The organism is Cedecea neteri (assembly GCF_000758305.1).
Classification (GTDB): Bacteria; Pseudomonadota; Gammaproteobacteria; order Enterobacterales; family Enterobacteriaceae; genus Cedecea; species Cedecea neteri_C.
On the sequence record NZ_CP009458.1, the window covers coordinates 2811053 to 2866732 of the forward strand.

61 protein-coding genes and 2 tRNA genes (2 of these 63 only partly in view) are annotated in these 55680 nt (G+C 53.9%); 37 read left to right on the top strand and 26 right to left on the bottom strand.

Features of this window, described 5'->3' with window-relative positions:
* The 6 genes from chbA to LH23_RS23975 form a co-directional block, all read left to right on the top strand.
* Window positions 1–292, top strand: partial view of a PTS N,N'-diacetylchitobiose transporter subunit IIA gene (chbA, locus tag LH23_RS13110; RefSeq protein WP_039291725.1) — the 3' portion only. The gene continues 59 nt to the left of window position 1, outside the view; the window shows 292 of its 351 coding nt (coding positions 60–351); its start codon lies beyond the left edge, outside the window; the stop codon is at window positions 290–292.
* An 11-nt stretch (window positions 293–303) separates the two neighbouring features.
* A complete protein-coding gene (gene chbR / locus LH23_RS13115; protein WP_034808027.1) occupies window positions 304–1140 on the top strand; it encodes a transcriptional regulator ChbR in 837 nt (278 codons plus the stop codon).
* Window positions 1141–1230: 90 nt separating this feature from the next.
* Window positions 1231–2574 carry a 6-phospho-beta-glucosidase gene (locus LH23_RS13120; protein ID WP_039291727.1) on the top strand — a complete coding sequence of 448 codons (1344 nt, stop codon included), beginning with the start codon at window positions 1231–1233 and terminating at the stop codon, window positions 2572–2574.
* 45 nt (window positions 2575–2619) lie between these two features.
* On the top strand, window positions 2620–3381 hold the full coding sequence (gene chbG, locus LH23_RS13125) for a chitin disaccharide deacetylase (RefSeq protein WP_039291730.1): 762 nt from the start codon (window positions 2620–2622) through the stop codon (window positions 3379–3381).
* 100 nt (window positions 3382–3481) lie between these two features.
* Window positions 3482–3826: a nitrous oxide-stimulated promoter family protein gene (locus tag LH23_RS13130; RefSeq protein WP_039291733.1), complete on the top strand. Its 345-nt coding sequence runs from the start codon at window positions 3482–3484 to the stop codon at window positions 3824–3826.
* A 2-nt stretch (window positions 3827–3828) separates the two neighbouring features.
* Window positions 3829–4026, top strand: a complete 198-nt coding sequence (locus tag LH23_RS23975; RefSeq protein WP_156108034.1) for a hypothetical protein — start codon at window positions 3829–3831, stop codon at window positions 4024–4026.
* Window positions 4027–4146: 120 nt separating this feature from the next.
* Here the strand turns inward: LH23_RS23975 and LH23_RS13135 are convergent.
* From LH23_RS13135 to LH23_RS13160, 6 genes are all read right to left on the bottom strand, one after another.
* A tRNA-Ser gene (locus LH23_RS13135) sits at window positions 4147–4234 on the bottom strand.
* A gap of 196 nt (window positions 4235–4430) precedes the next feature.
* Window positions 4431–5795 (bottom strand): efflux transporter outer membrane subunit, encoded by a 1365-nt coding sequence (locus LH23_RS13140; protein ID WP_039291735.1) that lies wholly within the window; start codon window positions 5793–5795, stop codon window positions 4431–4433.
* Between the two features lie 3 nt (window positions 5796–5798).
* Window positions 5799–8906, bottom strand: coding sequence for an efflux RND transporter permease subunit (locus LH23_RS13145; RefSeq protein ID WP_039291736.1), 3108 nt, complete (start codon window positions 8904–8906; stop codon window positions 5799–5801).
* Window positions 8906–10027: an efflux RND transporter periplasmic adaptor subunit gene (locus tag LH23_RS13150; RefSeq protein ID WP_071842722.1), complete on the bottom strand. Its 1122-nt coding sequence runs from the start codon at window positions 10025–10027 to the stop codon at window positions 8906–8908. The genes LH23_RS13145 and LH23_RS13150 overlap by 1 nt, the downstream gene beginning before the upstream one ends.
* 136 nt (window positions 10028–10163) lie before the next feature.
* Window positions 10164–10733 (bottom strand): TetR/AcrR family transcriptional regulator, encoded by a 570-nt coding sequence (locus LH23_RS13155; protein ID WP_039291737.1) that lies wholly within the window; start codon window positions 10731–10733, stop codon window positions 10164–10166.
* Window positions 10734–11365: 632 nt separating this feature from the next.
* Window positions 11366–11453: transfer RNA gene (locus LH23_RS13160), tRNA-Ser, on the bottom strand.
* 203 nt (window positions 11454–11656) lie between these two features.
* Between LH23_RS13160 and ghrA the strand changes: the two genes are divergently transcribed.
* The 4 genes from ghrA (at window position 11657) to LH23_RS13180 (ending at window position 14614) form a co-directional block, all read left to right on the top strand.
* Window positions 11657–12598, top strand: coding sequence for a glyoxylate/hydroxypyruvate reductase GhrA (gene ghrA / locus LH23_RS13165; protein WP_039291738.1), 942 nt, complete (start codon window positions 11657–11659; stop codon window positions 12596–12598).
* A 103-nt stretch (window positions 12599–12701) separates the two neighbouring features.
* A complete protein-coding gene (locus LH23_RS13170; protein ID WP_039291741.1) occupies window positions 12702–13439 on the top strand; it encodes a phosphatase in 738 nt (245 codons plus the stop codon).
* Window positions 13440–13467: 28 nt separating this feature from the next.
* A complete protein-coding gene (locus tag LH23_RS13175; RefSeq protein ID WP_039291744.1) occupies window positions 13468–14022 on the top strand; it encodes a TorD/DmsD family molecular chaperone in 555 nt (184 codons plus the stop codon).
* Window positions 14023–14125: 103 nt separating this feature from the next.
* On the top strand, window positions 14126–14614 hold the full coding sequence (locus LH23_RS13180; RefSeq protein WP_039291747.1) for a DUF1097 domain-containing protein: 489 nt from the start codon (window positions 14126–14128) through the stop codon (window positions 14612–14614).
* Window positions 14615–14656: 42 nt separating this feature from the next.
* On the opposite strand, the gene csgG is transcribed toward LH23_RS13180, so the two are convergent.
* Genes csgG through csgD form a run of 4 tightly spaced genes read right to left on the bottom strand, consistent with a single transcriptional unit; the run spans window position 14657 to window position 16996 of the window.
* Window positions 14657–15490 (bottom strand): curli production assembly/transport protein CsgG, encoded by an 834-nt coding sequence (csgG, locus tag LH23_RS13185; protein WP_039291750.1) that lies wholly within the window; start codon window positions 15488–15490, stop codon window positions 14657–14659.
* A gap of 38 nt (window positions 15491–15528) precedes the next feature.
* Window positions 15529–15945 carry a curli production assembly/transport protein CsgF gene (gene csgF / locus LH23_RS13190; protein ID WP_039291752.1) on the bottom strand — a complete coding sequence of 139 codons (417 nt, stop codon included), beginning with the start codon at window positions 15943–15945 and terminating at the stop codon, window positions 15529–15531.
* Window positions 15946–15954: 9 nt separating this feature from the next.
* Window positions 15955–16341, bottom strand: a complete 387-nt coding sequence (gene csgE / locus LH23_RS13195; protein ID WP_039291755.1) for a curli production assembly/transport protein CsgE — start codon at window positions 16339–16341, stop codon at window positions 15955–15957.
* 4 nt (window positions 16342–16345) lie between these two features.
* Window positions 16346–16996, bottom strand: a complete 651-nt coding sequence (csgD, locus tag LH23_RS13200; protein WP_039291758.1) for a biofilm master transcriptional regulator CsgD — start codon at window positions 16994–16996, stop codon at window positions 16346–16348.
* Between the two features lie 774 nt (window positions 16997–17770).
* Here csgD and csgB point away from each other — a divergent pair.
* The 10 genes from csgB (at window position 17771) to ymdB (ending at window position 26781) form a co-directional block, all read left to right on the top strand.
* Window positions 17771–18223, top strand: coding sequence for a curli minor subunit CsgB (gene csgB, locus LH23_RS13205; protein ID WP_039291761.1), 453 nt, complete (start codon window positions 17771–17773; stop codon window positions 18221–18223).
* A 45-nt stretch (window positions 18224–18268) separates the two neighbouring features.
* Window positions 18269–18682 carry a curli major subunit CsgA gene (csgA, locus tag LH23_RS13210; protein WP_039291764.1) on the top strand — a complete coding sequence of 138 codons (414 nt, stop codon included), beginning with the start codon at window positions 18269–18271 and terminating at the stop codon, window positions 18680–18682.
* Window positions 18683–18739: 57 nt separating this feature from the next.
* The gene (gene csgC / locus LH23_RS13215; RefSeq protein ID WP_039291766.1) at window positions 18740–19069 is read left to right on the top strand and encodes a curli assembly chaperone CsgC; all 330 of its coding nucleotides are present in this window, start codon (window positions 18740–18742) and stop codon (window positions 19067–19069) included.
* 120 nt (window positions 19070–19189) lie between these two features.
* Window positions 19190–19498, top strand: coding sequence for a hypothetical protein (locus tag LH23_RS13220; RefSeq protein WP_039291768.1), 309 nt, complete (start codon window positions 19190–19192; stop codon window positions 19496–19498).
* Window positions 19499–19601: 103 nt separating this feature from the next.
* Window positions 19602–20207 (top strand): outer membrane lipoprotein carrier protein LolA, encoded by a 606-nt coding sequence (locus LH23_RS13225; RefSeq protein ID WP_052050221.1) that lies wholly within the window; start codon window positions 19602–19604, stop codon window positions 20205–20207.
* A gap of 55 nt (window positions 20208–20262) precedes the next feature.
* Window positions 20263–20820, top strand: coding sequence for a 4'-phosphopantetheinyl transferase superfamily protein (locus LH23_RS13230; protein WP_156108035.1), 558 nt, complete (start codon window positions 20263–20265; stop codon window positions 20818–20820).
* 75 nt (window positions 20821–20895) lie between these two features.
* On the top strand, window positions 20896–21777 hold the full coding sequence (gene fhuD, locus LH23_RS13235) for a Fe(3+)-hydroxamate ABC transporter substrate-binding protein FhuD (RefSeq protein ID WP_039291771.1): 882 nt from the start codon (window positions 20896–20898) through the stop codon (window positions 21775–21777).
* Entirely contained in the window at window positions 21768–23705 is a 1938-nt protein-coding gene (fhuB, locus tag LH23_RS13240; RefSeq protein ID WP_052050226.1) for a Fe(3+)-hydroxamate ABC transporter permease FhuB, read from the top strand. The genes fhuD and fhuB overlap by 10 nt, the downstream gene beginning before the upstream one ends.
* 178 nt (window positions 23706–23883) lie before the next feature.
* A complete protein-coding gene (locus tag LH23_RS13245; RefSeq protein ID WP_039291778.1) occupies window positions 23884–26100 on the top strand; it encodes a TonB-dependent receptor in 2217 nt (738 codons plus the stop codon).
* A 150-nt stretch (window positions 26101–26250) separates the two neighbouring features.
* A complete protein-coding gene (gene ymdB / locus LH23_RS13250) occupies window positions 26251–26781 on the top strand; it encodes an O-acetyl-ADP-ribose deacetylase (protein ID WP_039291781.1) in 531 nt (176 codons plus the stop codon).
* A 94-nt stretch (window positions 26782–26875) separates the two neighbouring features.
* Here the strand turns inward: ymdB and mdoC are convergent, their stop codons facing one another.
* Window positions 26876–28036, bottom strand: a complete 1161-nt coding sequence (gene mdoC, locus LH23_RS13255; RefSeq protein ID WP_039291784.1) for a glucans biosynthesis protein MdoC — start codon at window positions 28034–28036, stop codon at window positions 26876–26878.
* A 295-nt stretch (window positions 28037–28331) separates the two neighbouring features.
* On the opposite strand from mdoC, the gene mdoG reads away from it, so the two are divergent.
* From mdoG to LH23_RS13270, 3 genes are all read left to right on the top strand, one after another.
* Window positions 28332–29867, top strand: coding sequence for a glucans biosynthesis protein MdoG (gene mdoG, locus LH23_RS13260; RefSeq protein WP_139827399.1), 1536 nt, complete (start codon window positions 28332–28334; stop codon window positions 29865–29867).
* On the top strand, window positions 29860–32391 hold the full coding sequence (mdoH, locus tag LH23_RS13265) for a glucans biosynthesis glucosyltransferase MdoH (RefSeq protein ID WP_039291787.1): 2532 nt from the start codon (window positions 29860–29862) through the stop codon (window positions 32389–32391). Before mdoG ends, mdoH begins: the two co-directional genes overlap by 8 nt.
* A 122-nt stretch (window positions 32392–32513) precedes the next feature.
* On the top strand, window positions 32514–32720 hold the full coding sequence (locus tag LH23_RS13270) for a YceK/YidQ family lipoprotein (protein WP_034807286.1): 207 nt from the start codon (window positions 32514–32516) through the stop codon (window positions 32718–32720).
* A gap of 3 nt (window positions 32721–32723) precedes the next feature.
* Here LH23_RS13270 and LH23_RS13275 read toward each other — a convergent pair whose 3' ends face one another.
* The 3 genes from LH23_RS13275 to LH23_RS13285 all read right to left on the bottom strand — a co-directional run bounded on the left by LH23_RS13275 (window position 32724) and on the right by LH23_RS13285 (window position 35493).
* Window positions 32724–33098, bottom strand: coding sequence for a MysB family protein (locus LH23_RS13275; RefSeq protein WP_039291792.1), 375 nt, complete (start codon window positions 33096–33098; stop codon window positions 32724–32726).
* Between the two features lie 93 nt (window positions 33099–33191).
* Window positions 33192–34418, bottom strand: a complete 1227-nt coding sequence (gene mdtG / locus LH23_RS13280) for a multidrug efflux MFS transporter MdtG (RefSeq protein ID WP_039291794.1) — start codon at window positions 34416–34418, stop codon at window positions 33192–33194.
* A 151-nt stretch (window positions 34419–34569) separates the two neighbouring features.
* On the bottom strand, window positions 34570–35493 hold the full coding sequence (locus LH23_RS13285; RefSeq protein ID WP_039291797.1) for a Kdo(2)-lipid IV(A) acyltransferase: 924 nt from the start codon (window positions 35491–35493) through the stop codon (window positions 34570–34572).
* Between the two features lie 225 nt (window positions 35494–35718).
* Here LH23_RS13285 and LH23_RS13290 point away from each other — a divergent pair, with 225 nt between their 5' ends.
* A complete protein-coding gene (locus LH23_RS13290; RefSeq protein ID WP_039291802.1) occupies window positions 35719–36771 on the top strand; it encodes a rhodanese-related sulfurtransferase in 1053 nt (350 codons plus the stop codon).
* Between the two features lie 32 nt (window positions 36772–36803).
* On the opposite strand, the gene LH23_RS13295 is transcribed toward LH23_RS13290, so the two are convergent.
* From LH23_RS13295 to mdtH, 9 genes are all read right to left on the bottom strand, one after another.
* Entirely contained in the window at window positions 36804–37376 is a 573-nt protein-coding gene (locus LH23_RS13295) for a YceI family protein (protein ID WP_039291805.1), read from the bottom strand.
* 17 nt (window positions 37377–37393) lie between these two features.
* The gene (locus LH23_RS13300; protein WP_039291808.1) at window positions 37394–37948 is read right to left on the bottom strand and encodes a cytochrome b; all 555 of its coding nucleotides are present in this window, start codon (window positions 37946–37948) and stop codon (window positions 37394–37396) included.
* A 264-nt stretch (window positions 37949–38212) separates the two neighbouring features.
* Complete coding sequence (locus LH23_RS23470; protein WP_071842723.1) at window positions 38213–38326, bottom strand: DUF2770 family protein; 114 nt, start codon at window positions 38324–38326, stop codon at window positions 38213–38215.
* A 46-nt stretch (window positions 38327–38372) separates the two neighbouring features.
* Window positions 38373–39494, bottom strand: coding sequence for an N-methyl-L-tryptophan oxidase (solA, locus tag LH23_RS13305; RefSeq protein ID WP_039291811.1), 1122 nt, complete (start codon window positions 39492–39494; stop codon window positions 38373–38375).
* 129 nt (window positions 39495–39623) lie between these two features.
* Window positions 39624–39878, bottom strand: a complete 255-nt coding sequence (gene bssS, locus LH23_RS13310) for a biofilm formation regulator BssS (RefSeq protein WP_008453527.1) — start codon at window positions 39876–39878, stop codon at window positions 39624–39626.
* 299 nt (window positions 39879–40177) lie between these two features.
* Window positions 40178–40423 carry a DNA damage-inducible protein I gene (gene dinI, locus LH23_RS13315; protein ID WP_016535825.1) on the bottom strand — a complete coding sequence of 82 codons (246 nt, stop codon included), beginning with the start codon at window positions 40421–40423 and terminating at the stop codon, window positions 40178–40180.
* Between the two features lie 75 nt (window positions 40424–40498).
* The gene (pyrC, locus tag LH23_RS13320; protein WP_039291819.1) at window positions 40499–41545 is read right to left on the bottom strand and encodes a dihydroorotase; all 1047 of its coding nucleotides are present in this window, start codon (window positions 41543–41545) and stop codon (window positions 40499–40501) included.
* 153 nt (window positions 41546–41698) lie between these two features.
* Window positions 41699–42259, bottom strand: a complete 561-nt coding sequence (locus tag LH23_RS13325; protein ID WP_039291822.1) for a lipoprotein — start codon at window positions 42257–42259, stop codon at window positions 41699–41701.
* Between the two features lie 98 nt (window positions 42260–42357).
* Window positions 42358–43572: a multidrug efflux MFS transporter MdtH gene (gene mdtH / locus LH23_RS13330; RefSeq protein ID WP_039291825.1), complete on the bottom strand. Its 1215-nt coding sequence runs from the start codon at window positions 43570–43572 to the stop codon at window positions 42358–42360.
* 229 nt (window positions 43573–43801) lie between these two features.
* Between mdtH and rimJ the strand changes: the two genes are divergently transcribed.
* The 5 genes from rimJ (at window position 43802) to LH23_RS13355 (ending at window position 48178) form a co-directional block, all read left to right on the top strand.
* Window positions 43802–44392, top strand: a complete 591-nt coding sequence (gene rimJ / locus LH23_RS13335; protein WP_039291828.1) for a ribosomal protein S5-alanine N-acetyltransferase — start codon at window positions 43802–43804, stop codon at window positions 44390–44392.
* Between the two features lie 3 nt (window positions 44393–44395).
* Entirely contained in the window at window positions 44396–45043 is a 648-nt protein-coding gene (locus tag LH23_RS13340) for a YceH family protein (RefSeq protein ID WP_039291832.1), read from the top strand.
* A 2-nt stretch (window positions 45044–45045) separates the two neighbouring features.
* The gene (locus tag LH23_RS13345; RefSeq protein WP_039291835.1) at window positions 45046–45969 is read left to right on the top strand and encodes a Gfo/Idh/MocA family protein; all 924 of its coding nucleotides are present in this window, start codon (window positions 45046–45048) and stop codon (window positions 45967–45969) included.
* Between the two features lie 113 nt (window positions 45970–46082).
* A complete protein-coding gene (gene murJ, locus LH23_RS13350) occupies window positions 46083–47618 on the top strand; it encodes a murein biosynthesis integral membrane protein MurJ (RefSeq protein WP_039291838.1) in 1536 nt (511 codons plus the stop codon).
* A gap of 77 nt (window positions 47619–47695) precedes the next feature.
* Window positions 47696–48178, top strand: coding sequence for a cold-shock protein (locus LH23_RS13355; RefSeq protein WP_039291841.1), 483 nt, complete (start codon window positions 47696–47698; stop codon window positions 48176–48178).
* 54 nt (window positions 48179–48232) lie between these two features.
* Here the strand turns inward: LH23_RS13355 and flgN are convergent, their stop codons facing one another.
* The 3 genes from flgN to flgA all read right to left on the bottom strand — a co-directional run bounded on the left by flgN (window position 48233) and on the right by flgA (window position 49709).
* Window positions 48233–48658, bottom strand: coding sequence for a flagella biosynthesis chaperone FlgN (flgN, locus tag LH23_RS13360; RefSeq protein ID WP_039291842.1), 426 nt, complete (start codon window positions 48656–48658; stop codon window positions 48233–48235).
* 2 nt (window positions 48659–48660) lie between these two features.
* Window positions 48661–48954, bottom strand: a complete 294-nt coding sequence (flgM, locus tag LH23_RS13365) for a flagellar biosynthesis anti-sigma factor FlgM (RefSeq protein WP_039291844.1) — start codon at window positions 48952–48954, stop codon at window positions 48661–48663.
* 95 nt (window positions 48955–49049) lie between these two features.
* Complete coding sequence (gene flgA / locus LH23_RS13370; RefSeq protein ID WP_039291846.1) at window positions 49050–49709, bottom strand: flagellar basal body P-ring formation chaperone FlgA; 660 nt, start codon at window positions 49707–49709, stop codon at window positions 49050–49052.
* Window positions 49710–49868: 159 nt separating this feature from the next.
* On the opposite strand from flgA, the gene flgB reads away from it, so the two are divergent.
* The 8 genes in view from flgB to LH23_RS13410 are tightly spaced (at most 55 nt apart) and all read left to right on the top strand, a layout consistent with a single transcriptional unit that may run on beyond the window.
* A complete protein-coding gene (flgB, locus tag LH23_RS13375) occupies window positions 49869–50279 on the top strand; it encodes a flagellar basal body rod protein FlgB (RefSeq protein ID WP_038473701.1) in 411 nt (136 codons plus the stop codon).
* Between the two features lie 3 nt (window positions 50280–50282).
* Window positions 50283–50687, top strand: a complete 405-nt coding sequence (gene flgC, locus LH23_RS13380; RefSeq protein ID WP_008453499.1) for a flagellar basal body rod protein FlgC — start codon at window positions 50283–50285, stop codon at window positions 50685–50687.
* An 11-nt stretch (window positions 50688–50698) separates the two neighbouring features.
* Window positions 50699–51397, top strand: a complete 699-nt coding sequence (flgD, locus tag LH23_RS13385) for a flagellar hook assembly protein FlgD (protein ID WP_039291850.1) — start codon at window positions 50699–50701, stop codon at window positions 51395–51397.
* A gap of 26 nt (window positions 51398–51423) precedes the next feature.
* Window positions 51424–52674 carry a flagellar hook protein FlgE gene (gene flgE / locus LH23_RS13390; RefSeq protein ID WP_039291852.1) on the top strand — a complete coding sequence of 417 codons (1251 nt, stop codon included), beginning with the start codon at window positions 51424–51426 and terminating at the stop codon, window positions 52672–52674.
* A gap of 20 nt (window positions 52675–52694) precedes the next feature.
* Window positions 52695–53450, top strand: a complete 756-nt coding sequence (locus LH23_RS13395) for a flagellar basal body rod protein FlgF (protein ID WP_008453495.1) — start codon at window positions 52695–52697, stop codon at window positions 53448–53450.
* Window positions 53451–53480: 30 nt separating this feature from the next.
* Complete coding sequence (gene flgG / locus LH23_RS13400) at window positions 53481–54263, top strand: flagellar basal-body rod protein FlgG (protein ID WP_039291854.1); 783 nt, start codon at window positions 53481–53483, stop codon at window positions 54261–54263.
* A gap of 55 nt (window positions 54264–54318) precedes the next feature.
* Window positions 54319–55014, top strand: a complete 696-nt coding sequence (locus LH23_RS13405) for a flagellar basal body L-ring protein FlgH (protein ID WP_139827400.1) — start codon at window positions 54319–54321, stop codon at window positions 55012–55014.
* Window positions 55015–55025: 11 nt separating this feature from the next.
* Window positions 55026–55680 carry the 5' portion of a flagellar basal body P-ring protein FlgI gene (locus LH23_RS13410; protein WP_039291860.1) on the top strand. 443 nt of this gene lie beyond the right edge of the window, so only the first 655 of its 1098 coding nucleotides appear in the window; its start codon is at window positions 55026–55028; its stop codon lies off the right edge, out of view.

Below are 55680 nucleotides of genomic sequence, written 5' to 3' on the forward strand. Positions count from 1 at the left end.
GGTGATGGGCTTAATCATCAACTCTGGTCAGGCCCGTAGCCTGGCTTACGGCGCGCTGAAAAAGGCCAAGCTGGGTGACTTCGCCGGGGCCAAAGAGATGATGGACCAGTCTCGTACCGCGCTGAACGAAGCACACCTGGTGCAGACTAAGCTGATTGAAGGCGACCAGGGCGAAGGCAAAACTAAAGTGAGCCTGGTGCTGGTACACGCGCAGGATCACCTGATGACTTCGATGCTGGCTCGTGAGCTGGTCACCGAGTTGATTGAATTACATGAGAAAATGGACAAGTAGCAGGTCAGTATATGCAGCCAGAGATAGACAATATGGAAATTAACATTGTTCGTGAAAGCCAGCTGTTTAACGGCAAGTGTTTCCATGCGTTTATCTACACCAAAGAAGAGAGCGTGAGCGGGCTGCACCAGCATGACTACTACGAATTCACTATCGTGTTAACCGGGCGCTACTATCAGGAAATTAACGGTAAGCGCGTGTTGATGGAACGAGGCGATTTTGTCTTTATTCCGGTCGGTTCCCATCATCAGAGTTTCTACGAGTTTGGCGCGACCCGGTTATTTAACGTGGGCATCAGTCAGCAGTTTTTTGAACAGCATTATATGCCGCTGCTGCCGTCCCATCTGGTGGCTTCACAGGTTTACCAGATCAAGGATGAATTCCTGGCGTTTATGGAGTCGGTGATTGCCTCGTTTAATTTCCGCGAAGGGGAGTTTAACGAGTTCCTCGAAATGGTGAGCTTTTATGTTGTCAATCGACTACGCCATTATCGAGAGTCGGAAAATCAGGATGATATTCCATTGTGGTTAAAATCCACCGTTGAAGGGATGCACGACAAAATGCGTTTTGGTGATAAAGCCTTATTAAACATGGTTGCGCTTTCGGGTAAGTCGCAGGAATATTTAACGCGCGCCACTCAGCGTTATTATGGCAAAACGCCGATGCAGATTATTAATGAAATCCGCATTAATTTTGCCAAGAAACAGCTGGAGATTACTAACTCGTCGGTGACCGATATTGCCTTCGAGTCTGGCTACAGTAGCCCCAGTATGTTTATTAAGAACTTTAAGAAGGTCACCTCTTTTACGCCCAATAGCTATCGGAAAAAATTGTACAGCATTAATTAATTTGCTGGTTAACGACCACGGTCAATATTGCGTTTTTATTAACTTATTCAATTTTCTAAATACGGCGCGTGGCGCTGTACGGGAGCCTATATGACTAAGAAATTAAAAGTTGTCACTATCGGTGGCGGCAGCAGCTATACCCCAGAATTACTTGAAGGTTTTATTAAGCGCTACCATGAATTACCGATTACCGAACTTTGGCTGGTGGATGTCGAAGCCGGTAAAGAAAAGCAGGATATTATTTTCAATCTTTGCCAGCGCATGATTGAGCATGCCGGCGTGCCGATGACGGTACATAAGAGCCTCGATCGCCGTGAAGCGCTGAAAGACGCGGACTTCGTGACCACTCAGCTGCGTGTGGGCCAGTTGAAAGCACGTGAGCTGGATGAACGTATCCCGCTGAGTCACGGCTATCTTGGCCAGGAAACCAACGGCGCGGGCGGTCTGTTCAAAGGGCTGCGTACCATTCCAGTCATTTTCGACATCATCAAAGACGTGCAGGAAATCTGCCCGGATGCCTGGGTTATCAACTTCACTAACCCGGCCGGTATGGTGACCGAGGCGGTATTCCGCCACACCAACTTCAAAAAATTCATCGGCGTGTGCAACATTCCTGTTGGCATGAAGATGTTTATTACCGACGTACTGAAACTGACGCCGGAAGATGATCTGGGCATCGATCTCTTCGGTCTGAACCACATGGTGTTCATCAAAGATGTGCTGGTGAACGGCGAATCCCGCTTTGCTGAACTGCTGGACGGCGTAGCCAGCGGTAAACTGAGCGCGAACTCGGTGAAAAACATCTTCGATATGCCGTTCAGCGAAGGGCTGATTCGTTCCCTGAACCTGCTGCCGTGCTCTTATCTGCTGTACTACTTCAAGCAGAAAGAAATGCTTGCCATTGAAATGGGCGAGTTCTACAAAGGCGGTGCGCGCGCTTCCGTGGTGCAGAAGGTCGAAAAACAGCTGTTCGAACTGTATAAAGATCCTAACCTGGACGTGAAACCGAAAGAGCTGGAGCTGCGCGGCGGGGCTTATTACTCTGACGCCGCATGCGAAGTGATCAGCGCTATCTACAATGATAAGCAGACCGAGCACTACGTGAACATCCCGCACCATGGCCACGTGGACAATATCCCGGCGGACTGGGCTATCGAGACGACCAGTATCATTGGCCGTGACGGCGCAAGGCCACACCCGCGCGTGACTCACTTCGACGAGAAAGTGATGGGGCTGATTCATACCATCAAAGGGTTTGAAGTGGCGGCGAGCCAGGCGGCACTGAGCGGTGAGTTCAACGACGTGCTGCTGGCGCTGAACCTGAGCCCGCTAATCCACTCTGACAAGGATGCGGAAGTGATTGCCAAAGAGATGTTGCTTGCCCATAAAGCCCATCTGCCAAACTTTGCGAAAGCTATCGAAAAACTGGCTTAATGTCTTGCCCTCCCCGGACGGGGAGGGCCACTCAAGAGGGATGCTATGGATCGCTTACTGATTATCAATGCCGATGACTTTGGCCTGAGTAAGGCGCAAAACTACGGCATTATCGAAGCGTTTCACCACGGCGTGGTGACTTCAACCACCGCGATGGTTAACGCAGAAGCCATTAAACACGCCGCCGGGCTGTGTGCTCGTTACCCTGGACTGGGGGTTGGCATGCACTTTGTGCTGACACTGGGGCAGCCGCTGAGCGACATGCCGGTTCTGACTCGCGAAACGGGCACGCTGGGCAAGTGGATTTGGGAAATGGCGGAGCAGGGGCAGCTGGACCTGGACGAGATCAAGCGCGAGCTTGAAAGCCAGTATCAGCGCTTTATCGAGATTTTTGGTATTGAGCCGACCCATCTCGATAGTCACCATCACGTACACATGATCCCGGAAATTTTTCCCATCGTTGCGGCGTTTGCCAGCGAGAAAGGGATCCCGCTGCGTGTCGATCGTGATGCCGCAACCCGGGACAACATCTCATTGGCTGGCGTGAGAAGTACGCAAGGATTTAGCAGTGAGTTTTACGGTGACGCTATTTCTGAAAGCCTGTTGCTGGAGTGCGTGGATGCCTCGGCGCAGCGAGAGGAAGCCTCGCTGGAGGTAATGTGCCACCCGTCGTTTGTGGATAACACAATCCTGAAAAGCAACTACTGCTACCCGCGTCTGGCGGAGATGGAAGTGCTGACCTCCGCCGCGCTGAAGTATGCTATCGCCGAAAGAGGCTACCGGTTAGGCACTTTCCGCGACCTCTAACCCTTATTCGTGCTTCGGTCCATTGTCGGTAAGGTGTATTATAATTACATCTTATCGACAATCATTGGCCGGACGCTTGACCGGTCGACCAGGTACAGTCATGTCCGGAAAACGTATCCAGCGCGAAAAGCAAACCATCGCTAAAATGCTCACTTTGTACGAGCGCAAAAACCCTGCTGCCAGCCCCGATCCAGACCACTACTTACGGCTATATGACTACGCTGCCAAAAGGCTGGATCGCTGCGCTTTTGGCGAAGAAAAACCTGCCTGCAAGCAATGCCCCATCCACTGCTATCAGCCCGCAAAACGTGAAGAAATGAAGCAGGTGATGCGCTGGAGTGGTCCCCGAATGCTGTTCCACCATCCGATTCTGACCGTGCTTCATTTGATGGACGATCGCCGGCTGGTTCCGCCTCTGCCTGAGAAATATCAGCGTAAGAAATAGCTTTGGATCGTGTGCAACATGCGAAAAAAAAGCCCGCATTTGCATGCGAGCTCTTCTTTAAATATGGCGGTGAGGGAGGGATATCACTCGCGCCGTCCATGGCGCTCGCCCTGCGGGTTGCCGAAGGCAATGCAAAACGGCTGTCCTGCCGTTTAGTGATTCGCAAGCTCACCCCTTCGGGGCAGCGTTATCACAAGTGATGCCGCTGTCCAACCTGCAGAAGCAGGTTGGCGAACCCTGTCGAGGGTTCTCATCCACTCCCTGAGTGTGCAACATGCGAAAAAAAAGCCCGCATTTGCATGCGAGCTCTTCTTTAAATATGGCGGTGAGGGAGGGATTCGAACCCTCGATACGTTGCCGTATACACACTTTCCAGGCGTGCTCCTTCAGCCACTCGGACACCTCACCATATTGTTTTGCTGCACACCTTAGGTGGGCAACGGGGCGCTACTATAGGGAGTCAGCCCTCTTCGGTCAAGCCTAATTTATGGATTATGCCGCGTTCGGTTAAGGTGTGAGCGGTTGAGGTGGTTTTAAGGCAAATTCGTCGAAAAAAGCTCCCGTCCGACTAATCCCTGTGGGCGGGAGAGGGTCAATCATCGTGCTAACTGGCGTTGCCTCCAAGCGATTGCCAGAGCGTAATGCGGTTCTCCAGTTCCGTTTGTTGCAGTGAAATAAGCGACTGGCTCGCGCTCCACAGCGTGCGCTGCGCCGTTAAGGCCGTCAGATAATCACCGATGCCTGCCTGGTAGCGCTTCATCGCCAGATCAAACGTTTGCTGCTCGGCTACCACATATTGACGCTGGGCATCCAGCTCTTCGTTTAACGTCGAGCGACGAACTAAAGCATCCGAAACGTCTTTAAACGCGCTCTGAATAGTTTTTTCGTAACTCGCGATCAGCCCCTTTTTCTCTGCTTCGGCATAGCGCAGTTGCGACAGATTGCTACCGCCGGTAAACAGCGGCAGCGAGATCGACGGTGAAAATGACCAGACCTGCATCCCGTGGTTAAACAACGAGGAAAGCGAGTCGCTACCCACCCCCGCGCTGGCAGTTAACGAGATTGAGGGAAAGAAGCTGGCCCTGGCCGCACCGATGTTGGCGTAGGCGACCTTCAGATTGTGCTCGGCTTCCTGGATATCCGGCCTCGCAAGCAGTACAGAGGATGAAACTCCCGCGGGCACTAACGTGATTGTGTTTTCATGCAGGCTTTCCAGCGTCCCGGGCAGTAATGACTGTGGCACGCTGCTGCCCGCCAGCAGATTGATGGCGTTCTTATCCTGCATGACCAGCGTTTGATAATTGGCCACGCTGGCTCGCGCCTGCTGGTAAACGCTGAGGGCTGATGAAACATCCGTTGCGGCCGCAGTACCAACCTGCTGTTGTTTTTGCACTATCTTCAGCGAGGCTTCCGCACTGGACATCGTTTGCTGCGCCAGCTCAAGATTGCTGTTATCGGCCGCTAATGTGATCCACGCTGTCGTTAGTTCGGCCACCAGCGTCAGGCGAGTATTTTGCGCGGTAAACTCGCTGGCAAGCCAGGTTTCTCTGGCCGCGCGGGAAAGGCTTTGGTTACGGCCAAACAAATCAAGCTCAAAGCTGGTCACCGCGCCGTCGGCCTGAGCACTGGAGGTCAGCCCGCTTTCTGTAGTGCGGCTGCGAGTGGAGCTTAACTCCGCGTTGAGCGTGGGAAACAGTGACGCACGCTGCACGCCGTATTGGGCTCTGGCGGCTTCAATATCGGCAATCGCTTTTTGTACATCACGATTGCTGTTCAGCCCCATGCCCACCACCTGTTGCAGGCGAGTATCTTTAACCACCTGCTGCCAGTGGCCTACTACCGCGCGCGATTCACCCTGCGTACCCGGCAACGTAGCGGGAATAGGTGCCGCAGGGCGCTCATAATCAGGATCCAGCGAAACGCAGCCGGTGCTGAACAGCGTCAGCAGGATAATGGAAAGACGAATCATGGTTTACCCCTTCGCACGACGTTGACCGGCAAACAAGCGTTTCACCAGGACAAAGAAGAGAGGAACAAAGAAAATCGCGAGCAGGGTAGCGGTCAGCGTGCCGCCCACAATACCTGTCCCGATGGCGATACGACTGTTTGCGCCCGCCCCGGTGGCAACCGCCAGCGGGGTGACCCCGGCGACAAACGCCAGAGACGTCATGATAATGGGGCGCAGGCGCGTTTGCGCCGCATGCAGAGCAGCATGACTTAGCGAGTAACCTTCATTTACAGCAGCTTCGGCGTATTCCACAATCAAAATGGCGTTTTTAGACGACAACCCAATCGTGGTCAGCAGCGCGACCTGGAAATAAATGTCGTTACTTAAGTCACGCATCCACGCGGCAAGCGCGGCGCCAAGCAGCCCTAAAGGAATCACCAGAATCACCGACAGTGGCACGGACCAGCTTTCATAGAGAGCGGCCAGGCATAAAAACACGACGAGAATAGAGACCGCATAGAGGCTGAGCGCCTGGCCGCTGGCCAATTTTTCCTGCAGGGAAAGCCCGCTCCATGCCCAACTTGTGCCTTCCGGCAGGCTATTTGCCAGCGCCTCCATTTTTTCCATTGCTGTGCCGGAACTGTATCCGGCGGCGTTTTCCCCCTGAATTTCAAAGGCAACTGAGCCGTTGTAGCGTACCAGGTTTTCGGGGCCATACTGCCAGCGAGTGGTGGCGAACGCGGAGAAAGGCGTCATGCTTTGGTTTTCACTGCGCACGAACCATTTTCCGAGGTCGGAAGGTGCCGCCCGGGTATCGCTTTCGCCCTGGATATAGACCTTTTTCACGCGGCCACGGTCGATAAAATCGTTCACATAAGTCCCGCCCCAGGCGCTGGAGAGCGTGGAGGAAACCTCGCTGAGTGAAAGTCCTAATGAAACGGCTTTATTACTGTCGATATCCACCTGGAGCTGCGGCATTTGCGGCAGATCGTTGGCACGGACGGCCTGCAGGCCCGGGTCCTGATTCGCTTTGCCAATAAGCTGGTTACGCAGGGCAAACAGCGCGTCACGGTCGGTTCCGCCATTGGCAAGCAGCTCAAAGGTAAAACCGTTGCTCCTGCCCAGCCCGTCGACGGACGGCGGGATCATGGCAAACAGCGAGGCATCGCGCAGCGTATTGAGCTCTTTCGTGGCCCGCAGGGCGATAGCCTGGGCTGTATTCTCTTCCCCTTCACGTTCTGACCAGTTTTTGAGCGACACAAAAGCCATGCCGGTGTTTTGTCCGTTGCCGCTGAAGCTAAAACCATCGACGGTGAAAATGACGTTGGTATTGGCCTTTTCTTTGGTCAGGAACCAGTCGGTGACGGTGCGGTTGATTTCCGCCGTGCGCACGGCAGTGGCGCCTGGAGGTAAGGTCCACTGCACCATGATCTGCCCCTGATCCTCGACAGGCAGGAAGCTCCCCGGCAGTTTCCACATGACCAGGCCCATCGCACCGCAGATGGCAATGTAAGCCAGCATTACGGTGGCGTAATGACGGAGAGTGTCTATTACGCGGCGTTTATAGCCACGCTCGGTGGTGCGGTACAGGCGGTTAAAACCGCCGAAAAACCCGCGTTTATGGGATGTAGTGTGTTGCAGAATTCTGCCGCAAAGCGCTGGCGTTAGCGTCAGGGCAACCACCACCGACAGGACCATGGCGGAGATAATGGTGACTGAGAACTGGCGATAAATAACCCCCGTTGAGCCGCCAAAAAACGCCATCGGCAGAAAGACCGCAGACAGCACTAAGGCGATGGCTATCAGGGCACCGGAGATTTCCCCCATGGATTTTTCTGTGGCTTCGCGCGCCGGAAGCCCTTCGTCGCGCATGATACGTTCCACGTTTTCCACCACCACAATGGCGTCGTCCACCAGCAGACCGATGGCCAGTACCATGGCAAACAGCGTCAGTGTGTTAATGGAATAGCCGAACAGGGCCAGCACGCCAAAAGTCCCCAGCAGTACGACCGGTACTGCCAGCGCGGGAATCAGCGTGGCACGCACGTTCTGCAAGAAGAGATACATCACGAAGACCACCAGCAGAATGGCTTCAAACAGCGTTTGGATCACATCCTCAATGGAGATTTTGATGAATTCGGTGCTGTCTTTGGGGAAGGCAATTTTGTAGCCCTTCGGCATGCTGCGCTCGAACTCGGCGATTTTCTCTTTCACTCGCGTGGTGGTGTCCAGCGCGTTCGCGCCGGGCGCAAGCATCACGGCAATCCCTGCTGCCGGATGGCCGTTCAGTTTTGCGATGGAGGTATAATCCTCGCTGCCCATTTCAACCCGGGCCACGTCGGCAATACGAATAGTTGCCCCGTTAGCCTGGCTCTTCACGATGATATTCTGGAACTGCTCTACGGTTTGTAGCCGCGACTGCGCGCGAACCGTCGCGGTGAGCTGCTGAGCATCTGAGGCGGGAAGGGCGCCAATTTTACCGGCGGAAACCTGAATGTTTTGCGCTTCTATCGCCGTTTGAATATCCGAAGGCATCAGCGCGTAAGACGCCAGTTTGGCCGGATCCATCCAGATACGCATCGCATATTCTGCGCCGAAGACCTGCAGGCTGCCGACACCGGTCAGGCGGGCCATTGGGTCCTGAACGTTGCTGACCAGCCAGTCGGCGATATCAGAGCTATTGGCTTTATCCTGCTCATCATAGACACCCATGATCATCAGGAAGCTGCTTTGGGATTTCACCACCGTCACGCCAGACTGCTGCACTTCGCTTGGCAGGCGAGATTCGGCCTGCTGAACTTTGTTTTGTACCTGAACCTGCGCAGTATCGGGATCGGTGCCTTGTTCAAAGGTCACGGTAATGCTGACGGAGCCGTCAGAGCTGCTGGTGGAGCTGAAATAGAGCAAGTTATCCAGCCCGGTCAGTTGCTGCTCAATGACCTGAGTCACACTGTTTTCCAGCGTTTCGGCCGAAGCACCGGTGTAGGTGGCTGAGATTTTTATGGCGGGAGGCGCCACATCGGGATACTGGGCGACGGGCAGGGTGCGAATCGCAAGCACCCCGGCCAGCATAATAAGAATCGCAATGACCCAGGCAAAAACCGGGCGACGAACGAAGAAGGTGGAGAACATCAGGCTTTACCTCCTTCTTTGGCTATTTCAACGGGGGTAACCTGCTGCCCGGCGCTGATTTTCCCGGTACCTTCAACGATCAGGCGGTCGCCGTTGCTCAGGCCACTGAGCACCAGCCATTTATCGCCATAGGTTGCGCCGGTTTCCAGTGTCCGCTGCTCAACTTTGTTTTCAGCATTAACAACCAGCGCGGTGGCATTGCCTTTCGCATCGCGGGTAATGCCCTGCTGCGGGGCAAGAATGGCATCACGCATGATGCCTTCATCCACCCGGGCGCGAACAAACATGCCTGGCAGAAGCTGCTGCTGAGGATTGGCGAAAACGGCCCGCAGGGTGACAGAACCGGTTGATTCGTCGACAGCCACCTCCGTCAGCGCGAGGCGCCCTTTTTGTGCATAAGTGCTGCCATCCTCCAGCAGCAAAGAGACGCTGAGCGTGTCGGCGTTTGTCGCCAGCGTTTGCTTGCGCAGGCGCAGTAAATCTACGCTGGAGCGGGTAAGGTCCACATAAATCGTGCCTAACCCGCGAACGGTGGCCAGGGCGCTTTCCTGCTCGGCCGAAACTAGCGCGCCCGGCGTAACGGAGGATATCCCGATTCGCCCGGCGATAGGCGAAGTGACCGTTGTCCAGTTGAGGTTGATGCGCGCACTTTCCAGCGTGGCTTTTTTCGATTCCACGCTGGCCTTGTCCTGATTGCAGGTGGACTGCGCATCGTCGGCATCCTGCCGGGAGACACCGTTTTCTTTCACTAATTGCCCATAGCGGTGGGCTTTCTGGCAATCGGCAACGACCAGCGCCTGCGCCTGTTTTAGTGACGCGGCGGCTTCGTTGTAAGTGGCCTGAAAGCTGGCTGGGTCAATCTGGTAAAGCGGCTGGCCAGCTTTAACGTTATCCCCTTCATTAAATAACCGCTTCTGGATAATACCGGTGACCTGAGGGCGAACTTCTGCGCTCATTGCGGCCGCGGTTCGCCCGGTAAGTTCGCTAATAACAGAAACAGGCTGGCTGGCTAATGTCGTGATCCCCACTTCCGGGAGGGGAAGTGTCGGTGCCGATATATCTTCATTATTACATCCGCTCAGGAGAAATAATGTGACTACAGATGTTTGAATATATTTCATCTCTTTTCTCAGGGTGAAGGATGTCCGCCTCGCTATTGCGCAAGGTATAAAGTTTCAGGCACTCGTCTCTCTCCGAATATTCGGAAAGAATAAAAATAGGGGAGGTGTTATTCCCCTGGTGTTGGTTTAAATAAAACTAGTTAATGCCAATCAGCATATTAATGATTTCGCGATACACTTTTTCCATGGCCTGGGGTTCTACTTTCTGCGACGTCAGGCGGCGATAAATCGTGCCCTCCATCATCACAGCCGTGACTTCAACGCTGCAGCGCACGCGCTCTTCGGTTAAATGAGGGTGATCTTTTTTAAGGTGTAAACAAGCGGTTTTGAAAATACGTTCATCAGCCTCGGCAAGCCAGGCGGCTACCTGCGGGTTACGCGTGGCTTCGGCCGAGATTTCCAGCATTAATGTGTCATCTTCTTCGTTGAGGCTAATTCGGCTGGCGAGAAGATTAGGAATAATATCTGTCGGGCTTTTATCCGACATGTCGGCCATACGTTTATCGATAATACGGTGAATAATGGCTTCAATAATGGCGTCTTTATTGCTGAAGTAGCGATAAATTTGCCCGACGCTTAACTGTGCCTCTGTGGCAATTTGCGACATGCTGGCTGCGTGAAAACCGCTGCTGGTAAAGCAGCGCCTGGCGGCGGCAATAATGTCGTTTTGGCGGGCTTTGTGCCGGGCTTCAAGCTTGCTGCTCATTGCTGACTCCGTCTTTTAATTTTTGAGAATGATCGTTCTCATTTTTGTTAATTATACGTCGCAATAGAATGTTGGAAAGATTTTTTTTAGTTTGTTTATAACTGACTGTTTTTAATTGAGGTAATTTTTGTGGCGCAGTGAGAAGGGCGAAATTAAGGGTATTTAACCTTTATCATAATAAGGGTTATTGGCAAGATTAAATGAAAGTAGGCTTATAAATATTGTGTGAATTGTGAAGGGTAAAATGGGGGGTAGGGCAGCAATGCAAAACGGCTGTCCTGCCGTTTAGTGATTCGCAAGCTCACCCCTTCGGGGCAGCGTTATCACAGGTGATGCCGCTGTCCAACCTGCAGAAGCAGGTTGTCGAACCCTGTCGAGGGTTCTCATCCATCCCTCGCCGTGCAACATGCGAAAAAAAGCCCGCATTTGCATGCGAGCTCTTCTTTAAATATGGCGGTGAGGGAGGGATATCACTCGCGCCGTCCATGGCGCTCGCCCTGCGGGTTGCCGGAGGCAATGCAAAACGGCTGTCCTGCCGTTTGTCGAACCCTGTCGAGGGTTCTCATCCGTCCCTCAAGGGGTTACGGGCAATAAAAAAGCCTGAACGTGAGTTCAGGCTCTCTTATCGAATATGGCGGTGAGGGAGGGATTCGAACCCTCGATACGTTGCCGTATACACACTTTCCAGGCGTGCTCCTTCAGCCACTCGGACACCTCACCATATTGTTGCCCCAGCGCTGCTGGAACGGGCGCTAATTTAGGGAAAATGGACTTCGCCGTCAATGCTAATTTCATGTTTTTGGTGCGTTTAGCCAAACTTCATCCAACTTGATTCTTAAACCACCACAAGATGCTGCTTTTTATTACTTTGGGGCTTGCATGGCGAGTCGATTCGCGCAAGCCTAAGAAAAAAAGGAGGCAGTATGGACATTATTTTTCATCACCCCACTTTTGACACCGAGTACTGGCTGAATCGTCTTCAGCAGGCTTTACCTGGCGCACGCGTTCGCCAGTGGAAGCAAGGGGACCAACAACCCGCGGATTACGCCCTTGTCTGGCATCCTCCGGTGGAAATGCTTAGCGGCCGTAAAGGGCTAAAAGGTGTATTTGCGCTGGGGGCGGGCGTAGACGCCATTCTCAGCAAACTTCAGGCTCATCCTGACATGCTGCCTGACGGCGTGCCGCTATTCCGCCTCGAAGATACCGGCATGGGGCTGCAAATGCAGGAATACGCGGTCAGCCAGGTGCTGCACTGGTTCCGCCGTTTTGACGATTACCAAAGACAAAAACTGCAGGGGCAATGGCAGCCGCTGGACGATTATCGCCGCGAGGACTTCACCATCGGGATCCTCGGCGCGGGCGTGCTGGGTGGGAAAGTGGCTGAAAGTCTTGTGGCCTGGGGCTTCCCGGTGCGCTGCTGGAGTCGCAGTAAGAAAGATTTCCCAGGTGTGGAAAGTTTTGCCGGGAGTGAAGCGCTGCCTGCCTTCTTAAGTGGCACCCGCGTGTTGATTAACCTGCTGCCTAATACGCCGCAAACGGTCGGCATTATCAATCGTGAGTTGCTGGGCCAACTGGCTAAAGAGGCCTACGTGATAAATCTTGCGCGCGGCGTTCATCTGGTCGAGGCCGATCTGTTGGCTGCACTGGATGCCGGACAGCTCAAGGGCGCAATGCTGGATGTCTTCTCTAAAGAGCCTCTGCCGGAAAATAGCCCCCTATGGGCGCATCCTCGCGTGGCGATTACGCCGCATGTTGCGGCGGTAACTCGCCCTGATGAGGCGATTAGCTATATTGCAAAAACGATCACTCAACTGGAAAACGGTGAAGCGGTCTCCGGTGAAGTGTCGCTGCAGCACGGCTATTAAGCATCAAGCCCGGCTTTGGCCGGGCTGATAACGTTCCAGAAGCAGGCTAAAAATTGTCATGGATTGCTGGTATCCTTAAGTCAAAATAGAAAAGGAGAAAGCCATGTATCCCGTTGACCTGCATATGCATACCGTTGCCAGCACCCACGCCTACAGTACCCTCCACGATTATATTGCCGTTGCTAAAGCCAAGGGCATCAAGCTATTTGCTATTACCGACCACGGCCCTGATATGGCGGATGCGCCGCATTACTGGCACTTTATTAATATGCGTATCTGGCCACGACTGGTCGATGGCGTCGGCATTTTGCGCGGTATTGAGTCGAACATTAAAAACACCGCCGGGGAAATCGACTGCACGGGCCCGATGCTGGACGCGCTGGATTTAATTATCGCGGGCTTCCATGAGCCTGTGTTCCCGCCAAAAGATAAAGCCACCCACACCGAAGCGATGATCGCGACGATGGCGAATGGCGACGTGCACATTATCAGCCACCCGGGGAATCCTAAGTTTGAGATTGATATCCCTGCTGTTGCGGCGGCGGCAGCGAAGTACAATGTCGCGCTGGAGTTGAACAACTCTTCGTTTACTCATTCGCGTATTGGCAGTGGCCCGAACTGCCGCGCCATTGCCGAAGCCGTGCGCGATGCCGGTGGCTGGCTGGCGTTAGGATCTGACTCCCACACCGCTTTTACGCTGGGTGACTTCACCGAATGCCGTAAAATCCTCGATGAAATTAATTTCCCGGAAGACAGGATCCTTAACGTTTCTCCGCAGCGCCTGCTGGGCTTCCTTGAAGCTCGTGGAATGGCGCCAATTGCTGAATTTGCCACACTGTAATTAACACCCGTAATGGATAAAGCCAGTCATGAATGAGTTTTCAATTATTTGCCGCGTACTCGGATCGCTTTTTTATCGCCAGCCGCAGGATCCCCTGCTGGTGCCTCTTTTTACGCTGATCCGTGAAGGGAAGCTGGCGGCAAGCTGGCCACTGGAACAGGATGAACTGCTGGGCCGACTGCAAAACAGCTGCGATCCACAGCTACTGGCGGCTGACTTTAATGCGCTGTTTGTCGGCGAAAAATGCAGCGTGCCACCATTCCGTTCCGCCTGGGAAGAGGGAAGTGATGAAGGAGAAGTGCGTCAGTTCCTGAAGCAGCGTGGCATGCCGCTGGGCGAGTCGCCGGCCGATCATTTCGGGACGCTATTACTGGCGGCCTCGTGGCTTGAAGATCAGTCTCAGGAAGATGAGTTTGAAGCGCAGGTGACTCTGTTTGATGACTATCTGATGCCGTGGTGTGGGACTTTCTTGGGCAAAGTTGAAGCCCATGCCACAACGCCATTCTACCGCACACTGGCGGCGATCAGCCGTGAGGCGCTGCAGGCCATGCGCGATGAGTTGCAGGAATCAGAGGAAGAATAATTGTGATTTGAATCACAATTAAAATGCAACACTGATTTCTGATTTACAAAAAATGTGCGCCAGATCGTAGTGGTTGACCCGGCCTCTGCTATGATACGGCGCCATGAAGACACTTATTCCATTAGCAATTACCACCGGTATTCTGTCCGGCCTTTGGGGCTGGGTGGCGGTGAGTCTCGGCCTGCTGGGCTGGGCCGGTTTCCTCGGCTGTACCGCCTATTTTGCCTGTCCGCAGGGCGGTATGAAGGGGCTTTTTATTTCCCTGTGTACGCTGTGCAGCGGCGTGCTGTGGGCGCTGGTGATTATTCACGGTAGCGCGCTGGCACCACAGGCTGAAATCCTGGGCTATATCATGACTGGCGTGGTGGCCTTCCTGATGTGTATTCAGGCTCGTCATATTTTACTGTCGTTTGTCCCGGGGACGTTTATCGGTGCCTGTGCAACTTTTGCCAACCAGGGCGAGTGGCACAACGTGGTGCCTTCACTGCTTTTAGGTCTGGTGTTTGGCTTTGCAATGAAAAACAGTGGGTTGTGGCTTGCAGCCCGGCGAGAAAAGCTAAAACCGAAGGCCAGTTCGTTGTTAAGCGAATAAAAAAACCAGCGAAAGCTGGTTTTTTTATTAACGGAGGTAGGGTCAGGAGGCAGGCGGCGTTGAGAGCTGCTTGTATTTCACCAGCACCGGATTATTAATATCGGCCGGGTTCTGCAGATCCCAGAGCCCCCGGTCGATACCGTCGTTGACCAGATAGATGACCCCGGTTTCAATGGCGGACATCAGGCACAGCATCACCGGTTCGTTGCTGGTATAGCCCACTTCACCCTCCAGCAGACGCTGATAATCAATAAACCGGAAGACGCCGGCCTGCACCTCGTATGACAGGATCGTTTTGCTGGTGTTGACTGACGACAGGACTTCGCCAGTACTGACGTCCACCACCCTTAGGTTAACGGCAATCTGATCGAGCTGGTATTGCGTATCTGCCCCAATGCCAAAATAGCGAGCACCCGCGCCACCCGACTTCACGTTGCTCTCATAACCAATGATCGACCCTTCGATCATCACATTGGCCGCCATCAGGGAATGCAGCGGGGCACGGTTATTATCCGCCACGGTGCCGTTTTCCTGTGCAGCGCGAATAATTTTGCGTTCATTAAGCAAGTTTTGCAGCCCCTGGCGTTCAAGCGGAATGAACCAGCGAGAATCTTTCAGTGCGGTGACCAGCATGGACGTTGCGCTTTGCGGCACAGCGGTAGAAAAGTTGCTGGCAGGGTAGGGCTTGAACTGGCCCGTTTCGTCCTGAATGTTATAGACCGAGACATAAAGCTTCCCTTTTGCTTCGGGCAAATGTGTGAGGTCGAGGTAGCTTTGCGCGCGCGGTAATAACGTGGGTTTGGCGGCCTCTTTTGGCGGAGCCGTTAAACAACCACTTAATAAGCACACCGCCACAATCAGAAGTAAGCGCTGCATAATGTTGATCCTTGCAGAGGTTTTATGATTTTAAGCCACTAAAAATTCGTGGAGTTTGCCTGCAGGCCGGAAACCTGAATGGTTGACGTTTTGCCGGTTTTTCGGTCGGTGACGTTGAGCTGAAGTTGCCCGTCGGTATTGGCAATATCAACGATGAAATCGTTGGTGACCATGCGCCCCGGTTTCCCGGTGTTAATATTGGTTAAGAGTCCACCCAGCACCTGTGACTGCAGAGCCTGGGTGAAATTATCCAGCGCGCTGGGCATTTGAACGCCGAGATCGCTGCTGTAGCTGGGGTCTTTATACGAATTTTGCGCCTGGGCTGAATTTAACAAATAGGCGCCGTTATTGGGGTTGCCGCCAAAATTAGGGTTAACAAACTGGAACACCATATTCCCGCCCCAGGCCAGCGGCGTAAATAGCAGCACGGGCAGTACGGCATGATAAATACGCATCATCGTCTCCTAGAATTCATCGTGGCTTAAATCGCTGGTACTCAATAATTGCTTATCGATCAGCCTGCGTTTAAGCGCCTCATCGGTATGGACCAGTGCAACGTCAACGTTTTTGTCGAAGTCGCGTTTTGTAGGGAAAAGAAATGCCTGATACACAACGTCCTGACCGGCGGTAATGGTTATCCAGCTCCCCCAGCGGGCGCTGGGGCGTTCGTTGATGGTTAAATTGCCGGTATAATTGCTTTCCCATTTATCGCTGAAAGCGCGGTAGAAACTGTGGCCCACCGAAGTGACGGTGTGGTCCGTCAACAGTCCGGGGATCTCTACTTCTTCGGCGTGAACGCTACTTATTGCGTACCAGCAGGCCGTCAGAACAAAAATGGCTGAGCGTTTCATGGGGCTATCGCCGAAGGTTATCGTTGGCCCAGGAAACCGCCTGAGTGCGGTTTTTGACCGCTATCTTTCTGAACAGGTTATACAGATGTGTTTTGACCGTGTTCTCACTGATAAACAGCGAGCGGGCGATCTCAACGTTGGAGGAGCCTACGCGCAGCTTGTTCAAAATTTCCTTTTCGCGCTGCGTTAAGCGTGAGGACTCAGCGCTATTAAAACGATAATTCCCGGAATGGCTGATGAGGTAGCTGGCAAGCTTCTGAGAAAAGTAGCATTCCCCTTCCAAAACCCCGCGCAGCCCCTCAACGACTTTGGGTTCTTCAGTCGCAAAATAAAATACGCCGTTGATATGTGGCCAGTTCTCGATCTCTCTGAAGGGATATTCTTCCGGCGTGTTGAGCAACAATAATTTGATCTGACTGTTCTTACGGCTGAATTTTTCCTGCCAAAAAAGAATGGTCTTTTTGTCTGTTTCCGCCATATCAAATAAAATCAGAGCATTACTGGCGAAGTCATCCAGTGGACGCTGAATGTTGTGAACCCGCCCATTTATTTCCAACGAAGCGCGTAAATGCTGTAATAAAGCGGAAGCCTGAAGAGAGGGTTTTGTAATTAACAATAACGTAGGACCCTGAAGGGCATGGACTTCATTATACATGATGAAACTCCACCTGGTTTTGTCGCTACCGTTTGAATTAATGGAAATTAATTCTCTCTGAGATGTCGAGATTCGCGACAGCGCTGTGTGTTAAATATTTTTAATCGCCGAAATAATCATTTTCGGTCGCAAGAAGATTTTTTACGAAAGAGTTGCTATCTGTTTTCAATTTAGCGATTCGATATATTAAAGCAAGTGTTAACTATGTAACTAAATGTTACTGTAGATATTAAAATGTTTCTTAGAGATCTTTATACTATTTAGATTTAAGGTGAAAGTTGTACTTTTTGAATTGTGTGTATAGTCATTATTTTTTCGTTTAAGAGGTTAACGAATTGTATTTAATGGTATTTTTTAATATTCTTTAATTTTTATAACATCATTCATATTTTTAAAAACAGTGTTCCATCTTTTTAGCCGCTCCGCTTAAGAAAACTGTGTCTGATGACAAGGCTTTTACGTAAACTTGCTAAGCATCGCCTGAGTTGTGCTAAGTCAGTGACATGAAAGGTGGCTTTAAATAAGGGTGCTAATGATTATCCGATCCCTGGATTAGGTAGTTGCAATGAGGAATTTGGTTTATTTTATTCCGTGTTAATACTTTGGTGTGAATTTGATAATGCAAAATACCACCCATGCATGAGATATTTAAAATGCCTGCCGTAACATACTCATTTCCGTAACGGAGCAATAACAAATTACGGTTGGTTCGTTATGCGTAATGATTGAGTTGCGCGTCATAATGTTCCGGCTTTATTAGGTTCAGGGTGACAAATGAAAATACATTGGGTTTTAACGATGTTGTTTATGGGATTCTCTCATTACTGCCTGGCGCAGGCTAACGATCTTGCCATCTCCGAATACAATTTTGCTGTTAATGAATTGAGCAACCCTCAATTTAATCAAACAGCGATTGTTGGCCAGTACGGCAGCAATAATAATGCGGCGGTGACTCAGCGAGGTCAGCGGCAATTATCTGAGATAGCACAGAGCGGTTCGGGTAACCGGGCAAACATCGATCAATCAGGTAGTTATAACCTTGCTTATATCTCGCAAGAGGGCGTCGCCAACGATGCGAGTATAAAACAGGATTCATTTGGTAATGCGGCGCTGATTATTCAGCGAGGTGCTGGTAACAAAGCAAACATTACCCAATACGGTACCCAGAAGTCAGCAGTTGTTGTGCAAAACCAGTCACAAATGGCGGTTCGCATTATTCAGCGATAAGCAAAACATTTGGGCTGAAACTATCAATCCGATGGGGGTTTTAGTATGAATCTTTTCAAAGTGGCAGCATTAGCAGCATTGGTGGTTTCCGCAGGTGCAATGGCGACCTATCCGCAACAGGCTCAGCACTCGACCTTGAAAATATATCAGCAAGGTAACGGAAATAATGCCACGGCACTGCAGTCGAATGCTTTCTATTCGAAGACTGAAATTAAACAGTTGGGTACCGTTAATGGTGCAAAAGTGGGCCAGGGCTCGGACAGCAGCGATATTAAATTGCTGCAGGATGGCTACGGTAACAATGCCACTCTGAGCCAGTGGAACGGTAAAAACGCACAGATTGATGTTCAGCAATTCGGGACCAACAACGGGGCAGTGGTTAACCAGACGGCATCAAGCTCTCTGGTGTCTGTCACCCAGTTCGGCAACGGCAACCACGCCACGGCTTCTCAGTACTAAAGCGACCTGGTTATCGCGAAAACAGGGCCCCGGGCCCTGTTTTTCTTTGGAGGTTGTATGCATACCCTGGTATTGCTTGCCGCGCTCTCGAGTCAGTTGACCTTTAATACCCGACAGCAGGAAAATATCTACACGATAACGCCTGTCGCCACGCTGGCGGCGGATTGCCAATGCACCATGACGCTGGTGGCAAACAAAACCGGCCCGTCGGGGCAAAGCTCCAGCCACCAAAGCAGTGAGCTGTTTATAAAGGCGCATCAGGCGGTTGATTTGTCGCAGCTAAGTTTAAATATTGATCCCGGCGATAATGTTACGGTCACTGTCACATTGAGTGACGGCAAAGCCTTTCACCTTCAGCAGCAATGGCAAAAACCGGGGAAGCCTTGACGAAAAACAAATATATGTGACAGCGGTATTGCAAGAACAAAAAACATCGATCACTGTTTAATTATCTTTGATTTTCTGCCGATAACCTTCAGGGACGACAGCAATCGAGGAGTAATAAACGTGAAAGCAAGTTTGAAGCAGTATTTGCTTTGTCTGGCACTGGGCATTGTGGTTTCACCGCTTTCTCAGGCCGCATCCTCTGGCATTATTCATTTTCGAGGTGAAATAGTCGAAGGCGGCTGTCAGTGGACACCTGCCAGCACCAATATCGCCATGACCTGCACCGAAAAAGGCAAACCCGTCACTCAGACCGTTGCCCTCAGCGCCCTGGATGGCGTAACCCTTCATAATGACAGTACGATGCAAACCCGTGTGCAATACCTCGACCCGCAGCGCAAAACAGCCGTGCTGTACGTTACTTATCAATAACTTTACGGCCCGTATAAAACGGGCCGCGTATTTTTGGTTTCAGGCCATCAGGCAGAGTAAACTAATGCGGAACGATTTAGGTTGAACGTATAGGGTTACTGCTGTGATAAAAAGCGTGTTTCTTTGTCTTCTGCTGGCGGCACAGGTGGCCGGGGCAGTGACGCTGGATGACATTCAGAAGCGATTTGCTGCTGTCCCGGTTATGCGGGCGCAGTTTGAGCAGGAGCGCCAGATAAAAGGTATGGCGCAGCCGCTGCATTCCAGCGGACGGGTTCTGGTCACGAAGCATAAAGGGCTGTGGTGGCAGCAGCGTCAGCCCTTCCCGATGAAGCTGATTGTCGGGGGCAATCGGATGGTTCAGGTGATGGGCAACCAGCCGCCTCAGACCATCACCGCAGAAAGTAACCCGCAAATGTTTCAGTTCAACCAACTGTTGCGCAGGCTGTTTTATATCGATCGAAAAACGCTCGAGAAAGACTTCATCAGCGAATTTTCCGACCTTGGGCAAGGGAAATGGCGGCTGGTATTGCTTCCCTTCGATGAAACCCTTAGCGGCGTGTTCCACTCCATTACGCTGTCTGGCGAGAAGTCACTGGAGCGCGTCGAGTTTCGCGATGCTGAAGAGGGCTCGACGGAGATAATCTTTAGCCATTACCAGCCAGAACCTCGTAAGCTTACCCCGGAAGAGCGCCAGCGCTTTGTCTTCTAATGAAAATTACCGACTGGCCGTAGGGCGAGTAGGGGCTCTTTGCGATTCACAATTCGTGAAACGCTGGCTCTCGGGTGAACTGATAGCGACGGCACCACAGGGGGCGCGGCGCTCGGTGTGGCTTGCCGGACGAGTGCTTTTAGCGCAGTTACTGGATAACGGCCCCTTACCGCCGCTGCAGAATGGTCCTCACGGTAAGCCCTGGCATCCGCAGTTGCCCGAGTTCAACATTTCTAATAGTGCAGACGTCGTTGCGGTACTGACAGGTCATAACTCCGTTGGCTGTGATATGGAGCTACTTCGCCCCCGCAGGCGCTGGCAGGCGGTGGCGAAGCACAGTTTTTCCCCGGCGCTTAATGACTGGTTGGAGGGGCTACCCGAAGCTCAGCAACTGACGGCATTCTGGCGTTTGTGGACGGCCCATGAAGCGGTCATAAAGCAGCGGGGCGGAACGGTCTGGCAAATACCGGAACTGTCACTCCCGCTGGAAACGCTTTGCCCTCCGAACCTCTATTTGCAGCATATTACCTGCGAAGAATGGTTGATTGCCTGCTGCGGGTCCGAAGCGTTTGCGCCTGATTTTTCAGTAGAGCAGTCGATGGTTATTGGCTGAGTTTTTGATTGCGTTGCCGGAGAGCAACGGCATAATGTGTAAAACTTAATTAGAACGATAACTATTGCTATTTATATGGATGTTTCTCTCAGCCGTCGACGCCTGCTGGCGTTTGCTTCTCTGCTGCCTCTGTCGGCAGCGCTTCCCTGCCAGGCCGAAGCGCGCCGCTTTGATTCGGGGCGTATTATTGCCCTGGAATGGCGTCCGGTCGAAATGCTGCTGGCGCTCGGGATCGTGCCGATGGCCATTGCCGATAAGCGTAATTATCACCGCTGGGTAGGGGAGCCAAAACTGCCTGATACCGTCATCGATGTTGGACTGCGAAATGAGCCCAACCGAGAGCTGATGCAGCGTCTCAATCCTTCTCTCTTTTTGATCTCCAAAGGCTTCGGTCCGGCGGAGTCAGATTTAACATCTATCGCGCCTTGCTGGTCCACGGCCTTTAATGACGCTTCTGGCCGCCCGCTGGCGCTGCTGGAAAAAGATCTTCTGAGACTTGGGCAGTTTTTAGGGCGGGAGCAGCAGGCGGTGGAACATCTGGCCCATTTTCATCAGCAAATTGCCGCCACCCGTGCAACGCTGCCGGGCAATTCGAACCCGCTGGTGATGTTTTCATTTCTGGATAGCCGTCGGGTGATGATTTTTGGTCGCAACAGTTTGTTCAATGACCTTCTGGAGCGGCTAGGGATGCGTAACGCCTGGGACGGGAAAACCAATGCCTGGGGTAGCGCCATAGTGGGAATTGAAACCCTCGTCAGGCTGGAAAATGTCACGGCTATTTGCTTTATGCACGGCGATGACGATCCGGTCAAAACGGTGGCGAAATCCGCGCTATGGCAGGTCATGCCTTTCGTGCGTGATGGCCAGCTGCACCTGCTGCCCGCGGTATGGTTTTACGGCGGGAGTTTTTCGGCGCTGCGTTTTTGCCAGCTTCTGCCGGAGGCTCTATGCGCATAATCCTGCTGCTACTCTGTGCCTTCACGCTGTTTTTGACCGGCTATAACTTCCAGCAAATGCTGCCCGCCGATCTCTGGTGGAGAGCGATAACGCTGCCTCAAGTTACCGATGTTTCGCAGATGCTGTTTCACTACAGCCTGCTGCCGCGAACCACGCTTGCGCTGCTTACCGGCGCCGGTCTGGCGCTGGCCGGTTGTCTGTTTCAGCATATTCTGCGCAACCCTCTGGCCGAACCTGCCACCCTTGGCGTTGCGGCCGGGGCGCAGCTGGGGCTGACGCTTGCAACGCTGTTTTTGGCGGGAGCGGGGGAAACCGGCAAACAGCTTGCGGCGCTGGCAGGTGCCATGGCCGTAGGCAGTATTGTGCTCGGGGCTGCCTGGGGGAAACGTATGTCGCCGGTTACGCTGATCCTTGCCGGACTTGTGCTGGGACTGTATTGCGGGGCAGTGAAAAGTTTCCTTGTACTGTTCAACCATGAACGCCTGCAAAACCTGTTTATCTGGAGCAGCGGGATGCTGAACCAGTACGACTGGGCTGGCGTGGAGTTTCTCTGGCCAAGGCTGCTGGCCGTGCTGGTGCTCATCGTCTTGATGATTCGCCCGCTGGGCATGCTGGCCCTGGATGACACCGTATTACGTGGGCTGGGGATGAAGCTGGCCTTAGTGCGAGTGGGCGGTCTATTTTTGGCGCTGCTGTTGAGTTCGATGCTGGTCAGCGTGGTGGGGGTGATCGGGTTTATTGGCCTGTTTGCTCCGGTCCTGGCCGGGATGTTTGGCGTAAGGCGCCTGTTGCCCAAGCTTTTGGCTTCGATGGCGACAGGGGCATTGTTGCTGTTACTGAGCGATCAACTGGTTATTTGGGTGGGAAGCTATTGGCAAGAGTTGCCAACCGGCGCCGTGACGGCGCTGGTGGGGGCACCGTTAATGCTGTGGTTGTTGCCTCGGTTGCGCCATCAGCGTCTGGCGGCTTCTGATGATACTAGTACGGTTGCGGAACGCAGACTGTCTCTCGTTACTGTATTACTGATTACTGCGGGGTTGGCGCTGGTGGCTTTAATGACGCTAGGCGTTGGGCGGGAAAGCTCAGGCTGGTTTATCGGTATACAAGAAATGTGGCAGTGGCGCTGGCCGAGAGTGCTGTCGGCGCTTGCCGCAGGTGCAATGCTCGCGGCGGCGGGTACGCTGGTGCAAAAAATGACCGGCAATCCGATGGCCAGCCCTGAGGTGCTGGGCGTGAGTTCCGGCGCGGCCTGCGCCATCGTGTTATTGATATTTCTCGTCCCCGGCGACGTCAGCGCCTGGCAACTGCCAGCAGGCTTTGCCGGTGCGGCACTCACGCTGCTGGCGATGCTCGTTTTAGCCCGCACCGGGCTTGCGCCAGGAAGGCTGTTACTGACCGGTGTGGCGCTAAGTACCGTCTTTGCCACGCTGCTCACGCTTTATCTGGCAAGCGGCGATCCGCGCAGCGGTTCGGTCCTGACGTGGTTATCGGGCTCCACCTGGAAAGTGACCGGGCAGCAGGCACTGGTGAGCGGGGGGATGGCGCTGGCGCTGATTGGGCTTACGCCATTGGTACGTCGCTGGCTCGCAATACTGCCGTTGGGCGGTGAATCTGCTCAGGCGCTGGGCGTAGCCCTGAGCCGATCGCGCATCAGTATTCTGGTGCTGGCTGCCGGGTTAGTCGCTGCAGCAACGCTCTGCGTGGGGCCGCTAAGTTTTGTTGGTTTGATGGCACCCCACATGGCGAGAATGCTCGGCTTCCGCCGTGCGATGCCTCAGCTTCTTGTGGCGATAGCTATTGGGGCCGGACTGATGCTTTTGGCCGACTGGCTGGGCCGAAGCCTTATCTTCCCGTTCCAGATCCCGGCGGGATTGTTAGCCACGTTGTGTGGTGCGCCGTACTTTATCTGGCTATTACGCAAAGCGTGATGAGTAATTAAAGCAGGCTCGTTCCGGGCGCGCCTGCTGTTTGAATTCTCATCTATTTACCTGAGTCAGGCGAACGACTCCCAGGCATTTTTCTTGCAATTTTTAATCACAAAACGATAATCACGATCAAAATCATAATCGTTCTCATTAATTGTTTTTATTTTACCAGGAAATTTCAATGCCTCACCAACCCTCTTGTCAGACCGGGTTTAAACCGCGCCTGATCGCCGCGTTGATCGCTGCCGCTTGCCTGCCTGTTGCCGCTGCCCCACAGGAAAATCCTCAGCCAAAACCTTCGGCCAAAGAAGAAACTATTACCGTCACGGCGACCCCGGATACAGAGTTCCGCGAGGGCGGCAACGAGCTGGTGCCTGCTTACCTGGACGGGCAGGTGGCCAATGGCGGCCGGCTGGGTATGCTCGGTGAGCAGGATGCACACAACGTGCCGTTCAACATCATCGGCTATACCTCAAAAATGATCGAGGATAAGCAGGCCAATACCATCAGCGACATTATCCGCAATGACGCGACTATTCAGCCCGTGCGCAGCTACGGCAACTTCGGCGAATCCTATCGCGTGCGCGGTTTTCTGTTAGACGGGGATGATATTTCTTACGGCGGCCTGTATGGCGTATTGCCGCGGCAGATCACCAGCACAGCTATTGCCGAGCGTGTCGAGGTGATTAAAGGCTCAACGGCCTTCCTGAATGGCGTGCCCCCAGGTGGTTCTGGCGTCGGTGGGGCCATCAATATAGAGCCCAAGCGTGCAGGAAGTGAACCACATACCCAACTTGGCGTCGACTACACCGGGCGGTCACAGGTTGGCGGTTCCCTGGATACCGGCCGCAGGTTTGGGGATGACGACCAGTTTGGCGCTCGCGTTAACCTGCTGCATCGTGAAGGCGAGAGTGATGTTCGCGGACAGAAGAACAGAACGTCGCTGGCAAGCGTTGGGCTGGATTACAAAGGCGACAGGCTGCGGACCTCGTTCGACGGCGGCTATCAGAAAATGACGGTACATAATGGCCGCATCGGGGTGGGGGTTGGAGCCATCACGCAGATGCCTGATGTACCGGATAACCGCACAAACTACGGGCAGCCATGGGTTTATTCAGATATGAGCTCTCGCTTTGCCGCGCTGCACAGTGAGTATGATGTGGCGAGCAGTTGGACGCTTTATGGCGCGCTGGGCACCAGCGAAACCGACGAACGCGGTAATTACAGCGTACCTAAGTTTGTTGATAACAATGGCAATACCAGCCAGACTCGTCTGTCTACGCGATACATCGCCGATGTTTTCTCCGGCATGGGCGGCGTGCGGGGGAAATTTGATACCGGCTTTATCGGCCACAGCGTCAACCTTGGCTATTCTGGCGTTTACCGTAAAACCCGCGCGGCCTACACCATGTCATCCAGTAAAACTGCCGTCGGAAATAATATCTACGATCCATCTTATCTCGATCTCAGCCGTTTCCCGACGGTCGCTTCCGGCAGCAACATGGACGATCCAACCCAGCGGAGCCGCACGATAACAAGCGGTGTTTCGCTGTCTGATACGCTCTCCGCGCTGGACGATAAAGTCTTGTTGACTGTCGGCGCTCGCCGCCAGGACGTGCGGGTTCGTAACTATAGCTATACCGGTGTGGAAGATCCTAAAACACGCTTTGATGCTTTCAAGGTTACGCCGGTTTATGGTCTGGTGGTGAAGCCGTGGGAGCCGGTTTCTTTCTATGCGAACCACATTGAAGCGCTGCAGCCGGGGCCTACGGCAACGTCCAAGGCCACCAATGCCGGAAACGTGGTTGGCGTTGTGCAGTCGAAGCAGAACGAAGTGGGCATGAAGGTGGACTTCGGCCGCGTGGGCGGCAGCCTGGCGCTGTTTGAGATCAAAAAGCCGGTGGGGATGCTCGACAGCAACAATTTGTACGGCCTGTATGGCGAACAGCGCAGCCGCGGCATGGAACTGAACGTCTTTGGTGAGCCAGTGTACGGTGTGCGTCTGTTGGGCAGCGCCCTGTGGCTTCAGCCAGAGATGGTGAAGACTAACGGCGGGACAAACGACGGCAAGGACGCGATCGGCGTTCCACGTTACTCCTGGTCCGTGGGCGGCGAGTGGGATCTGCCGTGGGTGCAGAATCTGACTGCGACGGGAACGCTGATCCGCACCGGGTCACAATACGCTAACGTCGACAACAGCGTTAAGCTGAACGGCTGGACTCGCCTCGATCTCGGCGTGCGCTACAGCATGAAGGTTAACGAGCAGACGCTGACCTGGCGCGCCAACGTCGAAAACGTCACTAATGAGAAATACTGGGCCTCTGTCGACGACAGCGGGGCGTATATTACGCAAAGCGACCCACGCACGCTGAAACTTTCCATGACTGTTGATTTCTAATCCAATAACAAATGCCCCGTGAAGGCGGGGTTTTTTGTGGCTGATATCCGGACATTTTCAAAAGTTGAAATGTCCGGAAACGATAATAGTCATGTACGCGCCCCGTCTGACGAGAATAGACTACGGCAAAGTACAGTTGGAGAATGGTTAATGAGTGAACGCATACAGGTTGTCCAGGGCGACATCACGCAGATTGAGGTCGATGTGATAGTCAACGCGGCAAACCCTTCGCTAATGGGCGGTGGGGGAGTGGATGGAGCGATTCATCGCGCCGCCGGCCCTGCGCTATTGGAAGCCTGTAAAGCGGTACGCCAGCTGCAGGGCGAATGTGCCCCGGGCCAGGCGGTGATCACCGAGGCCGGGAACATTCCGGTAAAAGCTGTGATTCACGCCGTGGGGCCGGTCTGGCACGGCGGCGAGCAGAACGAAGCCGAGCTTTTGGAACTGGCCTACCGCAACAGTCTGGATTTAGCTGCCGCTAACGGCTACCGATCAATTGCTTTTCCGGCAATCAGCACCGGTGTGTATGGTTTTCCAAAAGCGCAGGCCGCGCGCATAGCGTGGGATGTCGCTTACAAATACATTGGTATACGCCCGCTGCCGGAGCGCGTGGTATTTGTCTGCTTTGATGATGAGAACACGCAGATTTATCAGCAGATTGCGGCTGAGTGTCATAAATAAATCACGACATTTTCATAAAAAATCCATCTGCGGCGGCTATGATTCCTGGCGCAGAGGTAGCAAAGGCCGGTGTTTATACCCGGCCTTTCGTGTGTTATCCCGCAAATGATTGTGGCGAAGACGTCTTCTCCTTCGGTTTGCCTGAAAACAGGAAACGAAGCAGGGGAATACGCAGGTGCAGCTCGTAAAGCAGCAGCGCAATGCCGACGACAAAGACCAGTCCGCTGAAGAAGCCTAAAATATTGGACGTGATGTGCGGCGTGATAAACGCGCCGAAGAACAGCGTGAGCGGATGGTGTACCAGATAAATAAACAGCGATGCATTAACGAAATAGGTCACTCGCGCGGATTTAAAGTTTAGCATTTTATAACCCAGCGAAAACACGACGTTGACCATCCATAGCCCCATCAGCATGGTGATCACGCTTTCTGTTTCGTACATCCAGGCATCGCCGCTGCCGTAGCGCTGGTTTAATAAATAGGCGGCAAACGCAAAGACCGCGCCCACCTGGCTCCAGCGTGAAGGGGTGGTGAACAGGATTTTCAGCGACTCGCGCTTGAACGTCAGCGCGCCAAGCATAAAGAATGGCAGATAAAACAGCGTTTGCATTACCACAAAATTAAACAGCCCGTCGCTTAATAACGGCGCGTGGATAATAAAAATAGTCCGGCGAATTGCGGCATATAAAATACCGAAGCCGAGAAATAAAAGTGAGAGTTTTCCCAGGGTGATTGGTGAATTATTATTCTGTTCGTTTCTAATTATAAAATTATTAATTTTTTGAAACAAAACCATGCCCAGGGTCGTTAATATCACCAGCACCAGTAAAAACCACAGGTGAGAGACAAGTTCCCACACCAGCGTATTGTATTTTTGATAGCCGGTGAGCGTATGCCACAGGCCAGCTTTATCGTTGATGTACTGCAGCATCATGAACTGAGGCAGCGTCAGCAGTGGTATCGCGGTGAGCATCGGGATGCCGACCCGCTCTACGCGCACGGTCCACCAGCGTTTCAGCGGGTAGCGTAGAAATAACATGTAGGAAAAATAGCCAGAAATAACGAAGAAAACCTGCATACGAAACGCGTGAATAAAGTCATTAAATAGCGTCAGGCTTGCAGAAGGCATCGCGCTATTCACATGCCAATGATGGCTCGAATAGATGAGCGATATGTGGAACGGGATGCCCAATAGCATCAACCATGCCCGGATAGAATCCAGGAAAAACTCACGTTGTTGCGGTGCTTTACTCATAGTACTCCAGACATTTTCAGACTATTCGTCTTATCCTTAAGACCCTATCCCATCAGGCTAAAAGTCCAGTTCAGTCTACATATTCGTGGCAACCCTACACTAAGCATGTCATCCTGTCGCCAGGATGAACTCTTAAAGCGTAAGCAGTTGTCTTTATTTTGCTTAAACCCTGAGCCAGCACGCTGAACAAAGCGGTGATTTGGTTGTCGGAAAGCAAAACTTTCCATTAAAATGGATAGATTGATTTAAGCACACAAAGGGGGATGTGCTGGTTAATATGAAACATAAAGCAAATATGATGAAAGTGTCCTGGCTTGGCGCTGCGGTAATGTTGTCCCTTTATACCACCTCGGTTTGGGCGTTCACTATCGACGATGTCGCAAAACAGGCGAAAACCTTAGCGGGCAAGAGCTACGAAGCACCGAAAAGCAACCTGCCTTCGCAATTCCGCGAGATGAAATACGCGGACTACCAGCAGATCCAGTTTAATCACGACAAAGCTTACTGGAACAACATCAAGACCCCATTCAAGCTCGAGTTCTACCATCAGGGTATGTACTTCGACACGCCGGTAACCATCAACGAAGTGACCGCCACCGCGGTGCATCAGATCAAATACAATCCGGACTATTTTAACTTCGGTGATGTAAAGCACGATAAAGACACCGTAAAAGATCTCGGTTTTGCCGGGTTCAAAGTGCTCTATCCGATCAACAGCAAAGATAAGAACGACGAAATTGTCAGCATGCTCGGAGCGAGTTACTTCCGCGTGATTGGCGCCGGCCAGGTGTATGGCCTGTCTGCCCGAGGTCTGGCGATTGACACCGCGTTACCGTCTGGCGAAGAGTTCCCTCGTTTCCGCGAATACTGGATTGAACGTCCGAAACCAACGGATAAAACGTTAACCCTGTATGCACTGCTTGATTCCCCACGAGCGACCGGGGCTTACCGTTTTGTTATCACCCCAGGTCGCGATACCGTGGTGAACGTACAGTCAAAAGTTTACCTGCGTGACAAAGTGGGCAAACTGGGCGTCGCGCCGCTGACAAGTATGTTCCTGTTTGGGCCAAATCAGCCTTCACCAACCACGAATTTCCGTCCGGAGCTGCATGACTCTAACGGCCTGTCTATTCATGCCGGTAACGGGGAATGGATTTGGCGTCCGCTGAACAACCCGAAACACCTGGCCGTCAGCTCTTACGCCACGGAAAACCCGGTTGGTTTTGGCCTGCTGCAGCGTGGCCGTCAGTTCTCTCGCTTTGAGGATTTAGACGATCGTTACGATCAGCGCCCTAGCGCGTGGGTTGCGCCGGTCGGTGATTGGGGCAAAGGCCGAGTAGAGCTGGTTGAAATCCCAACCAACGACGAAACGAACGACAACATCGTTGCTTACTGGACGCCGGACCAACTGCCGGATCCGGGCAAAGAGATGAACTTTAAGTACACCATCACCTTTAGCCGCGACGAAGACAAAATGCACGCGCCGGATAACGCGTATGTACTGCAAACTCGTCGTTCTACCGGGGATGTGAAGCAGTCTAACCTGATCCGCCAGCCGGACGGCACCATCGCGTTTGTGGTGGACTTTACCGGGGCAGACATGAAAAAGCTGCCAGCCGATACGCCTGTCACCGCACAGACCAGCATTGGCGATAACGGTGAGATCGTTGACAGCCAGGTGCGCTATAACCCGGTCAACAAAGGCTGGCGTTTAACGCTGCGCGTGAAGCTGAAAGACGAGAAGAAGACAACGGATATGCGTGCTGCGCTGGTTAACGGCGAGCAGACATTGAGTGAAACCTGGAGCTACCAGCTGCCTGCCAATGAATAAGTCTACTGAATTCTCGCCCGACTACATTGAAGCACTCCCGCTTTCTGCTGAGCAGAAGGCGGGTCTGCCTGCCTCTGACCTTCAGGCGGTGCATGAGGCGCTTGATGCGCAGCATCACCATTTTGAACGTGCGGATGATTCTCCTTTGGCCTCGGTAAAAGCTCGCCTTGAGGCGAGCTGGCCGGGTTCCCTCGGCGGCGAACAGCTGATTACCGATGATGAAGGGCGCACTCAGCTTCAGGCCATGCCGAAAGCGACGCGTGCTTCTATGTTCCCGGACCCGTGGCGGACCAACCCGATTGGCCGCTTCTGGGATCGCCTGCTTGGGCGCGAAACAAAGTCTAAGTTCGCGTCTAAAGAAGAAGAGGCCTCTGAGCAGAAATGGCGTACCGTCGGCACCATCCGTCGCTACATTCTGCTGATCCTCACGCTGGCACAAACCGTGGTCGCGACCTGGTATATGAAGACGATTCTTCCGTATCAGGGTTGGGCGCTGATTAACCCGGCGGACATGGGGGGCCAGGATCTGTGGGTCTCTGTCATGCAACTGCTGCCGTACATTCTGCAAAGTGGCATCCTGATCCTGTTCGCTGTGCTGTTCTGCTGGGTCTCTGCCGGTTTCTGGACCGCGCTGATGGGCTTCCTGCAGTTGCTGATGGGCAAAGACAAATACAGCATTTCTGCGTCAACGGTGGGGGATGAGCCCATCAATCCTGAGCACCGCACCGCGCTTATCATGCCGATTTGTAATGAAGACGTCGATCGCGTGTTTGCGGGCCTACGTGCGACGTGGGAGTCCGTCAAAGCCACCGGGCAGCAGGCGCACTTCGATGTGTATATCCTGAGCGACAGCTACAACCCGGATATCTGCGTTGCGGAGCAAAAAGCCTGGATGGAGCTGATTGCGGAAGTGCAGGGCGAAGGGCAGATCTTCTACCGCCGCCGTCGTCGCCGCGTGAAGCGTAAAAGCGGTAACATCGATGACTTCTGCCGTCGTTGGGGTAACCAGTACAGCTACATGGTGGTGCTGGACGCCGACTCCGTAATGAGCGGTGATTGCCTGACTAACCTCGTGCGCCTGATGGAAGCGAACCCGAAGGCCGGTATTATTCAGTCTTCGCCAAAAGCCTCCGGCATGGACACGCTGTACGCGCGCTGCCAGCAGTTCGCCACCCGCGTTTATGGGCCGCTCTTTACTGCAGGCCTGCATTTCTGGCAGTTGGGGGAATCCCACTACTGGGGCCACAACGCCATTATTCGCGTGAAGCCGTTCATTGAACACTGTGCGCTGGCGCCGCTGCCGGGTGAAGGTAACTTTGCCGGGTCGATTCTTTCCCATGACTTCGTCGAAGCCGCGCTGATGCGCCGTGCCGGCTGGGGCGTGTGGATTGCTTACGATCTGCCTGGTTCATATGAAGAACTGCCGCCGAACCTGCTGGACGAGCTGAAACGCGACCGCCGCTGGTGCCAGGGCAACCTGATGAACTTCCGTCTGTTCCTGGTGAAAGGGATGCACCCGGTTCACCGTGCGGTGTTCCTGACCGGCGTCATGTCCTACCTGTCTGCCCCGCTGTGGTTTATGTTCCTGGCGCTGTCGACCGCGCTGCAGGTTGTCCACGCTCTGACTGAGCCGCAGTACTTCCTCCAGCCTAGACAGTTGTTCCCGGTCTGGCCGCAGTGGCGTCCTGAGTTGGCGATCGCGCTGTTTGCCTCGACCATGGTTCTGCTGTTCCTGCCTAAGCTGCTAAGCATCATTCTTATCTGGTGCAAAGGCTCTAAAGAGTATGGCGGCTTCCTGCGTGTGACCTGTTCACTGCTGCTTGAAGTGCTGTTCTCCGTGCTGCTGGCGCCGGTGCGTATGCTGTTCCACACCGTGTTTGTGGTCAGTGCGTTCCTGGGCTGGGAAGTGGTCTGGAACTCACCGCAGCGTGACGATGACTCTACGCCGTGGGGGGAAGCCTTTATGCGCCATGGCTCTCAGCTGCTGTTGGGCCTGGTCTGGGCAGTAGGCATGGCCTGGCTGGATCTGCGCTTCCTGTTCTGGCTGGCACCGATTGTCTTCTCGCTGATCCTGTCGCCGTTCGTTTCCGTGCTTTCAAGCCGGGCGAGCCTCGGCCTGCGCACCAAGCGCTGGAAGCTGTTCCTGATCCCGGAAGAGTATTCTCCGCCGCAGGTGCTGGTGGACACCGAGAACTATCTGGAGCTGAATCGCAGCCGCACGCTGGACGATGGCTTTATGCACGCGGTATTTAACCCGTCGTTTAACGCCTTGAGCACGGCGATGGCCACGGCTCGTCACCGTAAGAGCCTGGTGCTGGAGATTGCCCGTGACCGCCACGTTGAGCAGGCGCTGAACGAAACGCCGGACAAACTCAATCGTGACCGCCGCCTGGTGTTGCTGAGCGACCCAATGACCATGTCGCGCCTGCATTACCGCGTCTGGGCGAACCCGGAGCGTTATTCCTCCTGGGTGGAGAGTTACAAAAAGCTGCAGCTCAACCCGCTGGCGCTGACGGCAAAATAAGGCCGTAATAAAGTGAGATGCCGACCTCAGGGTCGGCATTTTTTTGCCTTTTATCCGACGATGGTTATACTCAGCGCGTTCTGAACAGGAGTGCATGTGTGGGTAAAATAATTGCGGTACTGATGATGGCCTTTCTGCTGAGCGGCTGCGGCAGCATTATCAGCCGGACGGTACCGGGGCAGGGGCACGGAAACCAGTATTACCCCGGCGTGCGCTGGGATGTACGCGAGGGCGCATGGCGCTATATTACCGTGCTCGACCTGCCGTTTTCGCTAATCTTTGACACTTTACTCTTGCCGATTGATGCCAGCCACGGGCCTTATGAATAACGACTAGCGCTCATCCCACTCGTCTGCCGCCGTGCGACCTTCTTCGGTGTCCAGCGGCGGCTCGAGCTGAAATTCACCTTCGTCCCATTCGTGCAGCGTATTCTCTTCCAGCCACTCCTGGCGCAGCTCAATCTCATCGAAATCACCGTCAAACACGCTTTGCGCCGCTTCACCGCTGAGCATAGGCAGGCATTCACCTTCCTCGCCGTCGTCGGTAAAGAACTCCGCCTGCCACATGATGTCACCATCCTGCAAAACGTACTTCTGAAAATTGAACTGCTCGACGCTGGCGCTCTCTTCATCCACGCTCGGGTTATCGGCAAGATACTGCTCCCGCGCGGCATCAATGGCTTCTTCCAGGGTTGCATACATGCTCATGGTTATCTCCTTGTGGTAAAGGTCGGGGAGCAGTTGCTCCGCTACGATTTCCAGTTAATTGTTGACGCTGTTAGCAAATCTGCAAGTCGAGATTTATTCCCCGGGAATACGAACTCGCTCGGCAGGCTGGCGCAGCGTCATCCACGAATAAAGCGCGTTAAACAGCACCACGCTGGCGGTGACCAGGAATACGGTGCGGAAGCCGTAGCTGGCGGAAACGGCCGCGCCGAGCAGCGGGCCGGTGACGTTGCCAATATCGCGGAAGGACTGGTTATAACTGAAGATGCGCCCAGAGATCTGGCTGGAAGAGTTATAGACCAGCAGCGTTTGCACGGCGGGGAGGAGCGCCCCGTCGGCGGCACCCAGCAAGAAACGTAAGATCCCGAGTTGCCAAGGATTTTGCACCAGTGACATAGGGATAAGCAGCAGAACGGAGATCATCAGCGCGCCAATCAGGATCTTTTCCGGCCCGATGCGATCGCCCAGCTTACCGAGTCTTGGGGCACTGATCAGCGCTGCTACGCCAGGCACGGAAGCAATCATCCCGCTGATAAACGCCAGGTTGCTGACGTTTCCGGCGAGATCGCGTACGTAGAGCGTTAAAATCGGTGCGATAGAGCCAGTGGCGACCTGGATAATCATCGTGGTGACAAACAGGCTCAGCACCAGGCGAGGATTTTTCAATGAGGTCAGCACCTGGCGGGCGTGCAGCATGTCTTTTTTGGAAACTGGCGTGAATGACTCGCGAATAAAAAACAGCGTCATCACGAAGCAGATAAACAGCACCAGCGAGGTGATAAAGAACACCGAGCGCAGCCCGTAGCTGTCCGCCATCAGGCCGCCCATCAGTGGGCCTAATAGCGCTCCGCTGACTGCTCCGGTAGACAGCGTGCCTAGTGCCCAGCCGCTTTTATGGCGCGGTATCTGGGTGGCGATCAGCGCGTTGGCATTCGGCACAAACCCACCGAGCAGGCCGAGCAGAGCCCTAAGCGCCAGAAATTGCCAAATGTTTTGCGCGAGGCCCATCAGCAGCATGACGATAGACATGCCAAGCGCGGAACGCAGCAGCATGAGTTTTCGGCCTTTACGGTCGGCAAGCCCGCCCCAGAAAGGGGATGCCACGGCTGAAAACAGGAAGGTAATGCTAAAGACCAGCCCGGACCACATGTTCAACTGGCTGTGGCCGGTGACCCCGAGTTGCTCAACGTAAAGCGGGAGGAAGGGCATGACCAGGCTGAATGCTGCGCCGGTCAGGAAGCAGCCAACCCAGACGACGGCCAGATTACGCTTCCAGTTGATAGTGCTGTCAGGGGGAGTCATACCGCTCCGTAGTTGCCAGGGCCAAAAAGAAGAGGGGAAATTATTACTCTGCTAATTATGCGCCTGTTGGCAGTGGGCTGGCAAATCAAAGGGCTTTTTCGATCAAACGAGTGGCAAAAAAATAGCCGCCTGAAAAGGCGGCTGTCAGGCGTTATTTGTAGCGGTCCGGCATTCCTTCCGGGCGAGTCTTAAATCGGCGATGCAGCCACATATATTGCTCTGGCGCCATCAGGATGCACTTTTCTACAATTTTGTTCATCCAGCGCGCCGTCTCCTCGGGGCTTTCAAGTGGCGGGTTAAGCTCTGGCTCTATAATCGTCAGCTCGTAGCCTTTGCCGTCTGGCAGACGACGAGGAACAAAGGGCACGGCGCAGGCGCCGGAGAGTTTGGCGAGTGTGTAGGTTCCCGTCGTGGTCGCGGCTTGTTCAACGGCGAAGAATGGCACAAATTCGCTGCCTCTAGGGCCGTAATCGTGGTCCGGCGCGTACCAAATAATGTCGCCATTTTTCAGCGCGCGGATCATGCCTTTCAGGTCTTTGCGGTCAATCATGCTTTTATTGGAACGCATGCGTCCCCAGGTCTGCAGCCAGTCGAGCAGCGGATTGTCATTGGGGCGATACACGCCAATGCCTGGCGTTTTAATGCCGAAGATACGGGCACCCAACTCCAGCGTCAGGAAGTGAATGCCAATCAGTAAAATGCCCTGGCCGGTTTTCTCGATGCCTTTAACGATCTCGACACCTTCGTAGTGGCACCATTTATTGATGCGCTCCGTAGACCAGAACCAGGCCATGCCGGTCTCAATCAGCCCCATGCCGACGGACTCGAAGTTGGCGACCACCATCTGTTCGCGTTTTTCCTCGCTCATGTCCGGGAAGCAGAGCTCAAGGTTGCGGTAGGCTATTTTTGCGCGACGTTTCATCAGGCGTTTTGCAAGCCGGCCCAGCCCGCAGCCGATGCGATAAAGTACCGGGTAGGGGAGTTGCACCAGCAGGTATAAAAAGCCGATACCCAACCAGGTGAGCCAGTAACGTGGGTGCAGCAACGCACGAGAGAATTGCGGTAAGTTCGTCATGTAAAACCTTTGTGACGGCAATTGCCGTATCTTCTAATCATTCCATTGTGGCATTTTTTGGCGCATAGCCAAAATTCGCGGCGTCGGAGTGCCTGATATTTCATCGATTGTTGCCGCGAATACCTTTGAGTGAGCAAAATGTAGCGTAAAACGTGGGGATGTAAATAAGCGTTATTTGCTTTATGATGCAGCCCACTTTTTTTCCAACGATTGCGAGCGAACACCATGCCAGTGTTACACAACCGCGTATCGAATGAGGAGCTGCGCGAGCGCATGCTTGCCGAAACCGAGCCGCGCACGACCATCTCATTCTACAAATATTTTTCTATCGAAACGCCGCAGGCGACCCGTGATGCGCTGTACCAGCTGTTCCTGAGCCTCAATGTGTTTGGCCGCGTCTATCTGGCGCATGAAGGGATCAACGCTCAGATTAGCGTCCCGGAAAGCCGTGTTGATGCCCTTCGTGAGGCGATTTACACTTTTCACCCGGCTTTAAATAATCTGCGCCTGAATATTGCTCTGGAAGATGACGGCAAATCCTTCTGGGTGCTGCGCATGAAGGTACGCGACCGTATCGTCGCTGACGGTATTGACGATCCTACGTTTGACGCAAGCGACGTGGGGGAATATCTGAAAGCAGCCGAAGTGAATGCGATGCTCGACGATCCAAGCGCGGTATTTATCGATATGCGTAACCACTACGAATATGAAGTGGGGCACTTCGAGGATGCCGTCGAAATTCCGGCCGACACCTTCCGTGAGCAGCTGCCGAAAGCCGTGGATATGATGCAGGATGACAAAGAGAAGAAAATTGTCATGTATTGCACCGGCGGCATTCGCTGTGAAAAAGCCAGCGCCTGGATGCGCCATAACGGCTTCAAAAATGTGTATCACATTGAAGGCGGGATTATTGAATATGCACGCCGAGCGCGTGAGCAAGGGCTACCGGTGCGCTTTGTCGGGAAAAACTTTGTTTTCGATGAGCGCATGGGCGAACGTATTTCTGACGATGTGATCGCCCATTGCCATCAGTGCGGGACGCCGTGCGACAGCCATACCAACTGCAAAAATGACGGCTGCCACCTGCTGTTTATTCAGTGTCCGGCCTGCGCTGAGAAATTCTCTGGCTGCTGCAGTGAAGTTTGCCGTGATGAGCTGGCGCTATCTCCAGAAGAACAGCGTCGCCGCCGGGCGGGGCGCGAAAACGGGAATAAGATCTTCAATAAATCTCGTGGGATGCTGAATACCACGCTGAGTATTCCTGACCCAGAGAAGTAATAAAATTCCCCCGGTTCGCCGGGGGAGTATTTTTACTGACGCACGCCTTCGACAGAAATGATCAGGTCAACGTCCTGAGAAGCCGGCCCCAGATCCTGAGTAATATTGAACTCCTTCAGCTTAATTTTACCTTCGGCCTCAAACCCCGCGCGCACGCCGCCCCACGGATCGTTACCCTGACCAATCAGCTTAGCTTTGAGCGTGACCGGCTTTGTCACGCCGTTTAGCGTCAGGTTGCCGGTAATATCCAGCGTTTCGCCATCTTTCTTCACTTCCGTTGAGGCGAAGGTCGCCTGTGGGAACTTCGACACGTTGAGGAACTCTGCGCTACGCAGGTGTTTGTCACGCTCGGCATGGTTGGTATCCACGCTGGTGGTATTGATGGTGACGTTAACTTTATCTGCCGCAGGGTTTTGCTCGTCGAAGGTAAAGCTGCCGTCAAAATCGCGGAAGGTGCCGTACAGCCAGCTATAACCGAGGTGTTGAATGCGGAAATTCACAAACGCATGCTGCCCTTGTTTATCAATTTTATAGTCAGCGGCCACGGCAGAGCCGGTGGTGAATAACAGAGCGCCTAAGGTGGCTCCCAGCAGGATTTTCTTCATTGTCTTACTCTCCATAGTTAACGGGATGCTTTCCCGAGCATGCGCTTGAGGGTGGCATCTTTATCTAGAAAATGGTGCTTTAAGGCCGCGAGGGCATGTAGTACAGACACAATCACTACGGTCCATGCCAGCCAGAGATGAACTGTCCCGGCAAGGTCAGCCTGTGCCCCGAAGTCCGTCAGCGTGGCGGGCACATCGAACCAGCCAAAAACACTAATAGGTTTGCCGTCGGCGGTTGAAATCAGATACCCGCTCAGCAAAATGGCGAACAGTAATGCATACAGCAAAATATGTGCAGCCAACGCGCTGATGCGTGTCAGGCGTGAATAACTTTTTAACGGTGGCGGTGGAGGCGATATAAAACGCCAGAGAATACGAATCACAAGAGCAGACATTAACAATATGCCGATGCTCTTATGTATTTCTGGTGCTTTATGATACCAGACGTCGTAATAGCCCAGCGTCACCATCCACAGTCCGAGTGCAAACATTCCGTAAACCGTGGCGGCGACAAGCCAGTGAAGCAGAACCGAAAAATGTCCATAGCGTTCGGGTGAGTTTCGCCATTGCATATTTATGCGTCCATGTGTTTCCTACAGAAGCTAAAACATAGGCGTTCTGTTAACAGCAGATCAACATAAATATTCTTATTTCGATATATATTTATTGTATGTCTGTTTTTTTGAATAACACTTGCGACATGTGTTCAGTAGCGTCGAATGAATATGATTGTTTTTGACTGGAAGGAATATTGATTGGCAGTTAATTATTTGCGATAAAACTATATTTAATTAATTTTACGTCAATAATTGTCAATATAACGTGCGTGTGAATAATTAAAAGAAATAAATATAAGCCAGATCGAGAAGCGCAAGCATTGCCCAGAGGAAAAGATACAGAATAAAGTGTTCGCGAATATTGTTGGTTAAAAATTGAATAAAGCGAATCATGATGGCCCCGGGTAAAAGTGGCGGAAATGCCCGCCACTCGGGGATTCTACGCCGTTTTGAAGCGAGAAAGTACAAACGGGGATAAATCAAAGGCAGGTTTTTGACCCAAAGCAAACTGGCAGGCAATTTCGCCCAAAACGGAGGCGAATTTGAACCCGTGCCCGCTCAGCCCGGTAATGATCAGGGTGTTGTCATGGCCGGGGAGGGTATCAATGATGAAATCTTCATCCGGTGAATTGTCATAGGTGCAGGCTTTGCCGTGCAGACAGCAGCCGATGCCGGGTAAAAATTCGCGCAGGAAGGGAAAGACTTCGGACCCATCGCTGGCGACAGCGCCAAAGGGTTTACGCTGCTCGGGTGAGTCAATCAACTGCCCGCCGTTGTGCTTACCCAGCTTCAGTTCGTTATCTTCCGCCGGGAAGCCGTAATACTGATCGCCGTTGGGGGTTTCTGCGGTAAACGCCGGGAATTTGTTGTTCTCGCTGTAGCGTCCATCGGCCTGGTGCCAGGCAAAGATCTTGCGAACCGACGCGATCGGCAGGTCCGGCAGCAGTTTGGTGACCCAGGTGCCCGCGCTGACCAGCAGTTTGCTCCCGTGATATTCACCTTCTTCAGTGACAACAGTCACACCTTCATTGTCGTGGCGGATTTCCGTCACCTTGCAGTTAAAGAGCTGAGCGCTGCCCCCTTGTTTAGCAAGGTTGATGTAGGTTTCGATGGCCAGCTCGCTTTTCAGCACGCCCGAGTCCGTCTCAAACAGGCCGACGTAGTTTTCAGGCACCGCAATCTCCGGCCAGCGGGCGGCAATGGCGGCGGCGTCCAGCGTTTCAACCGGCAGGGCAAATTTCTCTGCGCTGGAGGCGACATTGCGAATAAAGGGCGAATCAGCTGGCCCCAGATTAATGACCCCGGTGCGATGAAAGAGCTTCTCGCCGCTGGCTTCAGCCAGGGCATCCCACAGTTTTTGTGCTCGCAGGACCAACGGGACATATTTTTCACCTTCGCCATAAGCATGGCGCATCAGGCGGGTGTCGCCGTGGTGGCTGCCCTGATCGTGCGGCGGGTGGCCGCTGTCGATCATCAGTACCTTCAGGCCCGAGTGTGTGGCATAGCAGCCTGCGGCGGCACCGACGGAGCCGCTGCCGACAATGATGAGGTCATAGTTCATAAACTTTTCTCTGTGGAAAATTATCTGTAGCAGGGTAATTAATTCACCGGAACGATGCAATTGACGGTGACGCTTAAAATAAAAAAGGCACCCCGTTGGGTGCCTGTGGCCATTGTTAAGCATGTGTCGTCAATGCTTGCGATAATCGCTTTCCTGGTAATCACTGGATTCAATTTTGGCTATCCCGGCCTCAAGGATGGAAATAAATTGCCGGGCGACATCGGTGGTCAGCCAGAGCGTCTGGCCTATCTCGGTTTCATCGTGCTTCTGATTATTGGATGTCAGGTAATGCAGGCGCAGCATCATGGCGTCGTAGCTGTCGACGGTGCTGATATCCCATCCGACGAGGGGATGAGTCTGAATAACATCACTATTTTTTTCCATCATAACCCCTTTTATACGTGTTTAAAGACAACGGCTAGTGAGGTTCATGCGTGATTTATCGTGAAGCGACTTAAGTATATCAATACTACGGCCTTCATGGGGATGAAATAATTACCTGGTAACACTTTTTCCGCATTATTCAGGAAAAACGAACAATAAATCGACAGGCTATTTCGAAGTAATGAGAAAGAAAGGCAGGAAAGACTTTGGTGGTGTTTAAAAAGCAATCAAGTCGACGAGGGGAATAAAAAAACCGGATGGCGACACCCGGCAAAAAAGTACCAACATACTTGAGGGTATTAGTCGGCAGAGAACCAATCGTCAGCGCTTTCCCAGGTTTCCTGGAGGATCTCGCTGATTCGCGTTTTATCTTCTTTGGCACCGCCCAGCACGGAGAGATTATTGCCTGAGGCATAACGTACCTGCACTTCGCTGCTGGTGTCGGGGAAATGTTGATTGATACGGCGGGAAAGCTCACTGGCAAGGGCGTCGATAGCCCCTGGCGGCAACGGTGTGGTTTTGGCTATAGTCACTTCAATACGCATAACGACCCCCTGTACAATATACTGGATATTTATACAGGTTAACTTTCCAGTAAGCAACAGGGGGCGTTGAAAAATTTAGCCTTTAACCGACCAGACGACTTCTTCACCCGCCAGGAACGGTACGATGCTGTCGTCACCGGCTTCAATCAGCTCCGGCATTTTCTCAGCGACGCGAATCAGTTCGATATGATCTTCGTTGACCGGCAGACCGTAGAATCGCGGACCGTTCAGCGAAGCGAAAGCTTCAAAATGCTGCAGCGCATTCATTTCTTCAAATACCGTCGCATAAGCCCCCAGCGCGGAAGGCGCGTTAAAACAGCCGGCGCAGCCACAGCTGGCTTCTTTGCGATGACGGGCATGCGGCGCAGAGTCGGTACCCAGGAAGACGCGATCGCAGCCGCTGGCAACCAGTTCGCGCAAGGCTTCCTGGTGGACGCTGCGTTTCAGGATAGGCAGGCAGTACAGATGCGGGCGAATCCCGCCCACCAGCATGTGGTTGCGGTTAAACATCAGGTGCTGAGGTGTGATAGTCGCGCCAATCAGCGAGTTACCTTCTTTCACATACTGGGCGGCATCTTTGGTGGTGATATGCTCAAACACCACTTTCAGCTCAGGCAACTGGCGACGCAGCGGCTCCATGACGGTTTCAATAAAGCGCGCTTCACGATCGAAAATATCGATGTCAGCATGGGTGACTTCGCCGTGCACCAGCAGCGGCATGCCAATTTTTTGCATACGTTCAAGCACCGGCAGGATGGCCGCGGTGCTGGTTACGCCGTGAGCGGAGTTAGTCGTGGCGTTCGCCGGGTAAAGCTTGGCGGCGGTAAATACGCCCTCATTGAACCCGCGTTCGACTTCGTTGGGATCCAGCGTGTCGGTCAGGTAGCAGGTCATCAGCGGTTCAAACTTTTGCCCGGCCGGGACGGCATCGAGAATGCGCTGGCGATAAGCGATAGCGGCATCCACGCTGGTAACAGGAGGCACAAGATTGGGCATGACAATCGCACGGCCATAGGTCTGACTGGTGTAAGGCACCACGGTTTTCAGCATCTCACCGTCACGAAGGTGGATATGCCAGTCATCTGGGCGGCGGATTTTTAATACCTGAGGTAATGCGGTCATCAATGTGCTCCGGCGTGAGAGGGAAATCAGTCATCAAGGGCTGGTTTTATGCCGGGCACTAAGGATAAGGGGAAACGTTATCGTTTGCACCCCTTATGTTGTACATGTTGCACAAAACCCTCAGAGCGCAGAAACGGCTCTGAGGGGGAGGGGCTATTCCGTTAACGGAATGATTATCTCACCGGGTTTGACTTCAATGCCTTTGGCATATTTCTTCGCCAGCGACTCACCTGTGCTGCGATCTTCGCTCAGGATATAAGCAGGCTGTTGATTGAAGTAGCTGCGCAGGGACTGATTAAGATAAGGGATCATGGTCTGCAGCACGGTCTGCATTTTTTGCGGTTCGACCTGAGCATCAACCACCTCCATTTCCTGCAGGTAGATGGCACCTTGCTCTTTATTGAACACCGGCAGCGCTTTCAGCTTGAGCTTCAGGATGGCCTTCTGGTTACCAAACAGCGACGTCATGTCGAGATTGGCATCACCGGTCAGGGTAATTTTATTCGGCTCTTCCCGTCCAATCTGGCTGACTAAATGGGTTAACACTACATGGGCTTCAGCCACGCCGGGCAGGCCAATGTCCTTGGAGAAGTTATTGTGTTTTTCCAGCGATTGGTTGATTTCCTGTTCACTCACGCTGTACTGCGTTAACTGGTTGCATCCGGCGAGCAGGCCGCTGAGCATCAATGCTGCGGCAAAAACAATCTTCTTCATAGGCTTCCTCAAAATAGCGGCTCCAATGCCGTGCCTTGTTTTATCAGCATAATGCGGCACGGCGGGAGCGGCTACCGGAAAAAGATGATAAGAGAAAATTATCCCTGACCGCCGGGCTCCAGCATCGTTGGCTCAACGGGTCTAAGGCTAAACTGCCACCACAGGGCTGCAAGGGTGATACAGCCGATGATGCCGAGCATGGCCCAGGGTAATTCTGGCTGCTGCAGGGCTTTCCCTGCGTCAAACAGCCAGCCACCGCCGGTGTAACCTAGCGCGCCGCCCAGCGACAGGCCCAAACGACTGAATCCCATGTAGCTGCCGCGTGCTCGGGCATCCGCCAGCGAGGCGCTTAGTGTTTCCCGAGCGGGCTCAGCGATGATTGAGCCGATGTAGAAGGTACAAATCAGGGCGAAAAGCTGCTGTAAGTTGGACGCCAGGCCAATAGGCATCAGGCTCACCGTCATCAGCACCAGACCTGCCATTAAGCGTTGCTCCAGGCGGAAGCGCTTTTCACTCCAGCGAGCGATAGGGTAGAGCAACGTCAGCGAAAGCGCGGCTTCAATGGCGTACATCCATTTTACCGCCGACGCGGTACCGGCAATATCATTGACCATCAGCGGCAGCATCAGCATGACCTGCACCGCCAGCATGTAATAGCCGGTTAGCGTCAGGACGTAGGTAATAAAGCGTTTATCACGGAACACGCGGCCCATGCCTTCGCGCATTGGGGTGCGAATAGTGGAAAGCTTATAGGCCGGCAGCAGCCAGGCGTTCAGCGCCGCGCAAAGGACAAACATTACGGCGCCGACGGCACAGACCAGACGGAAGTCGTACTGCAACAGCCAACTGCCCAACAGAGCGCCGATCACCGCGCCGGCGCTGTCCTGCATCATCAGGATTGAGAAGAAGCGGCCGCGGTGCTGAGGGCGAACCAGTTTGACGACCAACGCCGAGCGGGGCGGATCAAACAGCGTCCCGCCAATGGCGGAGAGCAGGCAGGAAAGCCAGAGCATCCAGGGTTCCGTGGCAATACCCATGGTGGCAAACCCTGCGGCGCGTAGCAGCATGCCGGTGACAATCATCGGTTTAGCGCCGAGTCTGTCGGCAATTGCGCCGCCGAAGACGCCCAGCCCCTGCTGGATAAATTGACGTAGGCCAAGAGCAATGCCGACCATCAAAGCGGCCCAGCCCAACTGGTCAACGAAGCGAATGGAAATCAAAGGGAAGACAACGAAAAAGCCCAATACCACTAACATGTTATCAAGCAGCAGGAAATATTTACCCAGGCTCCTTGCCTGCGCCACCCGCGACATCTCCCCTCCAGGGAACTTAATTAAACGCGACAAGTACTTATTCTCGCTTGCCGTCCGGGCTTTTAATACCTGATGCAGGACAATATTTTTTTATCGTGCAACGAGTTTGATTCAAGGCTTTCATCGAAAAAAGTGATGTTGCGTCATGTTGTTGTTTTCACACGGCGGGCAGGCGCAGGTATAGTAACAAGATGAGCCCCGTCAACCGGGATGAAGGAGTGGGATAAACATGTTTGGCTACCGCAGTAACGCACCTAAAGTTCGCCTGGTGACTGACCGACTGGTGGTGCGTCTGGTTCATGAGCGAGATGCCTGGCGTATGGCAGATTACTACACCGAAAATCGTCAATTCCTGAAACCCTGGGAACCCATTCGGGATGAGAGCTACTGCTATCCTTCGGGCTGGCAGGCAAGGCTGGGTATGATAAGTGAAATGCACAAGCAGGGAAGCGCCTACTATTTTGCGCTGCTCGACCCGGAAGAAAAAGAGGTCATCGGTGTGGCTAACTTTTCCAACGTCGTGCGCGGCTCGTTCCATGCCTGCTATCTCGGTTACTCCATCGCTGAAAAATGGCAGGGGCAGGGGTTGATGTACGAGGCGCTGATCAGCGCCATTCGCTATATGCAACGTAGCCAGAATGTCCATCGTATTATGGCCAACTACATGCCGCATAATCAGCGCAGCGGCGATTTGCTAGCGCGTCTGGGCTTCGAAAAAGAGGGCTACGCAAAGGATTATTTGCTGATTGATGGCGTATGGCGGGATCATGTTCTCACCGCGCTGGTCAATCAAGACTGGACCCCAGGTCGTGGAGTTTAAAAGATGAAATATCAGTTAACGGCGATTGAAGCCCGCGTTATCGGCAGCTTGCTGGAAAAACAGCTCACTACGCCAGAACAATATCCGATGTCCGTCAACGGCGTGGTCACCGCCTGTAATCAGAAAACAAACCGTGAACCGGTGATGGATCTGAAAGAGCATGAAGTCCAGGACACGCTGGACGGGCTGGTAAAAGGGCATTATTTGCGAACCGTCAGCGGGTTTGGCAACCGAGTGACAAAATACGAGCAGCGTTTTTGCAACTCAGAGTTTGGCAATTTAAAGCTAACGCCAGCGGAAATTGCGGTGGTCACAACTTTGCTGCTGCGTGGAGCACAAACGCCAGGTGAGCTGCGCAGCCGTGCCGGAAGAATGTTTGAGTTCACCGATATGGCGCAGGTAGAAGCGACGCTGGAAGAGCTGGCCGGCCGTGAAGACGGGCCGTTTGTCGCGCGTCTGCCGCGAGAGCCGGGTAAACGCGAAAGCCGCTATATGCATCTTTTTAGCGGTGAGGTTGAGGCGCAGATGGCCCAGGAGCAAAGTGCCAGCCCGGTTGCAGACGATCTCAGCGTGCGAGTGGGCGCGCTGGAGGCTGAAGTCGCCGAACTAAAACAGCGCCTGGATTCCTTGTTGGCACATTTGGGAGATTAAGGATGACAAAATTACGTATTGGCGTGGTGGGGCTGGGCGGGATCGCGCAGAAAGCCTGGCTTCCGGTTCTGGGCGCATCCGGCGACTGGTCGCTGGTGGGCGCATTTTCACCGACCAAAGAGAAAGCGCTGCCGGTGTGCGAAACCTGGCGCATGCCGTATATCGATTCGCTCAGCAATCTGGCGGCACAGTGCGACGCTGTTTTTGTACACAGCGCCACCAGTTCCCACTACGCGGTGGTGAATGAGCTACTCAACGCCGGCGTTAGCGTCTGCGTGGATAAGCCGCTGGCGGAAAACCTGGCTGACGCCGAAAAGCTGGTAGAGCTTGCCGAGCGCAAAAAACGCACCCTGATGGTGGGCTTTAACCGCCGCTTTGCCCCGCGCTATCAGCAGCTAAAGGCAAAGTTGTCTGCCGGGGCATCCTTGCGGATGGACAAACATCGCAGCGACAGCGTTGGCCCGGGCGATCTGCGCTTCACGCTGCTTGATGACTATCTTCACGTCGTGGATACCGCACTCTGGCTTGGCGGCGGTAGCGCTCAGTTGCAAAGCGGGACGTTGCAAACCAACGAGTCAGGGCAAATGCTGTATGCCGAACACCATTTCAGCCAGGGTAACCTGAGCGTGACGACCAGTATGCATCGCCGTGCCGGAAGCCAGCGAGAGTGGGTACAGGCGGTAACCGACGGCGGGCTGTATGAAGTGACGGACATGCGTCAGTGGCGCGAAGAATGCGGCGCGGGCGTGGTTGAACAGCCGATCCCTGGCTGGCAGACTACGCTGGAACAACGCGGCTTTGCGGGGTGCGCGCGCCACTTTATCGACTGCGTGGCAAACCAGACTGTGCCGGAAACCTCCGGCGAGCAGGCGCTGCTGGCGCAGCGTGTCGTCGAGAAGCTCTGGCGCGAGGCAATTAGCGAATAAGCTGTAACATATCGCGGTAGCAATTCAGCGCCGTATCGGTAGACTATGCCGACTTGTCATCATCCATGAACGCCTGCATTGCAGGCGTTCATGTTTGTGGAATAACAGAATAAATGAACCTATTAAAATCGCTGGCGGCCGTCAGCTCGATGACCATGTTTTCACGCGTGCTTGGCTTTGCGCGCGACGCCATTGTGGCAAGGGTATTTGGGGCCGGGATGGCGACGGACGCCTTCTTTGTTGCTTTTAAATTGCCAAATCTGCTGCGCCGAATTTTTGCCGAAGGCGCGTTCTCGCAGGCGTTTGTGCCGATTCTGGCCGAATACAAAAGTAAGCAGGGCGAAGATGCCACTCGCGTTTTTATCTCTTACGTTTCAGGGCTGCTGACGCTTGCGCTGGCGCTGGTTACCGTCTTAGGGATGCTTGCAGCCCCGTGGGTGATTTTGGTTACCGCACCAGGCTTTGCCGACACGGCAGATAAATTTGCGCTAACGTCGAGCCTGCTGCGCATTACCTTCCCGTACATTTTGCTGATCTCACTGGCGTCGCTGGTGGGGGCGATTCTCAACACCTGGAACCGCTTCTCCGTACCGGCGTTCGCCCCAACGTTTCTGAATCTCAGCATGATTGGCTTTGCGCTGTTTGCCGCCCCGCACTTTAATCCGCCGATTCTGGCTCTGGCCTGGGCGGTGACGGTGGGGGGCGTATTACAGCTGGCCTATCAACTGCCGCACCTGAAGAAAATTGGCATGTTGGTGCTGCCGCGTATCAGCTTTAAGGATGCGGGAGCAATGCGGGTTATCAAGCAGATGGGGCCGGCGATCCTCGGCGTTTCCGTCAGCCAGATTTCACTGATCATCAACACTATCTTTGCATCGTTCCTGGTATCAGGCTCGGTTTCCTGGATGTATTATGCCGACCGCCTGATGGAGTTTCCGTCCGGGGTGTTAGGCGTGGCCTTAGGCACTATCTTGCTGCCGTCGCTGGCGAAGAGTTTTGCCACCGGCAACCACGATGAATATTCCCGCCTGATGGACTGGGGGCTGCGTCTTTGCTTCCTGCTGGCGCTCCCAAGCGCAGTAGCGTTGGGGATTCTGGCCAAACCTCTGACTGTCTCTTTGTTCCAGTACGGCAAGTTCTCCGCTTTCGATGCCCTGATGACCCAGCGGGCGCTGGTGGCGTATTCGGTCGGTCTGATGGGGCTTATCGTGGTCAAGGTGCTGGCACCAGGCTTCTACTCCCGGCAGGACATTAAAACCCCGGTTAAAATAGCCATTGTGACGCTGATTTTGACCCAGCTAATGAACCTCGCGTTTATTGGCCCGCTGAAACATGCGGGGCTTTCTCTGTCGATTGGTTTGGGGGCCTGTATTAACGCCTCGCTGCTTTACTGGCAGCTGCGCAAGCAGGATATTTTCCAGCCGCAGGCGGGGTGGACGGCATTTCTGTTGCGCCTGGTTGCTGCCGTGCTGGTGATGTCCGCGGTACTGATTGGGATGATGTACGTTATGCCTGCTTGGGATCTGGGCAATATGCCTTATCGCCTGTTGCGGCTGATGGCGGTGGTGGTGGCCGGCGTCGTCGCTTATTTTGCGACGCTGCTGTTGTTGGGCTTCAGGCTGAAAGATTTTGCCCGCCGCACGGTTTGATTTTTGCTGGGTGGATGACGGTTTCGTCACGCCACCCTATTCTTTATATGTTGAAAGGTTAATTAGGTGACAGAGCGATGAGAGGAATAATCACAACCTGGTTCGAAGACAAGGGCTTCGGATTTATCAAAGATGAAAACGGTGAAAACCGTTATTTCCATGTGATTAAAGTCGCCAACCCGGAGCTTATCAAAAAGGACGCGTCGGTGACCTTCGAACCGGGTACCAATAATAAAGGGCTGTCGGCGTTTGCCGTGAAAGTGGAACCCGAGAGCAAGCATCTGTTTATTGCGGGCGAGCGGCTGAAAATCACCTCGATCAAATCTTTCGTGGTGTACAGCGAAGAAGAGCCCGCGGACGGGAAAATTGATAAAGAAAATGCGGTGCTGTCTGTTGGCCTGCTGATGAACAGCATTCGCCCGAAGGCAGAGAAAAAAGAAGGGGAAATGCGGACGGTGAAAAAACTGGCCGTGACCACGTTCCAGGGCGAAACGCACCTCTTCTCAGAAGATGAGATTGATATTGAGGCGACGGTAAAAGTCCTGAAATCACTGAAATAAGCAAACGGCTGGTCAAGGAGAGTGTTGGCCAGCCGTTTTCATTGGCGAGGAAAATCAGATGGTGATTTTTTTTCCGCCGCGATTGCCCTGCGACGTTGCCTGCCCGTCGGCACCATAGAAGTCCGGTGCCTGATGCGGTTTTAATACGGCAATAGCCTGCTCATTGCGCGTCATTTGGTCTTCCAGTAACCAACCGTTGTGCTGGTTAATGTCCCGCAGGTGCAGGGTTTTTTGCGTAATCGTCTGCCAGCGCTGGCTAATGTCCAGGCTGGTAACCGCCCCGGCGTTTTGTTCCGCGCGACGCTGCTGCTCCAGGTAATCCAGCGTAGCCAGCAGCGAGCTTTTATCTTCAGTTATACGTTGCAGCGCGTTACTGTTTATCTGGCCTGCAGAAAGCTGCAGCTGTTCAGCGTCCATCACCTCTTTCAGTGAATTCAGCACTGCGGTCATTTGGTCCAGCACTTCTAACAGACGACTCACCGTTATTTACTCGACAAATAGCTTTGGGCTTCCTGGATCAGCGCGTCGGCGATTTTGCCGGTATCCATCTTCAGGTCGCCGTTACGAATCGCCGTCTTCAGCGCTTCAACGCGTTCCATGTTGATATCGCCGGTGCCTGGCTGCATCAGTTTGGCCTGCGCATCGCTCAACTTTACGCTGGTGCTGTTGGCGGTGGTGGATTTTTCAAGACGGCTTTTCAGCGTCTGTGGATCGCTGGTTTCACGTGGTTGTACGGTGCTTACCGGTTTCAGTGGCGACGTGCGATCAATGCTCATTGTTCTCTCCTCATCGAGGGGCTCGCGGCGTAAGAGCCAGTCAGTATCATTTGTTGATAGTACTATCGGCAGTCGCCGCGGAATCTTTAAAAAGATTATAGATTAATCAGAATATTCCCATCAGCATCCACCGTCCCGCTCACCACCTGCCCTGAAGACATACGAACGCGGGCATTTTGCGCGACAGCGGCGTTATTCAGCGCCTTGCCTTCACCGTTGACGCTAAAGCCTTCGCCGGAGGCAATTACCTGAACCTGCTGACCGGCTTTCACTCGCCAGGCCTGGCGCACCATCGTCTGAATGACCGGCTGCCCGGGCGCAATATCCCGGAGCGAAACCGCGTCTGTGGCCTGGCCGAGATCCAGCATAGTGCGTGGTGGCAGTTGGTCAAGGCGGCCCTGTGTTAACTGCACGCTATTGGCATCGATCCTTGAACCGCGGGCGATAGGGCGACTGGCAACCACATACTGTCCCGTGGCGATCACCTGAACCTGAATAAATCGTTTGTCGCTGCCGCAGCGTGCCATAACGCTGACGTTGCCCCACAGTTTGGCATTGCCGGGCGTTGAGAATTCTGGCTGAGGGCAGGTGGGAAGCTGAGCCTCCGGCGTTTTCACTTTGACGCTGACGTCTTCGCTGATCCCCGCCAGCCGCTGTTGAAAATACTCAGTCAGCGGCCCATCGAGTGCGCTCGCCAGGGCCAACTGACTGACCAGTAAACTGGCTATGCCGCTCAAGATTTTCAGGCTTCTCATCGCGCTTCTCCGTATTCAGATTGCGGTGATTTTAACCGCGAGCCGTTTTGATCAAGGCGATAAATAGCGACGTATTTTGCGTTTATTCCACCCATCGCGTACGCGTAAGGCGCTTTAAGCTTTCGGACGATTCCTAATTCTATGGACTATGGAGGAAGCATGCTCGATAAACTGGACGCCGCACTGCGATTTCAGCAAGAAGCGCTTAATTTGCGTGCCCAGCGCCAAGAGATTCTGGCCGCGAATATCGCCAATGCCGACACGCCGGGCTTTCAGGCGCGCGATATCGACTTTGCCAGTGAAATGAAAAAAGTGATGGAGCGCGGACGCGTTGAAGGAGGCGGCATGTCTCTGGCGCTCACTTCGGCACGCCATATCCCGGCACAAACCCACTCCACTCCGTCGCTCGATCTCCTCTACCGCGTACCTGACCAGCCCGCCATGGACGGTAACACCGTCGATATGGACCGTGAACGTACGCAGTTTGCCGATAACAGCCTGAATTATCAAACAAACCTCACGGTGCTTGGTGGGCAAATCAAAAGCATGATGTCGGTGCTACAGGGATAATCGATGGCCTTACTCAATATTTTCGACATCGCCGGTTCGGCTATGACGGCCCAGTCCAAACGCATGAACGTGGCGGCAAGTAACCTCGCCAACGCCGACAGCGTCACCGGACCAGACGGTCAGCCTTACCGTGCAAAACAGGTCGTTTTCCAGGTGGATGCTGCCCCAGGGGCTGCGACCGGTGGCGTTAAAGTGACCAAAGTGATTGAGAGTGATGCGCCCGATAAGCTGGTCTTCCAGCCGGGTAACCCGCTCGCGGACGCACGCGGCTATGTGCGTATGCCTAACGTCGATGTGGTCGGAGAGATGGTCAACAGCATGTCCGCCTCCCGCAGCTACCAGGCCAACGTCGAGGTGCTCAACACCGTGAAGGGCATGATGATGAAAACGCTCACTCTCGGTCAGTAACAGGAGCCTATATGTCCATTGCAGTCAAAATGAACGATCCGACTAACGATGTTGATCCTACGGCTGGAGCATCAAAAAACAGCCTGACCGGCAACAGCGCGGCAGACCTGCAGGGGAGCTTTCTGACCCTGCTGGTGGCGCAGTTAAAAAACCAGGACCCGACCAACCCGATGCAGAACAACGAACTGACCACGCAGCTGGCGCAGATCAGTACCGTTAGCGGTATCGAAAAACTCAACACCACGCTGGGCTCGGTTTCCGGGCAGATCAATCAGAACCAGTCCCTGCAGGCCAGTTCGCTGATTGGTCATGGCGTCATGATCCCGGGCAACAAAATTCTCGCGGGGACCGATTCAAAAACCAACACCATCAGCACCACGCCGTTTGGCGTCGAGCTGCAGCAGGCGGCGGACAAAGTCACGGCCACCATCTCCGATAAAGACGGCAAAGTGGTTCGTACTATCGAGATTGGTGGGCTGAGTGCCGGGGTGCATACCTTTACCTGGGACGGCAGCGCCAACGACGGCACCAACGTGCCGGATGGCTCTTATACCGTGGCAATCAATGCCACTAATGGTGGGACACAGCTGGTGGCTCAGCCGCTGAACTTCGCCATGGTGAGCGGGGTTATCAACGGCAAAGATGGCCTCAAACTGGATCTCGGGACCTACGGTTCTACGACCCTCGATGCAATCAGGCAAATTATTTAAGCCTATAACCTAAGCAGGAGTAAGACATGGCGTTTTCTCAAGCGGTCAGCGGCTTAAATGCTGCGGCCACCAACCTGGACGTGATTGGTAACAACATTGCCAACTCCGCCACCTACGGTTTTAAATCCGGCTCGGTCTCTTTTGCCGATATGTTCGCAGGCTCTAAAGTAGGCCTGGGCGTTAAAGTGGCGGGCGTGACCCAGAACTTTGGCGACGGTACCACCACCAGCACCGGCCGTGGCCTGGACGTGGCTATCAGCCAGAACGGTTTCTTCCGCCTGGTGGATAGCTCCGGCTCCGTATTCTACAGCCGCAACGGGCAGTTCAAGCTGGACGAAAACCGCAACCTTGTGAACATGCAGGGCCTGCAGCTGACCGGCTACCCGGCAACCGGTACGCCGCCAACCATTCAGCAGGGTGCCAACCCGGTAGGTCTGTCCGTGCCAAACACGCTGATGGCGGCGAAAACCACCACCACCGCGTCCCAGCAGATCAACCTGAACTCCACCGACAAACTGCCAACGGTCGGGACGTTCAATCCAGCCGATGCGAACAGCTACAACAAGAAGGGCACGGTAACCGTTTACGACAGCCAGGGTAACGCCCACGGCATGGACGTGTACTACGTGAAGACCGCAGACAATACTTGGCAGGTCTACACCAAAGATTCCTCCGTGGCGGGCTCTACGCCAACCTCAGCAGGGTTTATGCGTTTCGACAATAACGGCAACCTGCAGGGGATTACTGCCAATGCTGCCGATCCGATTCCAAACCCGAACACGCTGCCAACCAGCATCAACGTAACCACCGGCGTCACCAACGGCGCGACGCCTGCTACCTTCGCGCTGAGCTTCCAGAACTCCATGCAGCAGAACACCGGGTCTAACAACATCGTGGCGACCAACCAGAACGGCTACAAGCCGGGCGACCTGGTCTCTTACCAGATTAACGATGATGGCACCGTGGTCGGGAACTACTCCAACGAGCAGACCCAGCTTCTGGGGCAAATCGTGCTGTCCAACTTTGCGAACCCTGAAGGTTTGCAGTCCCAGGGCGATAACGTCTGGACCGCGAGCAACTCTTCCGGCGTTGCGCTGCTGGGCCTCGCGGGAACGGGGAACTTCGGGACCCTGACCAGCGGAGCGCTGGAGTCTTCGAACGTGGATCTGAGTAAAGAACTGGTCAACATGATCGTCGCGCAGCGTAACTATCAGTCGAATGCGCAGACCATCAAAACCCAGGACCAGATCCTCAACACCCTGGTTAACCTGCGCTAAGCGCCTGAAGGGACGGCTTAATGGATCATGCAATCTACACCGCCATGGGCGCTGCCAGCCAGACGCTGAATCAACAGTCAGTCACGGCGAGCAACATGGCGAACGCTTCGACACCGGGCTTCCGCGCGCAGCTTAATGCTTTGCGTGCTGTCCCGGTTGAAGGGCTTTCTCTGCCAACCCGTACCCTGGTGATTGCTTCAACGCCAGGGGCCGATATGACGCCGGGTCAGCTGGACTACACCTCGCGCCCGATGGACGTGGCTTTGCAGCAGGATGGCTGGCTGGCGGTGCAGACGCAGGACGGCGGAGAAGGCTATACCCGCAACGGTAACATTCAGGTCAGCCCTGCCGGTCAGTTGACCATCGGTGGCCGGCCCGTTATCGGCGAAGGTGGCCCTATTGCGGTACCGGAAGGTTCGCAGCTCACCATTGCTGCGGACGGGACTATCTCCGCGTTGAACCCGGGCGATCCGCCAAATACCGTGGCGCCGATTGGCCGACTGAAGCTGGTGAAAGCCACGCAGCAGGAAGTCGTGCGTGGTGATGACGGGCTGTTCCGTTTGAACCCCGCCGCCCAGGCAACACGCGGTGCTATAGCCCAGGCCGACCCAACCATTAAGGTGATGTCCGGCGTACTGGAAGGCAGCAACGTCAAACCGGCAGAAGCGATGGCGGACATGATCGCCAACGCCCGTCGTTTTGAGATGCAGATGAAAGTTATCGCCAACGTTGATGAAAACGAACAGCGCGCTAACACGCTGCTGCAAATGACCTAACGCCCGGCTTACTTATTACAGGATTCAAACATGATCAATTCTTTATGGATCGCCAAAACGGGTCTTGATGCACAGCAAACCAATATGGATGTGATTGCCAACAACCTGGCAAACGTCTCCACCAACGGTTTCAAGCGTCAACGCGCCGTGTTTGAAGATTTACTTTATCAAACCATCCGTCAGCCGGGGGCTCAGTCTTCTGAGCAAACGACGCTGCCGTCGGGTTTACAGATCGGGACCGGTGTTCGTCCGGTAGCCACCGAGCGTCTGCACAGCCAGGGCAACCTGTCTAAAACGGACAACAGCAAAGATGTGGCCATCAAAGGCGAAGGCTTCTTCCAGGTTCTGCTGCCGGACGGAACCGCTGCCTATACGCGCGACGGTTCCTTCCAGGTTGATCAGAATGGCCAGCTAGTGACGGCGGGTGGTTTCCAGGTACAGCCTGCGATTACCGTGCCTGCAAACGCGCTGAGCCTGACTATCGGCCGTGACGGTGTGGTAAGCGCAACCTTGCAGGGGCAAACCGCACCAGTACAGGTTGGGCAACTGAACCTGACGACCTTTATGAACGACACCGGCCTGGAAAGTATTGGTGAGAACCTCTACACCGAAACGCAGGCGTCCGGTGCGCCAAACGATTCCACGCCGGGATTGAACGGCGCAGGTCTGCTCTATCAGGGCTATGTTGAGACCTCAAACGTAAACGTGGCTGAAGAGCTGGTAAACATGATCCAGGTTCAGCGCGCCTACGAAATCAACAGCAAAGCGGTCAGCACTACTGACCAGATGCTGCAAAAACTGACGCAAATGTAAGGCGTTTGCCGGCGCGTGAAAGCGCGTCGGCTGCCGTGACCTGAAGATGAAAGCAATGCAAAACCCAATGGTGCTCCGTCCTGTTCTCCTGAGTCTGGTGTTTGCCGTAAGCGGCTGCGCCTTAGTACCAAGTAAACCGCTGGTTGAAGGCGCCACGACCGCCCAGCCGGTGCCTGGTCCTGCGCCAACGATTAACGGTTCAATATTCCAGACCGCGCAGCCGATGAATTACGGCTATCAGCCGCTGTTTGAAGACCGTCGTCCGCGTAATATCGGCGACACCCTGACCATCCAGCTTCAGGAAAACGTCAGCGCCAGTAAGAGTTCCTCGGCGAATGCCAGCCGCGATGGAAAATCCTCTCTCGGCTTCGATACGGTTCCGACGTTTGCATCGGGATTACTGGGAGGAGGAAAAGCTGACCTGAACGCTTCCGGCAGCAATGGCTTTAACGGCAAAGGCGGCGCCAACGCCAGCAACACCTTCAGCGGCACCTTAACGGTAACGGTCGATCAGGTGCTGGCCAACGGAAACCTGCACGTTGTAGGTGAGAAACAGATTGCCATCAACCAGGGGACGGAGTTTATCCGGTTCTCTGGCGTAGTGAACCCGCGCACCATCAGCGGCAGCAACACCGTTGCGTCGACCCAGGTGGCGGATGCCCGAATTGAGTATGTCGGTAACGGCTACATTAATGAAGCGCAGAATATGGGCTGGCTGCAGCGCTTCTTCCTTAACGTATCGCCGATGTAAGCGAGGGTACCATGGTTAAATATTTATTCGGGTTAGTTGTGCTGATGACCGCAGCTTATGCCTCAGCTGACCGCATTCGTGACCTGACGACCGTGCAGGGCGTGCGTGAAAACTCCCTGATTGGCTACGGCCTGGTGGTTGGGCTGGACGGTACCGGTGACCAGACGACGCAAACGCCGTTTACCACACAAAGCCTGAACAACATGCTTTCCCAGTTGGGCATTACCGTGCCGACCGGTACTAACATGCAGCTGAAAAACGTGGCGGCAGTGATGGTGACGGCAAAATACCCGGCGTTTGCGCGAGCAGGGCAAAACATTGATGTTGTTGTTTCGTCCATGGGTAATGCGAAGAGCCTGCGCGGCGGTACGCTGCTGATGACGCCGCTCAAAGGCGTGGATAACCAGGTTTATGCCCTGGCACAGGGTAACGTCCTCGTGGGTGGTGCGGGCGCAGCGGCAGGTGGCAGCAGCGTCCAGGTGAACCAGCTTAACGGCGGGCGTATCACCGGCGGTGCGGTCATTGAGCGTGAGCTGGCCGGGACTTTCGGCAATGGCAACACCCTCAACCTGCAGCTTAATGATGATGATTTCAGCCTGGCCCAGCGGATCACCGACACCATTAACCGCTCCCGTGGTTTTGGCAGCGCAACAGCGCTGGATGGCC

Excerpts from the sequence above, each read along its gene's own strand:
- chbR (WP_034808027.1), top strand. The coding sequence starts at position 304 with ATGCAGCCAGAGATAGACAATATGGAAATTAACATTGTTCGTGAAAGC.
- LH23_RS13120 (WP_039291727.1), top strand. The coding sequence starts at position 1,231 with ATGACTAAGAAATTAAAAGTTGTCACTATCGGTGGCGGCAGCAGCTAT.
- chbG (WP_039291730.1), top strand. The coding sequence starts at position 2,620 with ATGGATCGCTTACTGATTATCAATGCCGATGACTTTGGCCTGAGTAAG.
- LH23_RS13130 (WP_039291733.1), top strand. The coding sequence starts at position 3,482 with ATGTCCGGAAAACGTATCCAGCGCGAAAAGCAAACCATCGCTAAAATG.
- LH23_RS13140 (WP_039291735.1), bottom strand. The coding sequence starts at position 5,795 with ATGATTCGTCTTTCCATTATCCTGCTGACGCTGTTCAGCACCGGCTGC.
- LH23_RS13145 (WP_039291736.1), bottom strand. The coding sequence starts at position 8,906 with ATGTTCTCCACCTTCTTCGTTCGTCGCCCGGTTTTTGCCTGGGTCATT.
- LH23_RS13150 (WP_071842722.1), bottom strand. The coding sequence starts at position 10,027 with ATGAAATATATTCAAACATCTGTAGTCACATTATTTCTCCTGAGCGGA.
- LH23_RS13155 (WP_039291737.1), bottom strand. The coding sequence starts at position 10,733 with ATGAGCAGCAAGCTTGAAGCCCGGCACAAAGCCCGCCAAAACGACATT.
- ghrA (WP_039291738.1), top strand. The coding sequence starts at position 11,657 with ATGGACATTATTTTTCATCACCCCACTTTTGACACCGAGTACTGGCTG.
- LH23_RS13170 (WP_039291741.1), top strand. The coding sequence starts at position 12,702 with ATGTATCCCGTTGACCTGCATATGCATACCGTTGCCAGCACCCACGCC.
- LH23_RS13175 (WP_039291744.1), top strand. The coding sequence starts at position 13,468 with ATGAATGAGTTTTCAATTATTTGCCGCGTACTCGGATCGCTTTTTTAT.
- LH23_RS13180 (WP_039291747.1), top strand. The coding sequence starts at position 14,126 with ATGAAGACACTTATTCCATTAGCAATTACCACCGGTATTCTGTCCGGC.
- csgG (WP_039291750.1), bottom strand. The coding sequence starts at position 15,490 with ATGCAGCGCTTACTTCTGATTGTGGCGGTGTGCTTATTAAGTGGTTGT.
- csgF (WP_039291752.1), bottom strand. The coding sequence starts at position 15,945 with ATGCGTATTTATCATGCCGTACTGCCCGTGCTGCTATTTACGCCGCTG.
- csgE (WP_039291755.1), bottom strand. The coding sequence starts at position 16,341 with ATGAAACGCTCAGCCATTTTTGTTCTGACGGCCTGCTGGTACGCAATA.
- csgD (WP_039291758.1), bottom strand. The coding sequence starts at position 16,996 with ATGTATAATGAAGTCCATGCCCTTCAGGGTCCTACGTTATTGTTAATT.
- csgB (WP_039291761.1), top strand. The coding sequence starts at position 17,771 with ATGAAAATACATTGGGTTTTAACGATGTTGTTTATGGGATTCTCTCAT.
- csgA (WP_039291764.1), top strand. The coding sequence starts at position 18,269 with ATGAATCTTTTCAAAGTGGCAGCATTAGCAGCATTGGTGGTTTCCGCA.
- csgC (WP_039291766.1), top strand. The coding sequence starts at position 18,740 with ATGCATACCCTGGTATTGCTTGCCGCGCTCTCGAGTCAGTTGACCTTT.
- fhuD (WP_039291771.1), top strand. The coding sequence starts at position 20,896 with ATGGATGTTTCTCTCAGCCGTCGACGCCTGCTGGCGTTTGCTTCTCTG.
- fhuB (WP_052050226.1), top strand. The coding sequence starts at position 21,768 with ATGCGCATAATCCTGCTGCTACTCTGTGCCTTCACGCTGTTTTTGACC.
- LH23_RS13245 (WP_039291778.1), top strand. The coding sequence starts at position 23,884 with ATGCCTCACCAACCCTCTTGTCAGACCGGGTTTAAACCGCGCCTGATC.
- ymdB (WP_039291781.1), top strand. The coding sequence starts at position 26,251 with ATGAGTGAACGCATACAGGTTGTCCAGGGCGACATCACGCAGATTGAG.
- mdoC (WP_039291784.1), bottom strand. The coding sequence starts at position 28,036 with ATGAGTAAAGCACCGCAACAACGTGAGTTTTTCCTGGATTCTATCCGG.
- mdoG (WP_139827399.1), top strand. The coding sequence starts at position 28,332 with ATGATGAAAGTGTCCTGGCTTGGCGCTGCGGTAATGTTGTCCCTTTAT.
- mdoH (WP_039291787.1), top strand. The coding sequence starts at position 29,860 with ATGAATAAGTCTACTGAATTCTCGCCCGACTACATTGAAGCACTCCCG.
- LH23_RS13270 (WP_034807286.1), top strand. The coding sequence starts at position 32,514 with ATGATGGCCTTTCTGCTGAGCGGCTGCGGCAGCATTATCAGCCGGACG.
- LH23_RS13275 (WP_039291792.1), bottom strand. The coding sequence starts at position 33,098 with ATGAGCATGTATGCAACCCTGGAAGAAGCCATTGATGCCGCGCGGGAG.
- mdtG (WP_039291794.1), bottom strand. The coding sequence starts at position 34,418 with ATGACTCCCCCTGACAGCACTATCAACTGGAAGCGTAATCTGGCCGTC.
- LH23_RS13285 (WP_039291797.1), bottom strand. The coding sequence starts at position 35,493 with ATGACGAACTTACCGCAATTCTCTCGTGCGTTGCTGCACCCACGTTAC.
- LH23_RS13290 (WP_039291802.1), top strand. The coding sequence starts at position 35,719 with ATGCCAGTGTTACACAACCGCGTATCGAATGAGGAGCTGCGCGAGCGC.
- LH23_RS13295 (WP_039291805.1), bottom strand. The coding sequence starts at position 37,376 with ATGAAGAAAATCCTGCTGGGAGCCACCTTAGGCGCTCTGTTATTCACC.
- LH23_RS13300 (WP_039291808.1), bottom strand. The coding sequence starts at position 37,948 with ATGCAATGGCGAAACTCACCCGAACGCTATGGACATTTTTCGGTTCTG.
- LH23_RS23470 (WP_071842723.1), bottom strand. The coding sequence starts at position 38,326 with ATGATTCGCTTTATTCAATTTTTAACCAACAATATTCGCGAACACTTT.
- solA (WP_039291811.1), bottom strand. The coding sequence starts at position 39,494 with ATGAACTATGACCTCATCATTGTCGGCAGCGGCTCCGTCGGTGCCGCC.
- bssS (WP_008453527.1), bottom strand. The coding sequence starts at position 39,878 with ATGGAAAAAAATAGTGATGTTATTCAGACTCATCCCCTCGTCGGATGG.
- dinI (WP_016535825.1), bottom strand. The coding sequence starts at position 40,423 with ATGCGTATTGAAGTGACTATAGCCAAAACCACACCGTTGCCGCCAGGG.
- pyrC (WP_039291819.1), bottom strand. The coding sequence starts at position 41,545 with ATGACCGCATTACCTCAGGTATTAAAAATCCGCCGCCCAGATGACTGG.
- LH23_RS13325 (WP_039291822.1), bottom strand. The coding sequence starts at position 42,259 with ATGAAGAAGATTGTTTTTGCCGCAGCATTGATGCTCAGCGGCCTGCTC.
- mdtH (WP_039291825.1), bottom strand. The coding sequence starts at position 43,572 with ATGTCGCGGGTGGCGCAGGCAAGGAGCCTGGGTAAATATTTCCTGCTG.
- rimJ (WP_039291828.1), top strand. The coding sequence starts at position 43,802 with ATGTTTGGCTACCGCAGTAACGCACCTAAAGTTCGCCTGGTGACTGAC.
- LH23_RS13340 (WP_039291832.1), top strand. The coding sequence starts at position 44,396 with ATGAAATATCAGTTAACGGCGATTGAAGCCCGCGTTATCGGCAGCTTG.
- LH23_RS13345 (WP_039291835.1), top strand. The coding sequence starts at position 45,046 with ATGACAAAATTACGTATTGGCGTGGTGGGGCTGGGCGGGATCGCGCAG.
- murJ (WP_039291838.1), top strand. The coding sequence starts at position 46,083 with ATGAACCTATTAAAATCGCTGGCGGCCGTCAGCTCGATGACCATGTTT.
- LH23_RS13355 (WP_039291841.1), top strand. The coding sequence starts at position 47,696 with ATGAGAGGAATAATCACAACCTGGTTCGAAGACAAGGGCTTCGGATTT.
- flgM (WP_039291844.1), bottom strand. The coding sequence starts at position 48,954 with ATGAGCATTGATCGCACGTCGCCACTGAAACCGGTAAGCACCGTACAA.
- flgA (WP_039291846.1), bottom strand. The coding sequence starts at position 49,709 with ATGAGAAGCCTGAAAATCTTGAGCGGCATAGCCAGTTTACTGGTCAGT.
- flgB (WP_038473701.1), top strand. The coding sequence starts at position 49,869 with ATGCTCGATAAACTGGACGCCGCACTGCGATTTCAGCAAGAAGCGCTT.
- flgC (WP_008453499.1), top strand. The coding sequence starts at position 50,283 with ATGGCCTTACTCAATATTTTCGACATCGCCGGTTCGGCTATGACGGCC.
- flgD (WP_039291850.1), top strand. The coding sequence starts at position 50,699 with ATGTCCATTGCAGTCAAAATGAACGATCCGACTAACGATGTTGATCCT.
- flgE (WP_039291852.1), top strand. The coding sequence starts at position 51,424 with ATGGCGTTTTCTCAAGCGGTCAGCGGCTTAAATGCTGCGGCCACCAAC.
- LH23_RS13395 (WP_008453495.1), top strand. The coding sequence starts at position 52,695 with ATGGATCATGCAATCTACACCGCCATGGGCGCTGCCAGCCAGACGCTG.
- flgG (WP_039291854.1), top strand. The coding sequence starts at position 53,481 with ATGATCAATTCTTTATGGATCGCCAAAACGGGTCTTGATGCACAGCAA.
- LH23_RS13405 (WP_139827400.1), top strand. The coding sequence starts at position 54,319 with ATGCAAAACCCAATGGTGCTCCGTCCTGTTCTCCTGAGTCTGGTGTTT.